This is a genomic window from Lentzea alba (assembly GCF_011067745.1).
Lineage (GTDB): Bacteria > Actinomycetota > Actinomycetes > Mycobacteriales > Pseudonocardiaceae > Lentzea > Lentzea alba.
This window is the reverse complement of record NZ_JAAMPJ010000020.1, coordinates 115144-158371: the sequence shown is the minus strand read 5'-3', so window position 1 is coordinate 158371 and position 43228 is coordinate 115144. Positions and strand designations below refer to the sequence as shown.

General features: G+C 68.6%; 53 protein-coding genes and 1 pseudogene (1 of these 54 cut by a window edge). 26 read left to right on the top strand and 28 right to left on the bottom strand.

Annotated elements, in window-relative coordinates; all coding sequences use genetic code 11:
• The first annotated feature begins 328 nt into the window (after positions 1-328).
• Positions 329-910, top strand: coding sequence for a type IV toxin-antitoxin system AbiEi family antitoxin domain-containing protein (locus G7043_RS45930; RefSeq protein WP_166055771.1), 582 nt, complete (start codon positions 329-331; stop codon positions 908-910).
• Entirely contained in the window at positions 907-1809 is a 903-nt protein-coding gene (locus G7043_RS45925) for a nucleotidyl transferase AbiEii/AbiGii toxin family protein (RefSeq protein WP_166055769.1), read from the top strand. The genes G7043_RS45930 and G7043_RS45925 overlap by 4 nt, the downstream gene beginning before the upstream one ends.
• 4 nt (positions 1810-1813) lie before the next feature.
• On the opposite strand, the gene G7043_RS49135 is transcribed toward G7043_RS45925, so the two are convergent.
• From G7043_RS49135 to G7043_RS45915, 3 genes are read right to left on the bottom strand one after another with little or no spacing between them, the layout of a single operon-like run.
• On the bottom strand, positions 1814-2020 hold the full coding sequence (locus G7043_RS49135) for a hypothetical protein (protein ID WP_242643412.1): 207 nt from the start codon (positions 2018-2020) through the stop codon (positions 1814-1816).
• A 27-nt stretch (positions 2021-2047) separates the two neighbouring features.
• Positions 2048-2314 carry a hypothetical protein gene (locus G7043_RS49130; RefSeq protein ID WP_242643411.1) on the bottom strand — a complete coding sequence of 89 codons (267 nt, stop codon included), beginning with the start codon at positions 2312-2314 and terminating at the stop codon, positions 2048-2050.
• Positions 2311-2613 (bottom strand): ArsR/SmtB family transcription factor, encoded by a 303-nt coding sequence (locus G7043_RS45915; RefSeq protein WP_166055768.1) that lies wholly within the window; start codon positions 2611-2613, stop codon positions 2311-2313. Before G7043_RS45915 ends, G7043_RS49130 begins: the two co-directional genes overlap by 4 nt.
• Positions 2614-2732: 119 nt before the next feature.
• Here G7043_RS45915 and G7043_RS45910 point away from each other — a divergent pair, with 119 nt between their 5' ends.
• Positions 2733-3725, top strand: a complete 993-nt coding sequence (locus G7043_RS45910) for a hypothetical protein (protein WP_166055766.1) — start codon at positions 2733-2735, stop codon at positions 3723-3725.
• The gene (locus tag G7043_RS45905) at positions 3722-3997 is read left to right on the top strand and encodes a hypothetical protein (RefSeq protein ID WP_166055764.1); all 276 of its coding nucleotides are present in this window, start codon (positions 3722-3724) and stop codon (positions 3995-3997) included. The genes G7043_RS45910 and G7043_RS45905 overlap by 4 nt, the downstream gene beginning before the upstream one ends.
• 6 nt (positions 3998-4003) lie before the next feature.
• Here G7043_RS45905 and G7043_RS45900 read toward each other — a convergent pair whose 3' ends face one another.
• The gene (locus tag G7043_RS45900) at positions 4004-4480 is read right to left on the bottom strand and encodes a GNAT family N-acetyltransferase (protein ID WP_166055762.1); all 477 of its coding nucleotides are present in this window, start codon (positions 4478-4480) and stop codon (positions 4004-4006) included.
• 214 nt (positions 4481-4694) lie between these two features.
• On the opposite strand from G7043_RS45900, the gene G7043_RS45895 reads away from it, so the two are divergent.
• The gene (locus G7043_RS45895; protein WP_166055760.1) at positions 4695-5819 is read left to right on the top strand and encodes an MFS transporter; all 1125 of its coding nucleotides are present in this window, start codon (positions 4695-4697) and stop codon (positions 5817-5819) included.
• Here the strand turns inward: G7043_RS45895 and G7043_RS45890 are convergent.
• Together G7043_RS45890 and G7043_RS45885 are read right to left on the bottom strand one after the other, a co-directional pair.
• The gene (locus G7043_RS45890) at positions 5788-6633 is read right to left on the bottom strand and encodes a chromosome partitioning protein ParB (RefSeq protein ID WP_166055758.1); all 846 of its coding nucleotides are present in this window, start codon (positions 6631-6633) and stop codon (positions 5788-5790) included. The two genes, G7043_RS45895 and G7043_RS45890, sit on opposite strands and share 32 nt — an antisense overlap.
• A complete protein-coding gene (locus G7043_RS45885) occupies positions 6623-7291 on the bottom strand; it encodes a metallophosphoesterase family protein (RefSeq protein WP_166055756.1) in 669 nt (222 codons plus the stop codon). The genes G7043_RS45890 and G7043_RS45885 overlap by 11 nt, the downstream gene beginning before the upstream one ends.
• Positions 7292-7355: 64 nt before the next feature.
• On the opposite strand from G7043_RS45885, the gene G7043_RS45880 reads away from it, so the two are divergent.
• A complete protein-coding gene (locus G7043_RS45880) occupies positions 7356-8435 on the top strand; it encodes a DUF2332 domain-containing protein (RefSeq protein WP_166055754.1) in 1080 nt (359 codons plus the stop codon).
• Here the strand turns inward: G7043_RS45880 and G7043_RS45875 are convergent.
• Complete coding sequence (locus G7043_RS45875; RefSeq protein ID WP_166055525.1) at positions 8419-8796, bottom strand: hypothetical protein; 378 nt, start codon at positions 8794-8796, stop codon at positions 8419-8421. The two genes, G7043_RS45880 and G7043_RS45875, sit on opposite strands and share 17 nt — an antisense overlap.
• 140 nt (positions 8797-8936) lie before the next feature.
• On the bottom strand, positions 8937-10007 hold the full coding sequence (gene corA / locus G7043_RS45870; protein WP_166055752.1) for a magnesium/cobalt transporter CorA: 1071 nt from the start codon (positions 10005-10007) through the stop codon (positions 8937-8939).
• Between the two features lie 288 nt (positions 10008-10295).
• Between corA and G7043_RS45865 the strand changes: the two genes are divergently transcribed.
• Together G7043_RS45865 and G7043_RS45860 are read left to right on the top strand one after the other, a co-directional pair.
• Complete coding sequence (locus tag G7043_RS45865; RefSeq protein WP_086663075.1) at positions 10296-10799, top strand: MaoC family dehydratase; 504 nt, start codon at positions 10296-10298, stop codon at positions 10797-10799.
• A gap of 1 nt (position 10800) precedes the next feature.
• Positions 10801-11796, top strand: coding sequence for a DUF2332 domain-containing protein (locus tag G7043_RS45860; RefSeq protein WP_166055750.1), 996 nt, complete (start codon positions 10801-10803; stop codon positions 11794-11796).
• Positions 11797-11824: 28 nt separating this feature from the next.
• Here G7043_RS45860 and G7043_RS45855 read toward each other — a convergent pair whose 3' ends face one another.
• Complete coding sequence (locus G7043_RS45855; RefSeq protein WP_166055748.1) at positions 11825-12238, bottom strand: NUDIX hydrolase; 414 nt, start codon at positions 12236-12238, stop codon at positions 11825-11827.
• 81 nt (positions 12239-12319) lie between these two features.
• On the opposite strand from G7043_RS45855, the gene G7043_RS45850 reads away from it, so the two are divergent.
• Positions 12320-12538 (top strand): hypothetical protein, encoded by a 219-nt coding sequence (locus tag G7043_RS45850; protein WP_086663077.1) that lies wholly within the window; start codon positions 12320-12322, stop codon positions 12536-12538.
• A gap of 64 nt (positions 12539-12602) precedes the next feature.
• Complete coding sequence (locus G7043_RS45845) at positions 12603-13163, top strand: PH domain-containing protein (protein ID WP_166055746.1); 561 nt, start codon at positions 12603-12605, stop codon at positions 13161-13163.
• A gap of 13 nt (positions 13164-13176) precedes the next feature.
• On the opposite strand, the gene G7043_RS49125 is transcribed toward G7043_RS45845, so the two are convergent.
• Positions 13177-14052 (bottom strand): RNA-guided endonuclease InsQ/TnpB family protein, encoded by an 876-nt coding sequence (locus G7043_RS49125; protein WP_313888424.1) that lies wholly within the window; start codon positions 14050-14052, stop codon positions 13177-13179.
• A gap of 280 nt (positions 14053-14332) precedes the next feature.
• A pseudogene (locus G7043_RS49120) lies at positions 14333-14443 on the bottom strand (helix-turn-helix domain-containing protein); the annotation flags it as partial.
• A gap of 163 nt (positions 14444-14606) precedes the next feature.
• On the opposite strand from G7043_RS49120, the gene G7043_RS45835 reads away from it, so the two are divergent.
• Positions 14607-15464: a PHP domain-containing protein gene (locus G7043_RS45835; protein WP_313888420.1), complete on the top strand. Its 858-nt coding sequence runs from the start codon at positions 14607-14609 to the stop codon at positions 15462-15464.
• Between the two features lie 12 nt (positions 15465-15476).
• Positions 15477-16088: a MarC family protein gene (locus G7043_RS45830; RefSeq protein WP_313888419.1), complete on the top strand. Its 612-nt coding sequence runs from the start codon at positions 15477-15479 to the stop codon at positions 16086-16088.
• Here G7043_RS45830 and G7043_RS45825 read toward each other — a convergent pair.
• A complete protein-coding gene (locus G7043_RS45825) occupies positions 16085-16387 on the bottom strand; it encodes an ArsC/Spx/MgsR family protein (protein WP_166055744.1) in 303 nt (100 codons plus the stop codon). The two genes, G7043_RS45830 and G7043_RS45825, sit on opposite strands and share 4 nt — an antisense overlap.
• Before the next feature lie 42 nt (positions 16388-16429).
• Between G7043_RS45825 and G7043_RS45820 the strand changes: the two genes are divergently transcribed.
• Together G7043_RS45820 and G7043_RS45815 are read left to right on the top strand one after the other, a co-directional pair.
• On the top strand, positions 16430-17269 hold the full coding sequence (locus tag G7043_RS45820; RefSeq protein WP_166055742.1) for a RecB family exonuclease: 840 nt from the start codon (positions 16430-16432) through the stop codon (positions 17267-17269).
• Between the two features lie 272 nt (positions 17270-17541).
• Positions 17542-17844 carry a hypothetical protein gene (locus G7043_RS45815; RefSeq protein ID WP_207312605.1) on the top strand — a complete coding sequence of 101 codons (303 nt, stop codon included), beginning with the start codon at positions 17542-17544 and terminating at the stop codon, positions 17842-17844.
• Here G7043_RS45815 and G7043_RS45810 read toward each other — a convergent pair.
• From G7043_RS45810 to G7043_RS45765, 10 genes are all read right to left on the bottom strand, one after another.
• Positions 17841-18485, bottom strand: a complete 645-nt coding sequence (locus G7043_RS45810) for a response regulator transcription factor (RefSeq protein WP_166055740.1) — start codon at positions 18483-18485, stop codon at positions 17841-17843. The genes G7043_RS45815 and G7043_RS45810 overlap by 4 nt on opposite strands.
• 109 nt (positions 18486-18594) lie before the next feature.
• Positions 18595-19479: a type II secretion system F family protein gene (locus G7043_RS45805; RefSeq protein ID WP_166055738.1), complete on the bottom strand. Its 885-nt coding sequence runs from the start codon at positions 19477-19479 to the stop codon at positions 18595-18597.
• A 1-nt stretch (position 19480) separates the two neighbouring features.
• Positions 19481-21100 (bottom strand): VWA domain-containing protein, encoded by a 1620-nt coding sequence (locus tag G7043_RS45800; protein WP_166055736.1) that lies wholly within the window; start codon positions 21098-21100, stop codon positions 19481-19483.
• Positions 21097-22449: a CpaF family protein gene (locus tag G7043_RS45795; protein WP_166055734.1), complete on the bottom strand. Its 1353-nt coding sequence runs from the start codon at positions 22447-22449 to the stop codon at positions 21097-21099. Before G7043_RS45795 ends, G7043_RS45800 begins: the two co-directional genes overlap by 4 nt.
• On the bottom strand, positions 22446-23600 hold the full coding sequence (locus tag G7043_RS45790; RefSeq protein WP_166055732.1) for an AAA family ATPase: 1155 nt from the start codon (positions 23598-23600) through the stop codon (positions 22446-22448). The genes G7043_RS45795 and G7043_RS45790 overlap by 4 nt, the downstream gene beginning before the upstream one ends.
• A gap of 8 nt (positions 23601-23608) precedes the next feature.
• On the bottom strand, positions 23609-24358 hold the full coding sequence (gene cpaB / locus G7043_RS45785; protein WP_166055729.1) for a Flp pilus assembly protein CpaB: 750 nt from the start codon (positions 24356-24358) through the stop codon (positions 23609-23611).
• A 15-nt stretch (positions 24359-24373) separates the two neighbouring features.
• On the bottom strand, positions 24374-25456 hold the full coding sequence (locus G7043_RS45780) for a TadE/TadG family type IV pilus assembly protein (RefSeq protein ID WP_207312604.1): 1083 nt from the start codon (positions 25454-25456) through the stop codon (positions 24374-24376).
• Positions 25444-25836, bottom strand: coding sequence for a TadE/TadG family type IV pilus assembly protein (locus tag G7043_RS45775; protein ID WP_166055727.1), 393 nt, complete (start codon positions 25834-25836; stop codon positions 25444-25446). Before G7043_RS45775 ends, G7043_RS45780 begins: the two co-directional genes overlap by 13 nt.
• A 65-nt stretch (positions 25837-25901) precedes the next feature.
• Entirely contained in the window at positions 25902-26060 is a 159-nt protein-coding gene (locus G7043_RS49115; RefSeq protein WP_166055725.1) for a Flp family type IVb pilin, read from the bottom strand.
• A complete protein-coding gene (locus G7043_RS45765; RefSeq protein WP_166055724.1) occupies positions 26057-26248 on the bottom strand; it encodes a Flp family type IVb pilin in 192 nt (63 codons plus the stop codon). The genes G7043_RS49115 and G7043_RS45765 overlap by 4 nt, the downstream gene beginning before the upstream one ends.
• Before the next feature lie 209 nt (positions 26249-26457).
• Here G7043_RS45765 and G7043_RS45760 point away from each other — a divergent pair, with 209 nt between their 5' ends.
• The 3 genes from G7043_RS45760 (at position 26458) to G7043_RS45750 (ending at position 28900) form a co-directional block, all read left to right on the top strand.
• Entirely contained in the window at positions 26458-27066 is a 609-nt protein-coding gene (locus G7043_RS45760; RefSeq protein WP_166055722.1) for a prepilin peptidase, read from the top strand.
• Positions 27067-27164: 98 nt separating this feature from the next.
• Positions 27165-28472 (top strand): O-antigen ligase family protein, encoded by a 1308-nt coding sequence (locus G7043_RS50275; RefSeq protein ID WP_166055719.1) that lies wholly within the window; start codon positions 27165-27167, stop codon positions 28470-28472.
• Positions 28469-28900 carry a hypothetical protein gene (locus G7043_RS45750; protein WP_166055717.1) on the top strand — a complete coding sequence of 144 codons (432 nt, stop codon included), beginning with the start codon at positions 28469-28471 and terminating at the stop codon, positions 28898-28900. Before G7043_RS50275 ends, G7043_RS45750 begins: the two co-directional genes overlap by 4 nt.
• Before the next feature lie 33 nt (positions 28901-28933).
• Here G7043_RS45750 and G7043_RS45745 read toward each other — a convergent pair whose 3' ends face one another.
• From G7043_RS45745 to G7043_RS45735, 3 genes are read right to left on the bottom strand one after another with little or no spacing between them, the layout of a single operon-like run.
• Positions 28934-29812 (bottom strand): alpha/beta fold hydrolase, encoded by an 879-nt coding sequence (locus tag G7043_RS45745; RefSeq protein ID WP_166055715.1) that lies wholly within the window; start codon positions 29810-29812, stop codon positions 28934-28936.
• 7 nt (positions 29813-29819) lie between these two features.
• Positions 29820-31157 (bottom strand): Rv3212 family protein, encoded by a 1338-nt coding sequence (locus G7043_RS45740; protein ID WP_207312603.1) that lies wholly within the window; start codon positions 31155-31157, stop codon positions 29820-29822.
• Between the two features lie 5 nt (positions 31158-31162).
• Positions 31163-32809 carry a DEAD/DEAH box helicase gene (locus tag G7043_RS45735; protein WP_166055713.1) on the bottom strand — a complete coding sequence of 549 codons (1647 nt, stop codon included), beginning with the start codon at positions 32807-32809 and terminating at the stop codon, positions 31163-31165.
• A 169-nt stretch (positions 32810-32978) separates the two neighbouring features.
• Here G7043_RS45735 and G7043_RS45730 point away from each other — a divergent pair, with 169 nt between their 5' ends.
• Both G7043_RS45730 and G7043_RS45725 read left to right on the top strand, forming a co-directional pair.
• Positions 32979-33620, top strand: a complete 642-nt coding sequence (locus G7043_RS45730; RefSeq protein WP_166055711.1) for a ferritin-like fold-containing protein — start codon at positions 32979-32981, stop codon at positions 33618-33620.
• A gap of 41 nt (positions 33621-33661) precedes the next feature.
• Entirely contained in the window at positions 33662-33886 is a 225-nt protein-coding gene (locus G7043_RS45725) for a DUF3107 domain-containing protein (RefSeq protein WP_030474076.1), read from the top strand.
• A gap of 63 nt (positions 33887-33949) precedes the next feature.
• Here the strand turns inward: G7043_RS45725 and G7043_RS45720 are convergent, their stop codons facing one another.
• Positions 33950-34252 carry a DUF4873 domain-containing protein gene (locus G7043_RS45720; RefSeq protein WP_166055709.1) on the bottom strand — a complete coding sequence of 101 codons (303 nt, stop codon included), beginning with the start codon at positions 34250-34252 and terminating at the stop codon, positions 33950-33952.
• Entirely contained in the window at positions 34253-34936 is a 684-nt protein-coding gene (locus G7043_RS45715; RefSeq protein ID WP_166055707.1) for a TetR/AcrR family transcriptional regulator, read from the bottom strand.
• 61 nt (positions 34937-34997) lie between these two features.
• On the opposite strand from G7043_RS45715, the gene G7043_RS45710 reads away from it, so the two are divergent.
• Together G7043_RS45710 and G7043_RS45705 are read left to right on the top strand one after the other, a co-directional pair.
• On the top strand, positions 34998-35885 hold the full coding sequence (locus G7043_RS45710; RefSeq protein ID WP_166055705.1) for an AurF N-oxygenase family protein: 888 nt from the start codon (positions 34998-35000) through the stop codon (positions 35883-35885).
• The gene (locus G7043_RS45705; RefSeq protein WP_166055703.1) at positions 35858-36637 is read left to right on the top strand and encodes an alpha/beta fold hydrolase; all 780 of its coding nucleotides are present in this window, start codon (positions 35858-35860) and stop codon (positions 36635-36637) included. The genes G7043_RS45710 and G7043_RS45705 overlap by 28 nt, the downstream gene beginning before the upstream one ends.
• A gap of 57 nt (positions 36638-36694) precedes the next feature.
• On the opposite strand, the gene G7043_RS45700 is transcribed toward G7043_RS45705, so the two are convergent.
• Positions 36695-37324, bottom strand: a complete 630-nt coding sequence (locus G7043_RS45700; protein WP_166055701.1) for a TetR/AcrR family transcriptional regulator — start codon at positions 37322-37324, stop codon at positions 36695-36697.
• 126 nt (positions 37325-37450) lie between these two features.
• On the opposite strand from G7043_RS45700, the gene G7043_RS45695 reads away from it, so the two are divergent.
• The 5 genes from G7043_RS45695 to G7043_RS45675 all read left to right on the top strand — a co-directional run.
• Positions 37451-38404, top strand: a complete 954-nt coding sequence (locus G7043_RS45695; RefSeq protein ID WP_313888418.1) for an alpha/beta fold hydrolase — start codon at positions 37451-37453, stop codon at positions 38402-38404.
• 40 nt (positions 38405-38444) lie between these two features.
• On the top strand, positions 38445-39440 hold the full coding sequence (locus tag G7043_RS50270) for a DUF3152 domain-containing protein (RefSeq protein WP_313888417.1): 996 nt from the start codon (positions 38445-38447) through the stop codon (positions 39438-39440).
• A gap of 79 nt (positions 39441-39519) precedes the next feature.
• Positions 39520-40692, top strand: coding sequence for an adenylyltransferase/sulfurtransferase MoeZ (gene moeZ / locus G7043_RS45685; protein ID WP_166055699.1), 1173 nt, complete (start codon positions 39520-39522; stop codon positions 40690-40692).
• A gap of 89 nt (positions 40693-40781) precedes the next feature.
• Positions 40782-41579 carry a TIGR02569 family protein gene (locus G7043_RS45680; RefSeq protein ID WP_166055697.1) on the top strand — a complete coding sequence of 266 codons (798 nt, stop codon included), beginning with the start codon at positions 40782-40784 and terminating at the stop codon, positions 41577-41579.
• Positions 41580-41684: 105 nt separating this feature from the next.
• Positions 41685-43228, top strand: partial view of a molybdopterin oxidoreductase family protein gene (locus G7043_RS45675; RefSeq protein WP_166055789.1) — the 5' portion only. It continues 385 nt past the right edge of the window; 1544 of the gene's 1929 nt are visible here — the first part of the coding sequence; its start codon is at positions 41685-41687; the stop codon falls past the right edge of the window.

Genomic DNA, 43228 nt, shown 5'->3' with positions numbered 1-43228 from the left:
GATCGCCGACTGGAACACCCACCCACGGCCGTTCATCTGGACCAAGACCGCCGAAGAGATCCTCGAGTCACTCGCACGCTTTTGTAGGCGAATTTCTGGCGCAGGACACTAGTGGTGCGACCCGGAACGTTGGCGAGGTAATCCACGCTCAGCAGGGCGCCTCGCGGCACCGCCCCCGCGCCCCCATACATCCAGTATGAAGGCGCGGGGGCGGCACCACGATGCACCCGTCTGACCGCGAATTCCCCCGGCAACGTTCCGGGCCACACCACTAGCTGGATGGACAAAAGTGTTGCCACCCGGCCATCGAGTGGCAACACTTTTGTCCATGGCCGGCACACTCGGGACCACATTCACCACGGCTGAGGCGCTCAGCAGCGGCATGCACCGCCGCGAGCTGTACGGCCTGCGTGACGACGGCGCGCTGATCGAGTTGTCTCGCGGCGTGTTCCGCTGGGCGGACGCCCCGGCGCCGACGTTCCCAGACCTGCTCGCCGTGTCCAGGCGGGTGCCGATCGCCGTCGTGTGCTGTGTGTCGGCGGCGGCGGTGTACGACCTGACCGACGAGATACCCGTCGCTGTCCAGCTCGCGGTGCCGCGCAGGCAGCGATCACCGCGGATCGACTATCCGCCGACCGAGGTGTTCCGCTTCACCGCTGAGAAGTTCGAACTTGGACTGTCCTCTGTGGAGGCTGCGCCAGGCGAGATGGTTCGTGTGTACAACAGGGAAAGGACAGTTGCCGATCTCATGCGGTTGAGGAACAGGCTGGGGGAGCCGCTCGCGCTGTCGGCGCTGCGGCGATATCTGCGCAGCCGCGATGCGCGACCACGCGATCTGCTGGTGGTGGCTCGGGAGCTCAACATCCTCGGCCCCGTGCGCACAGCGATGGACGCGGTGACGGCCGAGTGACCCGACCAACGAAGGACACCCCGGCTGGGCGTGCGTACCTGGAACTTCAGAACAGGGCTCGTCGCGACAAGCGGCCCACCCAGGAACTGCTGACGTTGTACGTGCTGGAGCGCTGGCTCGCCCGCCTCGCCGAGTCGCCGCACGTCGGCGAGTTCGTCCTCAAGGGAGGTGTACTGCTCGCGGTGTTCGAAGCGCGTCGTCCGACTGCCGACGCCGATCTGCTTGCCAGAAACATGCCCAACGACGAGGCGTCGGTGGTCGCGCGGGTGATCGAGATCGCCGAGGGGGTGCTGGATCCCGATGACGGCGTCCGCTTCCTGACCGGCACAGCGGTCGCGAGGACGATTCGTGACGACGACCTGTACTCCGGCGTGAGGGTCGGCATGGACTGCGAACTGTCGACGGCGAAGGTGAAGCTGTGGCTTGACGTGAACTTCGGCGATCCGATCACGCCGGCGCCTCGTGTTCTCGAACTGCCGTCGCAACGGCCTGGGGTTCCGGGTGTGCCAGTGCTCGGTTATCCGGTTGAAACGGTGCTGGCCGAGAAGTCGAGCACGGCGATCGCGCTCGGTGACACGAGTACCCGAGTGCGCGACTACGTGAATCTCTACACCCTGACGGGGCGGCAGGTGTTGTCGTACGAGTCGGTTCGTGCCGCCTTGGATGCGACGACGAGCCATCGCGGTGTCGAACTCCAGCCGCTGTCCGCGGTCCTCGGAGAGTTCGTGTCGTTGCGGGAGGGCGCCTATCGGGCGTTCAAGCGGCGGCTTGGTGTGGATGGCGTGCATTTGCCCGAACGATTCGCGGATGTGGTGGCTGCCGTGGTCGAGTTCGTCGACCCGCTCACCGAGGGAGACTTCCGGAAGGCCTGGAACCCCAGCGACCGGAGGTGGCTGTGAGCGGTCAGCGCCAGGCCGGATACGCCGGGGCGACCTCGGCGTAGCGCTCGCTCCAGTTCGGCGGTTCCTCGCCGTTGAGGTGCGCTTGCAACCGGTCGAGGAACGCGTGCGTGCCGGGGACGAACCCGAGTGCGTTGCGTTCGGACAGTCCGCTGTGGGTGAAGGTCAGCAGGGTCGCGTCGCCGTCGGACTCCAGCTCGTAGCGGACCACGCTGTCCTCGACGATTCGTTGGTGCCACTAGTGTTCGAAGACCGCGCGGCCGTCCTGCGGTGGCTGCCAGGTGAGGATGCGGCCCGTGACGCGCTTGGCCTCGGGTGGGGCGGGCGGGTCCTCCGGCTCGATGACGATGGTGCCGTCCTCGATGTGGGTGGTGCCGAGCCAGGCCTTGCGTTCGGCGGGGTCGGTGATCGCGGCCCAGACGTCGGCGATCGGGAACGGCAGCCTGCGCTCGAACGTGAGGATCGCGTGGGTGTCGGTGCGGGTCACGGTGCCGAGGTCGGTCATCGGTTCTCCAGGTGCTGTTCGAGGGCTGCCAGGTGGTGGCGCCAGAACCGGCGGTACGGGGTGATCCAGTCGTCGATGCGTTGCAGGCCATCGGGTTTCAGTGCGTAGATGCGTCGCTGGCCGTCGGGCCTCACCTCGACCAGGCCGACCTCGCGCAGGATCCGGAGGTGGCGGGACACGGCGGGCTGGGTCAGGGTCGGCAGGCTGCCGACGAGTTCGCCCGCGGTGTGCTCGCGTTCGGCGAGCAGGCTGATCAGGTGCCGGCGGTTCGGCTCGGCCACGGCCTCGAAGACGTCCACGAGCAGTTGTATAACGTGGTGCGTATATAAGCGCAAGTGTATATGGCGTTCTGGTGACGTTTGCGCACGTCACACGGATGGCTGCGGAAATTGTCAGACCCTCCTGTCACCATCGGGACATGGCTGAGCGCAAACCCAGAGTCACCGACTGGCGACTCGTCGTGCAGTCCCGGTTGGACCGGGTCCGCGCGGATCTGGCCGCGCTCGGACCGTCGGACCCCGTCGATCCCGAGGGCGACGTGTGGCGCCGCACCGCCGAGGAGCAGGCGGCGGTGGTGGACGCGATGCTGAGCGACCGGGAGCCGTGGTGGCGGATGCTGCCGTCGTGGTGGTCGGGCTGGTACATCGAACGGGCCTGGCGCGCCCTGCACGAGGCAGAGGTGGCGACGATCTCGGCGGAGCGCGGGTTCCTCGGGCGGTTGCCGGGGCTGCATGCGCGGGTGGCGCAGTACCTCGACGACGACGATCCCCGCCGCCGGGCGCTGGAAGCGTTGCGGCCGGGGGAGTTCACGCCCGCGGTCGAGCGCGCGATCGTGGTGGACGCGCTGCGGGCAGCGTACGACAACTCGGACTTCGCGCACGCCGGTTCCCGCGCGTTGCGCAACAAGCTGATCGCGGCGTCGCTGGTGCTGTTCGTGATCAACACGGTGCTGGGCGTCGTCGGCATCGTGAAGCCGGGCATCATCCCGCTGTGCGTCGACCCGAAGGAGAACGCGCTGCCGACGGTGTGCCCCGGCGGTACGGCCAAAGCGTCCGGTGTGGACGTCTGGCTGGTGCAGGTGCTCGGCTCGTTCGGCGCGGTGCTGGCGGCCGTGGTCCTGCTCTTACGCCGCCGGCCATCGCTCTCGCCGTACGTGATGATCGGCTACCAGGCGCTGATCAAGATCATGCTCGGTGCGGCTCTGGCGGTGGTCGGGATTCTCGCGCTCGGAGCCGGCGTCACGAGCGGGCTGATCGGGATACCTTCGGCGGCGGCTTTGCTGCTGTGGGCCGTCATCTTCGGGTACGCGCAACAGATCGGAACCCGCTTGCTGGACAAGTACACCGACGAGGTGCTGGACCAAGCTCGCCCGCTGCCCGATGCGGACAGCCCGCGGGTGGCGCCGCGATGAGCTTGTCGGATCGGGTCTCCGCTCGGATCGGCCGCGACTTCGGTGAGCGCGCTGCCGAGGCTCTGGACGCGTTGGAGCTGGCCGAGTGCGGCAACCAGGACGTCGAACGCGTCCACGCGGCGCTCGTGCTGATGGCGGACGGCAGTGTGGACCGGTTGTGGCAGGCCGTCGAGCTGAGCGCGCTGGACTGGCGCGACGTGCTCATGAACGGCGGCCTGGCGAACGGTGACTGGCCCGCGACGCTCAACCGCGAGTTCGGTCCGGCCGGCTGACCAGGCTCAGCTCGCGGTGCGCCGGTAGCTGATCAGCTCGTCGGTGCTGTCGTACCGGCTGAAGCCCGCCTTCTCCAGCACGCGGGCGGAGGCCGGGTTGGACCGCTCGACGCCGGCGTGCACGGTGTCGACGCCGTCCAGCGTCAGCGCGAAGGCAGCCAGTGCCGCGGCCGCTTCCGAGGCGTAGCCGCGTCCCTGGCGTGACGGCACGACGCCGTAACCGATCTCCACCTGCCCGTCGGAAGGAGGCCAGAAGAGACCCAGCGATCCCACGACCTCAGAGCTGGACCGCTCGATGATCAGGCGGTGCCCGAACGGCGAGAGCCACTCGGGGTTCGAGGCGATGACGCCGGCGATCACGGTGTCGCCCTCGGCGGGGAAGTCGGCGGCCCACGGGCTCTGGCGGTCGCCGTCGATCACGGCCTGGACGTCGGTGGAGGTCCACGGGCGCAGGATCAGGCGTTCGGAAACAAGATCGGTCACCGGCGCACGCTAACCACGGCCTGCGTGGAGGTGCGAGCGAGTTTCGGCGCACCCCGTGCCCTTCCGCACGGTCAGAGCGAACGCAAGCTCCCGCGTGCGCTCCGGTGGCGGCGTGTCGAGGCATCCTGCGCCGTGGCGAAGAAGCGATTTTGCCAGCGAACCTCCGGGTCGCGCCGCTAGCTTGGACGCTCGGCGATCACCTGGGGGAACGGTCATGAGAGGTCGGCTGGCGCTCGGCGGCTACTTCTTCCTGCACGGCGCGGTCAGCAGCAGTTGGCTGTCCGCGATGACCATGTTCATCAGCAGGTTCGCCAGTCCGGACAGCCTGGGCGCGGGCATCATGGTCGGCCTGGTGGTGTTGCTGGGCGTTGCCCTGGCGCCGCTCGGCATGCCTCTCGGTGCCTGGCTGGTCGGCCGGTGGGGTGCGCGGCGCGTCGCGGTGGCGTCGGCGGTCGCGGCCGGACTCGTCCTCGGTGGATCGGCGTTCGTGGGCAGCCTCGGTGTGCTCGCGCTGGCCATGGTCGGGCTGGCGTTGGCCAACGGTGCGCTGCTCGTCGCCATGAACCTGCTCGCTGCCGGTGTCGAGCGGGAGAGCGGGCGGCTGTTCCTGCCTTGGTGTCACGGGTTGCTGGCGCTCGGCGGGCTCGTGGGCGTCTTGCTGGCGGTACAGCGGATCAGCGCGCACGTGCCGCAGATCGAGCAGCTGCTGTGGACGGCGGCGGTCAGCGTTGCCCTCGCCGTCGGTCTCGCCAAGTCGTTGCCGGACGGGGAGATCGAGGACATCAGGCCGCGGATGCCGCAGCACTTCGCGATGCTCGCGGTGCTGGCGTTCGCGGCGGGCGTGGCGGCGGACGTGGTGCCCAGGAGTGCGTCGTGGCGGCTGGAGATCGCGGTGGGGGCCATCAGCTTGCGCGGCGAGCATGCTCTCGCGCTCGGGATGGCCGTCGGCGGGCTCGCGGGCGGGCTGGTCGCGGCCCGCATCGGCGTGCGGAACCTGCTGAACGCGAGCGCCGGACTCACGGCGCTCGGGCTGGTCTGGCTCCTGCTGGTGGGGGACACGGCTGCGTCGCTGGGCGGGTTCCTGGTCACCGGGCTGGGGCTGGCGTGCGTGTTCCCGGTGGCGCTCAGCCTGGCGGCGGCGCGGGGGAGCGCCCGGCACGCGATCGCGGCCCTGTCGGTGATCGGGTACGTCGGAACTTTGTCCGGTACTCAGTTGACGGCGTGGTTGTCCTACCTCCTCGACGTGCGCTTCCAGCTGGCGTACGTGCTGGTGGTGCCGGTGGTCGTGGTGGTGGCCGGCACGGTGCTCAGTCGCGGCTCCGCTCCCGCACCGCGTTGATCACCTCGGCGTCCCACCGGTGCGTGCGGATCAGCCGGTACCGCTCCGCCGCGACCCACATGTAGGCCTCGGTCTCGGTCCGGTTCCCGATCATGTCGGCCTGCCGCAGCATCGCCACGACGGGTTGGTACTCGTCCGCGTACCAGCGGCGGGCGAGCTCCGCGCGGTCCAGGAACTGGCCCGTGTCCTGCATCAGGCGGAAGCCCCAGGCCTCGACGTGCTCGCCGAGCTCGGCGTAGTCCCACGGGTCCGACAGCACGACGGCGGCGCGGGCCTCACCGGACAGGGGCACGCGGTCCAGGAACAGGCGGCGGTAGTCCTTCACGATCAGGTCGCCGCGGTACCGGATGCCGGACGAGTTCACGCGGGTGATCACCTGGGTCACGTAGGCGTCGATCACCGTCAGGCCCAGGGCGTGCGCGACGGAGACGCGGTGGTGGCCGTCGATGATGAAGTGCAGCTCCCCGATCCGGTAGACCTCGATCGGCGGGACGTTCTCGCCTCGGCGTGCGGCCAGGGCCAGTCGTTGCCAGCGTTCGCGGACGCGGCCGGAGGTCGGGCGGAAGCGGCGGTCGAAGTCGCGGGTGCGGTCGACACTGCCCACGATCGAGTCCAGGCGGATCGACTGCAGGCCCAGGCGTTTCTCGGACAGCATGCCCAGGGCGTCCACGACCTCGTGGAACGGCAGCATGATGTTCACGTCGTCCGGCTCGCGGCGCAGCCAGGCCGCCAGGCGTGACATCACCTGACGGCGGCGGGCTCGCAGGAAGTCGTTCTCGGCGTCGGCGACGGGAAAACCGGTGTCACGTTTCATCACGAGCTCCCGAAATGTCCAGCACCTTGTACGGAACGACGTTGACCACGCGGGTTGCGCCCAACGCGCGGTCTGGCCGTGGCACGCCGTGGGGATGGATGTGGCCGTGCAACAAGAAACCGGGTTGCAGCCGTGAGACCAGGCCGCGCAAACACTCGAAACCGCGGTGCGGTGCGTCAGGCTCGTCACCGCAGCCGAGCGGTGGTGAGTGGGTCAGCAGCACGTCCACGCCACGTCCGTCCCGCAGCCTGCGCCACCCGGCCAGCCGGGACACCCGGCGGGCACGGCGGGCCTGCTGCCGTTCCGTCCACTGGTTCGGGCCCTTGTTGTAGCGGATCGAACCACCGAGACCGGCGATGCGCAGGCCGGCGACGTCGACCACGCGTTCGTCCGCGTTCACCGCACCGGTTGGACCTGGCCAGCGGACCGGCACGCCCGCCTTGGTCCACAGGCCGCGCACGTTCGAGTAGCCGGACAGGTCGACGTCGTGGTTGCCGGGGACGAACACCAGCGGTCTGTCCAGCGCGTTGGCCAGGAACTCCAGGTAGTCGAAGGGGAGGTCGCCGGCCGCGAGGATCAGGTCCACGTCGAGGGCGTGCACCTGTTCGGTCCACAGCTGTTCGGCCACTTCGTCCGCCACTGCCAAAATCCTGGGCATTTCAGCAGCGTAATTAACCCTTCTCCAGATGACGCGGCTCAGCGCTGCCACTAGCGTCAACACCGTGCTTGCCGAGCTGTTCACCGCGGCCGCCAACGCCTGCCGTGACCGCAGTCCGCTGACCCAGCGACTGCTCGACGACGCCGCCGAGGACCTGAGGCAGGGCGGTGTCACGTCCAGGATCATGGCGGGCTCCGAACGCGACCGGGAGGGCACGATGCCCGGGCTGCGGTTCGCGGGCGCCGTCCACCGGCTCGTGCTCGAAGGGCGCGCGCCGGGCCTCGCGAAGCACTACCCGTCGGTGGGTGGTCAGCCGGACCTGCCGACGCTGTGGGAGGCCGCGCTGCCCGCCCTCGGCGAGCACGCGGACCTGTTGAGGCAACGCGTGCAGGCCACCGTCGTGCAGACCAACGAACCCGGCCGCAGCGCACCCCTCTACGGCGGCCTGATGGTCGCCGCGCAGGAGGCTGCCAAAGCGGCCGGCCGGCACGTGCCGTTCTGCGTGCGGCTGCTGGAGGTCGGCGCGAGCGGCGGGCTCAACCTGCGCCCGCACCACGTCGGCTACCGGCTCGAGGACACCGTGCTCGGCGACCCGGACAGCCTCCTCGTCCTCGACCCGGAGTGGACCGGCAGGCCGCCGGCGGACCTCAGCCACCGGCTGCGCGTCGTCGGCAGGGCCGGCTGCGACCTCAGCCCGGTCGACGTGTCCACAGAGGACGGACGGCTGCACCTGAGCTCCTTCGTCTGGGCGGACCAGCTCGGCAGGTGGAACCGGCTGAGGGACGCGCTGGACCTCGCTGCGACGGATCCGGTGAAGGTCGAACGGTCAGCGGGCCCCGAGTGGCTCGCGAAGCAGCTCGCCCGCGCCGAACGCGACGTGCTGACGGTCGTGTGGCATTCCGTGGTGTGGCAGTACGTTTCGCCCGCGGACCGGGCGATGGGCCGGGCCGTGCTGGCCGACGCGGCCGCGAAGGCCACCCCCACGACACCGTTGGCGCTGCTGGTGTTCGAGCCGCGCCGCACGGACGACGACTACCGCTTCGAACTGCTGCTCAAGCTCTGGCCCGCCGGCATCTCGCTGAACCTCGGCTACGGTGCGGGCCACGGCACGCCGTTCACGTGGGACGTCACCCCGTGGGAGTGATCACCGCGTTCACCACGTAGCGCCCGTCCAGTTCCTCGACGGGCATCCGGAACACGCCGTGCGTGCCGGAGCGGGTGTACTCCACGACGACCACGCCGTCGCGGTACTGACCGCCGTCCACCGTGGCGGTGGCGAAGTGCTCGACGGTCGACTTCGCCACGTCCTCGCCGCCGACCGCGAGCAACGGCTGCAGCTTGCGGAAGTCGTGTGTGCGCAAGGCGTTCGTCACTTCGGAGGCGAGCGCTTCCGGTGACTCGGCCCCCGGATCCGGCCAGAACGCGATGAGCACGAACACCATCGTGAGCCAGCCGGCCGGGAACACCAGCAGCCAGAACCTGAGGTTCGTCAGCCGCTCGTACACGTCAGGGCGTTCCCGAGATCAGCACGAACACGGTGGTGATCCAGCAGAGCAGGAACGCGAGGATCCAGAACCGGACGTTGGTCAGCAATCTGGTCATGACAGAGCCCTTCTACAACGAACAAAGCGAGCGAAACCGGGACTTACAGCCAGCGATTTCGGCGCAATATTCGGTAGAGCGTCAGGCAGGCGATGAGGACCAGACTCATCACCAGGGGATAGCCGAACTTCCACTTCAGCTCGGGCATGTAGTCGAAGTTCATGCCGTACACGCCGACGACCATGGTGGGCACGGAGATGATCGCGACCCACGAGGTGATCTTGCGCATGTCGGTGTTCTGCTGCAGCGTGATCTTCGCGAGGGTCGCGTCGACCAGCGTGGTCAGCAGCTCGTCGAACGCCGTGACGCGTTCGGACACCTCGGTGAGGTGGTCGTCGACGTCGCGGAAGAACGCCCGCACCTGCTCGGGGATGAGCGGCGTGTAGCCCTCGGCCAAGCGGCGCAACGGGTTCGCGAGCGGCATCACCGCGCGGCGCAGCTCCACCACCTCGCGCTTGAACATGTAGATCTGCTCCGCGCTCACCTCGGTGCGCGGCGCGAAGACCCGCTCTTCCATGCGGTCGATGTCGTCCTCGATGTGGTCGGTGACCTCGAGGTAGTTGTCCACCACCTGGTCGGCGATCGCGTGCATCACCGCGGACGGGCCGATCTCCAGCCGCTCCGGGTCGGCCTCCAGCACGTGGCGGAGCTTGGAGAGCCCGGAGTGGTTGCCGTGCCGCACGGTGATGACGAAGTCCTTGCCCAGGAACACCATGATCTCGCCGGACTCGACGATCTCGTTGGCGGTGTCGGGGGACTCGTTGGTCACGTACCGGACGGTCTTGAAGACCATGAAGAGCGTGTTGTCGTACCGCTCGAGCTTCGGGCGCTGGTGCGCGTGCACCGCGTCCTCGACGGCGAGCTCGTGCAGTCCGAACGTCTCCGCGATGCCCTCGATCTGCTCGGCGTCCGGCTCGTGCAGTCCGATCCAGACGAACCCGTCCTTGCGCTTGCGCACTTCCTTGACGGCGTCGGCGTGCGTCCAGCGGCCGGGCAAGCGCTTGCCGTCGACGTAGACCGCGCAGTCGACCACGTAGTGCGACAACGGCACGGAGATGTGCGGCGTCGGACGCTGCTGAGCGCCACGGCCGCGGATCGAGGGCAGGCTGGGCATGGTGAGTTCCTCCAGGTACACACGCCGGCGTGGAAGTGCGAAAGCACGACGGGCGTCCTGACCAGGTGGAACCGGAACTTCTAGATGGATCTAGAAGGCCACCTCGGTGAGAACGCGCTTGGTACTGGCAGGGTGGGGGTCCTTGCTCATTTAGGGGTCCTCACCTCCTCGGGGCGAAGGTCACTGGTGGTGGAAATCCTCACACACCGGTTGCCGAGGGTACTCCCTCTCTGTTCAGACTGTCTCCCCACCTGACACAGATCTCGATCACACGTAGTTGGAGGCGCGGTGCAGTTCGGTCGGTACTACGAGGAGTTCGAGGTCGGAGCGATCTACAAGCACTGGCCGGGCAAGACGGTCACGGAGTACGACGACCACCTGTTCTGCCTGCTCACGATGAATCACCACCCGCTCCACATGGACGTGAACTACGCGGAGAACACGACGGACTTCGGCAAGAACGTCGTCGTCGGCAACTACATCTACTCGTTGCTGCTGGGCATGTCCGTGCCGGACGTCTCCGGCAAGGCGATCGCCAACCTGGAGATCGAGTCGCTGCGGCACGTGAAGCCGACGTTCCACGGTGACACGATCTACGGTGAGACCGAGGTGCTCGACAAGACGCCGTCCAAGTCGAAGGACGACAGGGGCGTGGTCTACGTGGAGACTCGCGGTTACAAGCAGGACGGCACGGTCGTGTGCATCTTCCGCCGCAAGGTCATGGTGCCGAAGCAGTCCTACGGCGAGGCTCGCGGCGGCGAGCAGCCAGGGCGCCCTGAACCCAAGGAGTGACGTGAGTTCTCTGGATCTGGCACAGCAGCGTCTCAGGGCGTTCGCGCAGGAGGCGGCGGGCATCTCGCCGCTCTACGAGCACCTGGCGTCGCGTGCTGCCGAGGATCCGGAGGTGGCCGATCTGCTGACCGCCGCCGGCGAGGACAACGTCTCGGGCGAACTCCTGCTGGCGGCGGCGCATCGGCTCGTGCAAGCGGAACCGTTCCATCAGCTCTCGAACTACTACCCGTCGCTCGGTGGCACTTATGGCGCGGACGAGAGCACCTGGCCGTTGTTCCGGGACTTCCTGCTCGAGCGCGCCGAACGCGTGCGGAAGCTCGTCAGTTCGCAGGTGATCCAGACGAACGAAGTGCGGCGCGCGGCCCTGCTCTACCCGGCGGTGGCCGCCGCGGCGAAGCAGGCGGGCGGGCCGATCGGGCTCGTGGAGGCCGCGACGACGGCGGGACTGCTGCTCGGGCTCGACCAGTACTCGTACCGCTACCAGACCCAGGAGGCCGGGCAGGTCGTCGCCGGTCCCGCCAAGGCCGCGCTGGGCCTGCACTGCGCGCTGGAGCTCGCGCCGGGAGCGGTGCTGCCGAAGCTGCCCAAGACGGTCAAGGTGGCCGCGAAGGCGGGCATCGGCGTCGCACCTGCCGACCTGACCGACGAGGACGCCTACGCGTGGCTGGAAGCGTGCGTGTGGGCCGACCAGCCGGAGCGGCTGAGGTTGTTCGGGGTGGCGTGCGGGGTCCTGCGCAAGAACCCGCCGCGGCTCGTCGCCGGCGATCCGGTCGCGGATCTGGCCAAGGCGGTCGAGGGGATCGACGCGCCGCTCGTCGTCATCACGAGCGGGTCCGGGCTCGACCTCGTGCCTGCTTTGTCTGCTTTGGGCAGACCTGCGTGGTGGGCCGCCCACGAGGGCGGTGAGCTGCGACTCATCCGGGTGCGTGACGCGGAGGTCGAGACGACCACTCTGGCCACCACCGAGGCCCATGGGCAACGTCTCGTTTGGCGCTGAGGCTCTTCCTCGATCGCGTGAACCCTGATCAGGCCCTGGGCAGGCAGTTCCATTCGGAAAGCGCTTCCACGAGACCGTCGGTGGTCGGAAGTGTGGCCAAGGTCGCACTGTCGGCCCAAGCGACATCCGATGCGTCGTCGCCCGCTCGGAGCACACCCGACGTGACCTGGCATTCGTAGTCGAAGATCAAGAAAACCCCGTTCGGGGCCGGTCGCTCGACGCGGCCGACGAGACGGCCGACGGTGACGGAGAGTCCAGTCTCTTCGGCGACTTCCCTAGTCACGGCCGCTTCGTCCGTCTCCCCAGACTCCACGCGCCCACCTGGTATCGACCACAGGCCCTCACCTGGAGGATTGGCGCGTCGCACGAGCAGTAGTCGCCCGTTCGAGTCATGCACGAGTGCTCCGACGCAACGGATCGTGCGCTTGCTGCCGACTGTCACGAACACGAAGCGTAGTCACCCCGGAACGGCGGTGCAGCTCACTACCCCGGCTGCGGTACAAATCTCCCAAGGTGCTGAATCGTGCTGTACAACGGTCACGAACGGCGCCAAACGGGTGCGGACGCGGACGGGGTGGACACCGTGAACCTGAAGAAGATCCTCACTTTCGCCGGCATCGCCTTGCTGCTGTTCTTCCTCATCGCGGAGCCGCAGCAGGCCGCGCAGCTGGTCACCAACATCCTCAACTCGCTGCGAACTGCGGCTGAGGCCCTGATCACCTTCGTGCGACAATTGTTCTAGTTCACCCGGTACACCGGGCGGGCAGGACAGAGCACTGGCTGGTACCAGAAAGGGCTGGTAGCGCATGTTCGCACCACGTGATCCGGACGACTACCTGCTGTCTAGCGAGCGTCGGGTCATCCGGGTGCGCAGGCACTGGTCCTATCTGATCTGGGACGTCCTGGAGGCGGCGGCACTGCTGGCCGGCTTCATGATGATCTCGTACCTGCTGCCGTCGAACGCGGGCGTGATCCAGAACGTCCTGTGGTACGGCGGACTGCTCGTGCTGTTGCGGCTGTCCTACTTCATCATCGAGTGGTGGGTCGAACGCATCGTCGTGACCGACAAGCGGTTCATGCTGACATCGGGCGTCTTCGAGACCAAGGTCGCGATGATGCCCATCAGCAAGGTCACCGACCTCACCTACGAGCGCACCGTGGGCGGACGCATGTTCGGCTACGGCACGCTCATCGTGGAGTCGGCCGGTCAGATCCAGGCGCTGAACCGCCTGGAGTTCCTGCCGGACCCCGAAGAGGTGTACGACGCCATCTCGGAGCTGACCTTCGGCGACAAGAAGGCACAGGCCGAGCGGTTCTCGATGATCAAGGCGCAGCGGGCGGCGCGCGGGAAGAAGATGGTCCCTTGACATCCTCTCCGCCCTAACGGGTGGAGATTCCCTCCACACCGCGGTGTGTGGAACGCGCGGTGTCCAGGTGGGTTACCGCTTCGCCGCGAGGTGCCGGCATCGCTGCCGGTCTTACCCTCGCTCCACGGTCGTTGAAGTCCGCCTGCCCGGCGGCCTTGATGTTCTTGGCAGCGTTGATGTCTCGATCGTGGGTGCAGCCGCACGGGCAGTCCCACGATCGGACGTCGAGCGCCATCTTGTCGTTGATCCGGCCGCAACAAGAGCACATCCGCGTGGATGGGAAGAACCGGTCCACCCTGGCGAAGGTGCGCCCGTATCTCGCGGCTTTGTACTCCAACATGGCCGTGAAGCTGGCCCAGCCTGCATCGTGCACGGACTTCGCCAGTCGGGTCCGGCCCAGACCAGCCACGCACAGATCCTCGACATAGACCGCTTGGTTGTCGCGGATGATCGATGTCGAGAGTTTGTGCTGCCAGTCGCGCCGCATGTTGGCAACCCTGGCGTGCACCCGTGCGACCTTCACGACTGCTTTTCTTCGCCGGTTCGATCCGTTGGTCTTGCGGGACAGCGCCCGTTGCAGCTTTTTGAGTTGGCTGGCCGCGCGGCGCAGAAACTTCGGCGCGGCCACCTTGGTGCCGTCCGACAGGACGGCGAAGTGGGCCAGCCCCAGGTCGATACCCACCTCAGAATCCGAGGGTGGCAACGGATCGTCTGTTGTCCGAACGACGAACGACGCGAAGTACCGGTCGGCCGCATCTTTGATCACGGTGACGCTGGACGGATCTGCTGGGAGCGGGCGTGACCAGCGTACGGGCACGTCGCCGATCTTCGGCAGTCGCAGGCGGCCGTTGTCCAGGACCTTGAACCTGGCGTTGTTCGTGAAGCGGATGGCCTGCCGGTTGTCTTTGCGTGACCGGAAACGGGGCGGTGCGACCTTGCGGCCCTTGCTTGCCCGACAGCGAGGCGAAAAAGTTGCGGTACGCCACGTTCAGATCGGCCAGCGCCTGCTGCAGTACGACCGAGGAGACTTCTCCCAGCCATGCTCGTTGTGGGGTGGCTTTCGCAGCTGTGAGCTGCTTCGACAGCTCGGCGTCCGACAGGTGCGGCAGTCCCTCGGCTCGTGCTTGCTGCCGCGCCCGCAGCCCGTCGTTGAACACCACCCTGGCGCACCCGAACGACCGGGCCAGCGCCTCACACTGGACAGCGTCCGGGTAGAGCCGGTAATGGAAACGGAGCTGCACTCGCGCACCGTACCAATGGATCAATGACCGATCTTGCATGCACCCGCACTGGTCGGATAGTGCAGAACCTCCTGGTCCAGGGCGCTGCTCGGGCCTTGGTGGCCGGTTAGCCTCCGCCCTTCACCCGTCCGCCGTGAAGGGCGGAGGCTGACTGCAACCCCAGTAGCCGGACCTCACAGGGGCGTCGTCCACACTGGACGACGTGGTCATCGATCTGCACACCCATTCGACCGAGTCCGACGGCACCGACAGCCCTGCCGAACTGGTGAGGGCCGCGGGTCTAGCCGGACTGGACGCGGTGGCGATCACCGACCACGACACCGCCGCCGGATGGGCCGCTGCCGCTGCCGCGCTGCCTCCTGGCCTGCGGCTCGTGCGCGGAGCCGAGTTGTCGTGCGCCTGCCCGGACGGCCGCGGGCGCACGATCACCGTTCATCTGCTGGCGTACCTCTACGACCCGACGCACGCGGCGTTGATGGCCGAGCAGTCGCGGTTGCGCGAGGAGCGGCGGCACCGGCTGCAGAAGATGGCCGAGATGATGAAGGCCGACGGGTTCCCGATCGACCCCGAAGACCTGATGTCGCGGCTGCCGTTCGACGCGCCGGCCGGTCGCCCGCACCTGGCGCAGGCGCTGATCCGCGGCGGGGTCGTCTCGTCCGTCGACGAGGCGTTCGCGACCTACCTGACCGGTGGGCGTTACTACGTGGGACGGACGGACACGCCCGTCGAGCGCGCGATCGAGATGATCGCCGAGGCCGGTGGCGTGACCGTGCTCGCGCACCCGTTCGCTGTTTCCCGCGGTCCGATCGTGACCGCCGACGTCGTGCGTTCGCTGGCTGAGGCCGGCCTCGGCGGCATCGAGGTGGACCACCCCGACCACGACGCCGACACCCGTGTCTCGTTGCGGGCGCTGGCCGCTGAGCTGGATCTGATCGTCACCGGGTCGAGTGACTACCACGGCACGAACAAGACGGTGCGGCTCGGTGCGGAGACGACGGCGCCGGAAATGCTGGATGCTCTGGCCGAACGGGCGACAGGCGGCAAGATCCTCGTCGGATAGGGCGGTGTCTTCGTGTTCAACCTGCGGCTCTTCATCGAGGCCTCGATCACGCTGCTGGTGATCATGGACCCGCCCGGCACCGTGCCGGTGTTCCTGGGTCTCGTCGGCCGCAAGTCGCGGGAAGCCCGGAAGCGGGCCGCGCGGCAGGGCGTGCTGGTGTCGTTCCTGGTGATCACGCTGTTCGCGGTCGCGGGCAACTCGATCCTCGCGTACATGCACATCGGCATTCCCGCTTTGCAGGGTGCGGGCGGGCTGCTGCTGTTGCTGATCGCCCTGGACCTGCTGACCGGCAAGGGCGCTACTCAGCATCCTGAGGTCGAGGACGTGAACATCGCGCTGGTGCCGCTGGGGACGCCGCTGCTGGCCGGACCCGGTGCCATCGCCGCGACGATCGTGTTCGTGCGGCAGGCGGACGGGGCTTGGGGTTCCTACTTCGCGCTGGCTGCGGCGATCGTGGCCGTGCACCTCGTGCTGCTGGGGACGCTGCGGTCCGCCGGTTTGCTGATCAAGGTGTTCAAGGAGAGCGGGATCCTGCTGATGGCCAAGATCGCCGGTCTGCTGCTGGCCGCGATCGCCGTGCAGCTGGTCGCGTCTTCGGTGCAGGGGTTCATCGCTGGTGCTTAGCGCTCGATGTGGGCGTTGTTCCCGTCGATGATGATGGGGCGCTCGATCAGGCTCGGGTTGGCGACCATGTGCGCGATCCACTTGGCGCGGTCGTGTTCGAGGCCGCTGGGGTAGGCGGGTTCCTTCTTGCGCGCGATCTCCCAGGGCTGCTTGTTCAGCAGTTCGAGGACGTGGTCGAGTTCCTGTGCCGTCGGCACGTCGTCCAGGTAGCGGCGTTCGGTGTACTCGACGCCTTCGTCGTCGAGGCGTTGCTTCGCGGCGCGGCTCTTCGAGCAGCGGGGGTTGTGCCAGATCTCCATGCCCCTCATTTTCTGTCAGGGTGCCTCGGTAGCGTTGGGTGGGTGGAACAACTCGGCTTCGACTTCGGCACCGCGGCACCGCGTCGGCTCGTGCGCGTCACGCCCGCGAAGCTGGCTACGTGGACGGACTGCCCGCGTCGCTACCGGATGACGTACCTCGATCGGCCGTCGCCGCCGCGGGGTGGGGCTTGGGCGCACAACACGCTGGGTGCGGTGGTGCACAACGCGTTGAAGGCCCTGTTCGATCTACCGGCTGAGCGTCGTACGCCGGAGCAGGCGGTCGCGTTGGTGAACCGGCAGTGGAAGTCGGACGGGTTCCGGGATGTCGACCAGGCTGCTGTCTATCGGGAGCGGGCTGGTCGGTGGGTGCACGACTACGTGTCGTCGTTGGATGTCGCGTTTGAGCCGCTCGGGGTTGAGCGGTGGGTGTCTTCGCCTACCGAGCGGATTGTGGCCGAGGGGCGGGTCGACCGGATCGATTACCGGGACGGGGAACTGGTGATCGTTGACTACAAGACTGGGCGGCACGTGCTGACTTCCGATGATGCTCGGGGGTCGCAGGCATTGGCGTTGTACGCGGTGGCTGCTAGGCGGACGTTGCGGAAGCCTTGCCGGCGGGTGGAGTTGCATCATCTGCCGTCTGGGACTGTGGCTGAGTGGGAGCACACCGAGGAGTCGTTGGGGCGGCATGTTCGGCGGGCTGAGGAGGCTGCCGATGAGATCGACCTTGCCTCGGAGACTTTGAAGGCTGGTGGGGATCGGGAGGTTTTGTTCCCTCCTGTGGTTGGGCGGCAGTGTCAGTGGTGCGATTTTCGGCGTAGTTGTGTTGAGGGGCAGGAGGCTGTTCCTTCTATTGAGCCTTGGTCGTTGTTGGCTCCGTAGGGGGTGTTGGGGGCGCGACCTTGCGGGTGGCGCCTTGCGGGCGGCGACCATGCGGTTGCGTGCTTCCACCTGGTGCTCTGCCCCAGACCCCGCCAATCTGATCGGGGGGCAAGAGCTGTGTCACGACTCGTGACGGGACCCCACCCGGAGCGCACGGGAAAAGCGAAGCGCAGCTCGGCTCCGCCGTCGCCTTTGCCTCGGCTCCGCCATCGGCGTGGTTGGGGCGGTGACCCTTGCATCGGCTGTTCTGCTGGACCCGTAGGGTGGTTTGGGTGGACGTGGAAGCAGCTAAGCGGCCGTCGCGGACCTTTGGAATCCTGCGCGCTGTGAGTGGTGTGCTCGCGGTGGGCTTGGTGCTGCTCGCGTTGGGGAACATCGGCGTCCAGTTTTACGCGAACTCTCGTGATTTGCCTGGGCCTGGCACGTTGTCGGTGGTTGCGCACGTTGTGGCTGCCCTGGTGGTGGTTGCTGGGCAGATCGTGGCTGACCGGTATGCCGACTGGCGGGCTCCGGTGGCTTCGCTCGGGGTGTTGGCGGTTGCCGGGGCCACCTTGTGGACCTTTTGGTGGGCTTAGGCGGTTGCCGCGTCGCTTCTGATCAGGCCGTTGCGCAGGGCTGCCATCAGGGCTTGGGAGCGGTTGGACGCGCCCAGCTTTTCGTAGAGGCGTGAGACGTAGGTCTTGGCCGTCGACGGGGACACGTACAGGGTTCGGGCGATGGCTGGGATTGAGACGCCTTCGCGTAGCAGGGCCAGTACTTCGCGTTCTCTTGGGCTCAGGGCCAGGCGGGCGGTGGTGGACTGGCGGCGGGCCATGGCCAGGGCCAGGCCTGCGGCGGTGAAGGACGAGGCTGCTACTGCCGCGTGGCGGATGGCGCAGATGATTTCTTCTACCGGGGCGGTTTTGCCCACGAAGGCCGAGGCGCCGGTTTCCAGGGCTCTGAAGAGGACGTCGTCCTCGCCTTGGGCGGTCAGGACCACTATGCCCAGGGTTGGGTAGCGGTCGCGGAGGTCGCGGGCCAGTTTCAGGCCGTCGGCGTCGGGGAGGCCTACGGCCACGGTGACCACGTTTGGGCTGGTGGCGGCGATTATGTCGGGGGCTTCGGCTGCTGTTTTGGCCTCCGCGACCACCTCCAGGTCGGGGTGCGCGGCGGCGAGCGTCGTCAGGCCGAAGCGGGTGAGCGTGTGTCCGTCGACTACGACAACTCGGATCGCCATGAGCTGTCCCCTCTCGATCTGAAGGTTCAACCCGCATGTCGTTCCGGATGTCTCAGTTGGTTACACCAAAGGGACTAATAGGGTCGTTGGACCTTGTTACGCAGGGTCATCAGAGGTTCAGCAGGACCTTGGCGATGCTGATCGCGCCTGGGCCGATGATGATCACGAACATGGCCGGGAACAGGCACGCTATCAGCGGGAACAGGATTTTTACCGGGACCTTCTGGGCCTGTTCCTCTGCTCGCTGGCGGCGGCGGAGGCGCATTTCGCGGGCCTGTTCGCGGAGCACTGAGGCGATGGGGACGCCCAGTTCGCCTGCTTGGGCCAGGGCTGAGACGAACGCGCGGAGCTCGGCCACGGTGGTGCGGTAGGTCAGGGCCCTCAGGGCCTCGTTGCGGGACTTGCCGATCTGCATCTCCTGCAGGACGCGGGCGCACTCCTGGGCCAGCGGGCCGTTGGTGTTGCGGGCCACCTGGGCCAGGGCGGCGTCGAAGCCCAGGCCTGCTTCCACGCACACGGTGAGCATGTCCAGGGCGTCCGGGAGGGCTCGGCGGATGTGCGTTTGGCGTTTTTGGCCCGCGTTGAGGAGCAGGAGGTCGGGGAGGAAGAAGCCGAAGACCGCGCCCAGGACCAGGCCGGTGATCAGGAAGCCGACTGAGCGGACGCCTAGCAGAGCGCCCAGGGCGCCGCCGAGCAGCAGGCCGAGGCCCTTGGCGGCCAGCACGCGGTCCGGGGTCCAGGTCGGCGGGTTGCCGGCCAGGTCCAGGCGGTGTTGCAGGTGCTGGGCCACGCCTGCGGGGGACAGGCGCAGGGCGATGGAGCGCAGCCAGCTCGGGGAGGCGGCGACGTCGGTTTTGGTGACGACGGCGGCCGAGTAGCTCGTTTCGATCAGGGCCAGGGAGCCGGCGGCGGTTGCGCGTGGTTTGGTCACCACGGCGACCACGGTCAAGGAGAGGGCGAGCAGAAGGCAGGCGAGCCCCAGGTACAGCACCATGTCACACCTCCACGCGCACGAGTTTGCGCATCCACAGGGAGCCGAGGACGACCAGCACGGCGGCGCACGCGAGCATCACGATGCCGACCAGCGTGGTGTAGAGCAGCCGCATGTACTCCGCGCGGAACCAGAACAGGAAGCCGGCCAGGAAGATCGGCAGACCCACCAGGACGTAGGCCGACAGACGGCCCTCCGCCGACAGCGCACGGACGTGCCGGCGGGTCTGGGAGCGGTCGCGCATGGTGGCGACGGTGTTCATCAGGACCTCGGCGAGGTTGCCGCCGACCTGGCGCTGGATGCGGACCGCCATCACCACCCACGAGAGGTCGGCGCTGCGCATGCGGAGGGCCACCCGGTCGAGGGCGTCCTCCAGTTCGGCGCCGATGCGGGTTGCGGCCAGTGCTCGGGAGAACTCGCCCGCGGTGGGCTGGGTGTCCTCACGCACCACGGCGTCGATCGACTGGGCCAGCGAGAAGCCGGAGCGCAGCGAGCTGGCGATCAGTTGCAGCACGTCCGGGAGCTGGTCGGCGAACGCGGCACGGCGCTTCGAGGTGCGCACCCGCACCGCCAGCGCGGTCAGCAGCCAGCCGCCCAGAACGCCCAGCGGGATGCCGATCCACCAGGTCGTGACGAGGGTGAACAGGGCGGCGAGACCGACTGACGCGCAGATCCGCAGCAGCGTCCACTCCGCCGCGCTCGCCTTGATCCCGGCCAGGTCGAGCCGGTCCGCGAGGCGTTCCGCGGTGACGTCGCTCATCACCCGGCGGGTCCACACCACGGCGGTCTGCGCGGCCTGGCTTTCTTCCTGCGCAACGGGTTCCTGCGCGCCGTAGTGTTCCAGGTGCCGTTCGAGCTTGCGGCCCGTGGTGGAACGGCGCGGCGTCAGCAACATCACCACGAAGAAGAACACCACGAGGAACGTGCCGACGATCAACGCCCCGGCCAGCCAGTTCTGCCCCGGAGTCGGTGTGGGGACGGCGATCGGTGCCGGCGCCGGTGCGGGCTCCGGTGTTGCGACGGCGGTGGGTGGAGGTGGCACTGTCGAAGGCACGGTCAGTGCGGCGAAGGCGGCGGCCAGCGCACCTGCGTCGGAGGCGGTCAGCAGACGTCCGCCGGCGGCCGCGGCGATGCGGCTCAACGCCTGGTCGCTGTACTGGAAACCGATCACGTCCGTGGGCACGCCGGCAGCGGCGACCGCGGTGACGGCAGCGTCCACAGTGGACTTGGAGACGGTGTCCTCGCCGTCGGACACGATCACCATGCGTCGTTCGGTGATGCCCTGCAGAGCGGACAGCCCGACCGGCACGGCGTCGAACAACGACGTGTCACCCTTGGCCTGCAACTGGTTCAGCGCACCGGCCACGGCGTTGCGGTCGGTGGTCGGCGCGAGCACCAGTGAGGGCTGCGACGAGAACGCGACCAGACCGACCTGCACGTCCGCGGGCAGGCTCGACACGTAGGTGACGATCGCCTGCCGTGCGACGACGATCCGGTCCGGCGCCATCGAGCCGGAGGTGTCGAGCAGCACCACCACACCGCGAGATGGTGCGGCAACGGCGAAAGCGCTGAACACGAAGGTCAGCACCGCGCCGATCAGGAACCCGGCGAGCACTCGCCTCATCGCAGACCTCCCCCGAACAGATGTGGTGGAACTTCGATCCCACGGTCCTTCAGCCGTTCCACGAAATGCGGCCGCAACCCGGTCGACTGCAGCTGACCGCGGTAGAAGCCGCGCTCGTCGACGCCGGCGTGGAAGTCGAACTGGAAGATGTCCTGCAGCGTCACGATCTCGCCCTCCATCCCGATGACCTCGGTGATGTGGGTGATCCGCCGCGTGCCGTCCTTCAACCGGGACTGGTGCACGATCAGGTCGATCGCGGACGCCATCTGCTCGCGGATCGCCCGCGCCGGCAGGTCCACGCCCGCCATCAGCACCATGGTTTCCAGGCGGGACAACGAGTCGCGCGGCGAGTTCGAGTGGACGGTGGTGATCGACCCGTCGTGGCCGGTGTTCATGGCCTGCAACATGTCCAGGGCCGCGCCGTCGCGGACCTCGCCGACGATGATCCGGTCGGGCCGCATGCGCAGTGCGTTGCGCACGAGGTCCCGCACGGCCACTTCGCCGCGTGACTCGACGTTCGGCGGGCGGGCTTCCAGGCGCAGCACGTGGTCCTGGCGCAGCTGGAGCTCTGCCGCGTCCTCGATGGTGACGATGCGTTCGTCGGCCGGCACGAACGACGACAGCACGTTCAACGACGTCGTCTTGCCGGAGCCGGTACCGCCGCCGATCAGGATGTTCATCCGCCCGTGCACGCAGCACTGCAGCAGGTACGCGGTCGCGGGCGTCAAAGTGCCGAACCCGACCAGGTCGTCGACGGTGAACGGGTCGGCGGCGAACTTGCGGATCGTCAGCACCGAACCGTCCAGCGCGATCGGCGGCACGACGGCGTTGACGCGGCTGCCGTCGGGCAGGCGCGCGTCGACCATCGGGGACGCCTCGTCGACCCGGCGGCCGACCTTGGCGACGATCTTGTCAATGGTGCGGCGCAGGTGCGACTCGTCGGCGAACGCCACGGGCACCGGTTCGAGGCGCCCGGCACGTTCCACGTAGACCTGGTCGAACCCGTTGACCATGATCTCGGAGATGCTCGGGTCGCGCAGGTAGGGCTCCAGCGGTCCGTGGCCGAGGATCTCGTCCAGCACCTCCGTCGCGATGCGGGCGCGGTCGGCACTGGTCAGCGGCGTCTCGTCGCGTTCCAGCACCGCCTGCAACGTCTGGCGCACGCGGGTTTCCAGCTCGCGCTGGTCGAGGTGCGCGTCGTAGAGCTTGGGGCCCAACAGGTCCAGCAGGCCCGCGTGCACGCTGCGCTTGACCTCGGCGAACGGGTCCGCGGAGCGGGCGTGCCGGCGCGGCTGAGGGGTCGGCGAGCCGGATTCCCGTTGCGCGGCGATGCGATTGGCCAGGCTCATCGGAACCACCTCTTCGAGGTCTTGGCCGCGACCACGGGTTCGGCGAGCACGTGTTCACGGGCGAACCGCGAGATCGCCTCGCTCACCGGGTGCTTCGGCAGGTCCAGCACGATCGGGTTGCCCTTGTTCACCGAGATCGGCACGTCGCGGCTGGACGGCACGTGCGCGCGGATGTCGCTGCGCACGACGCGGTCGATGTCGTCCATCGTCAGGCCGACCTTCGCGTCGGACCGGTTCAGCACGACCGAGCGGATGTCGTGCGCGTAGGACAGCAGGTCCAGCATGTCGAGCGTCACGCGCAGGTTCTTCAACGCCGGCACGTCCGGGGTGGTCAGCAGGACGTGGTGGTGCGAGGCGTCCATCGCCGCCAGCACGTGCTCGCTGAACGCCGACGGCGTGTCGACCACGACGAAGTCGAACATCGTCGGCAGCACCTCCAGCAGCTCGGTGACGAGCGAGGCCGGAATCCGTTCCGCATCACCGGGTTCGACCGGCGCGAGCAGCGCGCTCAATCCCGGTCGGCACGCCGTGAGCAGCGACGACGCGCCCGTGGCGTCGACGTGACCGAGCATCCCGAGCCCGTGCACGATCGTGCGGGCAGGCTCGGCCCGCAGGCAGATGCCGACGTCGCCGAACGCGAGGTCGAGGTCCACCAGGCAGACCGACCGCTCACCTCCGGCCGCGAGCACCGCGGCGAGGTTCACCGCGAGCGTCGTCTTGCCGCACCCGCCCTTCGCGGCGAACACGGTGATCACCTGGCCGTGCCTGCGCTCGTCGGTCCGGGGCTGGGGGACTCCGGTCACCTGCGCGGACAACGCCCGCGATCGAGCACAGGCATCGGCCAGGGACGAGAGGTCGTCCCGCGCGACAACCTCACGAACACCTGCGCGCAGTGCCTGCGTCAGCACGACGACGTCCAGCACCTCGCGCAGCAGCACCACGCCGATCGCGGGGCGTTCGACCCGCATCGCCTCGGCGAAGGCGAGCGCCTCGTTCAGATCGATGGCCGCGCCGACGACGACCAGCGACTCGACGGGATCGGCGGCGAGCATCCGGCGGGCGTCGGCCAGCGTGCCGGCGATCTGGACGTCACCGCCCAGGGCGGGGGAGAGCTGTCCGGCGCGGGCGGCCGGTTCGCACAGGATCGTCATGGCGCGCCTCAGTTTCCGAACAGGGAGCGGTTGTCGACGCCGTTGCCGGGCGTGATCTCGGACTTGCCGCCGAGCAGCGCGAAGTAGAGCGTGCCGGTCTGCTGACCGTGGATGAGCTTCTCCGCGTCCGCCTGCTTCACCGCGACCGTGACGATCGCCTTGCCGACGTCACCGTCCTCGGCCGCCTTCTTCTCGTCGACGACCGAGAGCACCTCGAGGCCGGTCAGCAGCAGGCGGGTGGACTGGTTGCGTTCGTACTGCTTGGAAAGCCCGTCACCGGCCGGGGTGTTGCCGTGGCCGTCCATCACGGTGAACGTGTCGAAGACCGCCACCTTCGAACCCTTCTGGATGAGCCCGCCGGCCCGTTGCCAGGCCTCGGTCGGCACGGTCACCGCGATCATCCCGTCGGGGATGGAGATGCCCTTGGCGAGTGAGGCCTGCTCGGTGAACAACGTCTTCGTGACCAGCTGGCCCTCGGCGATCTCCGACGACGTGACCAGGTCGGCGATCGCGGTGTCCAGTTCGGACATGACGTTCTCGGGCACGGTGCTCTTGGGCATCTGCTGTTCGTCCACGAGCTTCATCACCTCTTCGGCGGTGGTGCCGGCGGGGATGCGTTCCTTGGCCACGAGCACGGTGACGGCCTGCTGGCCCGCGATCGCGCGGGAGTCGGCACTGCGGACGTAGAGGAACACCCCGGCGCTGCCGCAGACGGCCAGCAACACCGCCAGGATGATGATGAATGCGCGGTTCTTCATGACTACTCCTGGGATTCAGCCGGTGAGCTGGACGATGTGAAGGCCGAGATCGGTGCCGCCGATCGGGCCGGTGCTGGGCATGAGACCTTCGACGAAGTAGCCCGCGATGCACTTCTCCGAGCCCTTGCACTCGTTCTTGTTCGTCAGCCAGTCCTTCTGCGAGGCGCCGGGCAACCAGTAACCGGTGACCACGAAGCCCGCGAAGCCGGCCAGCGTGTACGTGCCGCCGGTGCCGGTGCCGGTGACCTTGTTGTAGATCGGGAGGTAGACGGCCTTGCGTGAGGCGTACACGCTCGCCAGTGCCGTCTTGCAGTCGTTGCCGGCCGAGGCGCCGGTGTCCGAGCTGTACGTGTTGTTGTTGATCAGCACGGAGCAGTCGCTGTCGGACTCGTCGACCCAGCCGAACTCGCCGGGGCCGTCGGAACCGGAGGGTCCGCTCGGGCATCCCGTACCGCTGGTCGTGTGCAGCTTGAGCACCCGGTGCACCGACAGCGGCGGGGTGGCTGGAGGGGTCGGGCCGAACGCGGAGCCGTCCGCCGTGGCCTGCGACCACTCGCACCACGAGATCGTGAAGGCGATGGTGGTCGCGCTCTTCGGAGGTCCCCACGCGGCGCGAGCACAGGCCAGGACCCGGGAACCCTCGTAGGAAGCGTTACCCGCCAAGGCGCGGGCGAACGACGGCGGCAGCAACGTATCTCCGCCGGCGGTCTGCGTCGAGGTGTGCACGTCCACGTACTTGGTGCCGGAGGACGGCTTGGCCGGGCAGTCGGTGATCTTGCCCGTGGGGGCGGGGCAGGAGGACAGCACACCGTCTCCGTCGAACCCGCAGACCTTGTCCACTGTGGACACGCCGTCCTTGGCGTTGTGGTTGGCGTAGTAGTTCGCCTTGTTCACCAGGCAGGTCGACGCACCGGTGGCGCAGCCGCGGGCGACGGCGAGCGCACCCGCGTCGGCGCCGTTCTGCAGCTCGGCGCGCTCCTGGTAGATGAAGCCTACGTCGATGACGATCGCGCCCATGCCGAGCAGGACGCCGAAACCGAGCAGGATGGCGATGAGCACGCCCAGTGCGCCGCGGTCATCACCTTTCAGCCTTCGCATGGCATGACTCCCTTGGCGTCCAACGAGATCGGGGAACCGAAGCCACCGCCGCCGAGCAGGCCGGCGAGGCCGCCCACGGGCGTGACGAAGTTGAACGTGTGAGTGACCGTCACCGTGGCGTCGCCGCCCGTACCGGACGGGCAGGCGTCGACCGCGACGCCGATGTCGAGTCCGCTGGCCGCCGTTTCCGCACGGGTGGCGGCGCCGGTCTGCTTCAACGCGGCGACGCGAACGCCTTCCCGTGCTGCCTGGGTGATGGTGATCTGGGCGCGCAACGCGAGCCCGAAGTCGACGATGCCCATCACCAGGACCAGCAGGATCGGCATCAGGAGGGCGACTTCGACAGCGGTCGCGCCGCGATCGCGAACTTTCTTGGTCATGACCGCTCCAGAGAAAGGTGCGCGGCCGGCGGAGGGGATCGCCGGCCGCGCGGGACAGGAGACGTTCAGCCGTCGATGACGTCGGCGAGGAAGTCGAACATCGCGGCCATGTTGGTGCCGACGGCCGTGATGGCCACCATCGCCGCGACGACGATCAACGCCAGCATCAGGCCGTACTCGACGGCCGTGGCACCGCGGTCAACGTCACGCCGACGGGTGGTCACGTGAGTTCAGCCGCGATCTCGTTGAACAGCGCGAGCAGGTTGGTGCCGACCAGCGTGACGCCGGCGATGATGACGATCGCGATGAGGGCGACCATCAGGCCGTACTCGACGGCTGTGGCGCCGCGGTCGTCGTTCTCGCGCTTGATGTGGTTGAGGAACGTCTGCACGTAGCTGAGGAACGTGAGCATGACGGTCTCCTGAGGAAAATGTGGATTCCGGCTTCGGACACCGCAACTCTGCGTGACGACGAACTTTGTTCGGTATCGGGCGAAGAGGTGTAACGAACACGCAGGTCGGGGGACAATGTCGGCCGATCGGCCGACACGCTGTCGACCTGTCGGTCAGACCTGCTGTCGTCACGTTCCGTTGTACACCCGAGCGACCTACCGTCGATCACATGACTCTTCTCTGGGCCGTCGGCGGCGCGGTGGGCGGGCTCGCCTCCGGTGTCGCGCTGCGCGAGCTCGTCAACCGGTTCACGCGCACCGGCATCGCGTTGCCGCTCGTGTCGGCCGCGGTGCTGGCGGTCCTCGCGATCAAGTTCGCCGGCTCGGTGGAGGTCCTCGCGTTCGCGTGCCTGGGCGCCGTTGGGGTCGCACTCGCGTTCATCGACACGGCCGTGCGGAGGCTGCCGGACGTGCTGACGCTGCCCGCGTACCCGGCGGTGCTGATCCTGCTGACCGTCGCCGCGCTGACCGGCGGCACGATCGGCGCGCTCGGCCGCGCGGTGCTCGGCGGGCTGCTGCTGGCGTTCATCTACCGCGTGCTGGAGTTCGTGAACCCCGCGGGAATGGGCTACGGCGACGTGAAGCTGTCCGGTGTGATCGGGATGGCGCTGGCCTGGCTCGGCTGGCCGGTGCTGCTGCTCGGCGCCGCGCTCGCGTTCGTCCTGTCGGCCGTCGTGTCGCTGATCCTGTTGCTCCTGCGGAAGGTCACGCTCAAGAGCACGCTGCCGTTCGGGCCGTTCATGCTGCTCGGCGCGTTCACCGCGGTGTTGCTGAGCTGAGGCCGATTCACCCTTCCCGCCTGGCCGTTCCGCCACCTACAGTGTGCTCTCAATCCGCTTGGGGAGGCGGATGTGAGCACTGGGGGAAGTCGATGGCTGTGGGGGATCTCGTTGGCGCGCGCCGAGAATCGGTCGCGTTGCCGGTTCCGGTGTTGCTGGTGGTCGCGGCGTTCGCGGCCGCCGTCGTCGCGCAGGGCGGGTACTACCTGCCGGGCCGGGTGTTGTCCGGGCTGCTGGTCGGGATGGCGGTCGCGCTCGCCCGCCCGCGGCCGAACCTGCTCGCGGTCTTCGGCGGGGCGTTCGCGTTGTGGGCCGTCGTGCGCGGGCTGCTCGAAGGTGACGTGCTCTCGGCGGTTCCGGCCGCGGCCGCCGCCGGTGTGTTCGTCGGCGCGGTACTCGTTGCGGCACAGGCTGATTCCGCGGAACGCGAACTGCTCGCCACGGTGGTCGTCGGCGTCGGGGCGCTGATCGGGTTCACCGGCTGGGTCGCCGTGGTGTTCCGGATCCCGTCCTGGACGACGGTCGCCGAGGGCCTGCTGCGGGCAGCGTCGACACTGACCTACCCGAACGCGGCCGCCGCCGTGATGGCCGCCGCCGCGATGCTCGCGCTGGTCCTGCGGCCGTCGTTGCTCATGTCGGTGATGGCTTTCCTGCTGTGCACCGGGATCGGCGCCACGATGAGCCGCGCGGGCGTGATCGCGCTGGCGGCCGGGTTGCTGGTGCTGTGCGTGTTCTCCGGCTTCAAGAAGACCGTCGTGGCCGCCACCCCGCCGCTGCTCGGGGCCGTGGTCGCGGTCGGCGCGCTGCTGCCGACCATGCGGGTGGCCGACGAGCCGCAGGCGTTGATCGCGGTCACCGGGCTGGTCCTGGGCGCCCTGGTGGCGCTGGGACTGCCCAGGCTGGGACGGTTCGTGGTGCCGGTCGCGGTGCTGGTCGCCGCAGGTGGGGCGGTGGCGGCGTGGGCGTTCTCGGACCGGCTGGCCACGCGGGTCTCGTTCAGCTCACCGGACCGCGCCGGGGCCACCGAAGCCGCACTCGACCTGGTCGCGAAGGCACCCCTGTTCGGGGTCGGGCCAGGAAACGGATCTTTTTTCTTCAACTGGGGCAACGCAGGTACCCGTGTCATGCGTTATGTCCACAACGAGTACCTACAAGTGCTCGTCGAGCTGGGGGCAGTCGGGCTGTTGCTGGCGCTGGGGGTGGTGGCCGCCGTGCTGATCGCCATGTGGCGAGGGCGCGGAACGTCGTTGTGGGCGGGGGCGATGGCCGCGGTCGTCGTCGTGCTGGTGCACAGCGGTTTCGACTTCCTGTGGCACCTGCCCGTCGTGCTCGTGGTCGCCGGCCTCTGCGCCGGTCTGGGGTTTCCGTCCACAAGGGACGGAAGTTTGATGGGGGGAACAGAATGAACAAGTCATTTGGGGGGAAGACGCTGGCCGTCGTCGCCGTCGCGGGAGGCGCGCTCCTGGCGTCCGTCTCGCCGGTCATGGCGCAGGTGAGCACTCAGTCGCCGTCGAACCTGGCCTTGCAGGTCGAGTCGCCTGCGAAGACCGAGACCTTGGGTGCCGTGCTCAAGGTCAAGGTCACCTACGCCTGCCCGGCGGGCTACTCGGGTGGCCTGAACCTGCAGGTCACCGAGGCCGTTGCTGGGGGACGCATCGCCTGGGGCAGCGCCGATGTCAACGTCGACTGCACCGGTGAGTCCAAGTCCGTCACGGTGACCTTGGCGGCGCGCGACAACGCGTTCCGCAAGGGCATCGCGTACGCGCAGGCGTCCATGGGCGTCCCCATGGTCGGCACCGCGAAGGACGAGCGCGAGATCACGATCGTCTCGTGAACTTGAGGCCTGGTTGTTTTCTGGCAGGAAAGATCAGGAAGACAGCCAGGCCCGCCAAGTAGGCAGCAAGGTGGCCACGAGGTCGTGCGGTGACTCGGTGTTCGGCGAGTGCATCACGCCGGGCAGCACGGCGAAGTCCGCGTCCAGCCGCTCAGCCATGTCACGCTGGGCGGCTGGGCTCCACGCGTCGTCCGCGTCACCGCACACCACGAGGCACGGGATGCCGGACGACCGCAGCGTGCGGGACAGCTTGGCCACCTGGTCCGGTTCGTAGCGCAGGCCGTTGCCCATGCCGAGCATCGCCGCGGCCGGTGAGGCCAGGAACCTGTTGCGGTAGAAGTCTTTCAGCTCTTGCGGCAGCGCGACCCACGCCGGGTTCTGCGAGGACCGCAGTTCGTTCAGCTTCTGGATGCCCTCGACGCCCTGCTCGGCCAGCACGTGCTCGCCGACGTCCAGCACCGTGCGCCGTTCGCCGGTGGGCAGCTCGGACGGGCCGGACGACATCAGCGTGAGGCCCGCGATCGGGGCACCCGCGAACACCGCCGCCCGCGCCACCAGACCGCCGTAGGAGTGGCCCAGCAGCAGCACGCGGCGGCCGTCGGCGGCGATCTTGCCGATCAGCTCGGCGAGCACCGAACCCAGCGGGCCGGGGCGGTACAGCGCCTCGTCGTCGGGGCCGGGCGAGTCCTGCTGGCCCGGCAGGTCGAGCGCGAGGACCTCGAAACCGGCGTCCGCGATCGGGTCGATGATCGGCGCGAAGTCCTCTTTGGAGCCCGTGTAGCCCGGCACGAGCAGCGCTGTCGTGCGCAACGCGTCGTCGCCCACCGCGGGCGCCCGCAGCGCCGCGATCGTGCCGTAACGGCCCGGCAGGTCGACACGTTGTGCCCGGTTCGGGCTGAGCTGCGAGTACACGAGGGAACTATCGCAGCGCGACCAGGGTTTCGCCACGCTGCTCGAGCACGACGGGACCGGCTGTGGCGAGTTGCACAGGGCCGGTGTAGCCCTCACGGCCCACCCGGATCGTGCCCACGACCGCCCCCGTGGCCTGCTCGTACACCCGCAGGCCCTCCTTCACCGGGATGACCGCGCGGCCCGCGAGCGTCGTACCGGCGCCCAGCGTGCCGTCGGCGGTCCACAGTGGAGTGAGATTTTCCAGCGACAGGGCGATCGTCTTGGAACCGGTGAACCAGAAGACGTTCGTCTTGGTCGCGAACCCGCGCGACACGTGGCTCGGCGGGTCGACGAAGTCCGCGGCGGGCACGTCGATCGGCACGTCGCTGATCTGGTTGCCGCTTTCGACGTCGAACACGACCAGCCGGCTCGGGTTCGGCATCGCCACCGCGACGAGCTTGTCCGTCACGGCGACGACCTGGGCGTTCTTGCCGCCGGTCAGCAGGCTCGTGAACACCTTCGGCTCGTCGGACTTGTCCGGGTTCGGCTTGAGCACCGAGACGCGGTCGAAGGAGTCTTCCGGGCAGCGTTCGACCATCGCGAACCGGCCGGACGTGACGGCCACCGAGCCGTACGTGCAGCCGACCCGCGGCTGCTTGTTCGGGTTCACGATCGCGCGCAGGCCGCCGTACTCCAGCGAACGCACCAGGTCGTCGCGCCGGTAGACCTCGACGAACTTCGACCCGGTCGTGATCAGGTGCGAGCCCTCGTTGAGCAGCGCCGTGCCCGGTTCCGCGTCGCCGTTGCGCTGCGCCTTGCGCTCGCCGGTGATGCCGTCGAGCGAGGTGAGCTCCGAGCAGTTCGTGCCCTTGGAGTACAGGGCCATCGCGCGGCCCCAGCCCGTGCTCACCGTGCACAGCGGCAGGTCGCGCTCGTACGTCCACCGGACGTCACCGGTCAGCGGGTCGCGGCCGTTGACCTCGCCGCCGTCGCCGGTGACGACCGTCGACGGCTTCTCCTCGCCCGTTTCCTTCACCGGGGTCTGCACGACCACCGGCGACAGCGACGCGCCGCTGCGTGCTCGCCACACCTCCGACAGCGTCGGAGGCAGTGCGACCACCTCGGGCAGCTGGTCCCACGACGACGGCCCGGTGACCGACGTCGTGGCCCGAGCATCGCTGAACGCCCAGGTCAGCACGGCCGCGACGACCGAGACGACGGCGATCAGCGCGACCGCGACGTAGTCGGCGCGGGTGCGCCACGACCGGGCGGGCGGACGTTCCTCGACGGGCTCGGGTGCGAACGGGGTCGCGGGCTCGTCGAGGACGTCCTCGATGTCGGTGACGTCGGAACCGGTGGACGACATGGTGATCAGTCTGCCGAAGGAGCGGCCTGTTCGGCAGAGGTTCGGCGACGCCGACGCCTGCGGGGCTTGTCCGACGAGGGCTGATCCGACGCCTCCGCGGCGGGAGCCTCGGCCTTGACCTCGGCACCTTCCACCGGCACGCCACCACGGCTGCGGGTGCGGCTGCGGTTGCGCTTCGGCCTGGTCGGGGTCTCCTCGCCGGCCTCGGGGGCCGTCTGCTCGCCCGCCGCGCCCGAACGGCTGCCGCTGCGACGACGCTTGCGCGGCGCCTTGCGGTCCAGCTTCTCCTCGACCTCCGCGTCCAGACCGGCCCGCGTGCGGTGGCTGAGCGGCAGCCTGCCGGTGGAGCCGGACGGGATGCCCAGGTCCTCGAACAGGTGGTCCGAGGTGGAGTAGGTCTCCATCGGCTCCGGCTGGCCGAGGTTGAGCAGCTCGTTGACGGACTGCCAGCGCGTCGTCTCGTCCCAGTCGACGAACGTGACGGCGACACCCTCGCGCCCGGCCCGGCCCGTGCGGCCGATGCGGTGCACGTAGGTCTTCTCGTCCTCGGGGCACTGGTAGTTGATGACGTGCGTCACGTCGTCGATGTCGATACCGCGCGCCGCGACGTCCGTGGCCACGAGCACGTCGACCTTGCCGCTGCGGAACGCCCGCAGCGCCTTCTCCCGCGCGCCCTGGCCCAGGTCACCGTGCACGGCGGCCGCGGCGAACCCGCGCTCGGTCAGGTCGTCGGCGATCTTCTGCGCGGTCCGCTTGGTCCGCGCGAAGATCATCGACAGGCCGCGGTCACGGGCCTGCAGCACGCGGGCCAGCATCTCCGGCTTGTCCATGGAGTGCGCCCGGTAGACGAACTGCTTGGTGCGCTCGTGCGTCTGGCCGGCGTCGTTCTCCTCGGCGCGGATGTGCGTCGGCTGGTTCAGGAACGTGCGGGCCAGCGTGATGATCGGGCCCGGCATGGTCGCGCTGAACAGCATCGTCTGACGCTGGTCGGGGACCATGTTGAGGATGCGCTCGATGTCGGGCAGGAAGCCGAGGTCGAGCATCTCGTCGGCCTCGTCCAGCACCAGCGCGCGGACCTTGCCGAGCACCAGGTGGCGCTGTTCGGCCAGGTCGAGCAGGCGGCCGGGCGTGCCGACGACGACGTCGACGCCCTTGCGGAGCTGCGAGATCTGGCGCTCGTACGGGATGCCGCCGTAGATGGCGACGACCTTCACACCCAGGTGCTTCGACGCGTCGGTGAGGTCGTGCGCGACCTGGAGACACAGCTCACGGGTGGGGACGACCACAAGTGCCTGCGGCGTGCCGTCGCCGGGCGTGTCGAGGCGGTGCAGCAGCGGCACGCCGAACCCGAGGGTCTTGCCGGTGCCGGTGCGGGCCTGACCGATCAGGTCGTCGCCGGACAGCGCGATGGGGAGCGTCAGCTCCTGGATGGCGAACGTGCGGACGATGCCGGCTTCTCCGAGCGCCTTGACGATCTCGTCACGCACTCCCAGCTCGGCGAACGTGGGGGAGTCGGTGTCCACCGGGGCATCCGCCAGCAGCGGGTGCGAGGGGTCTTCTTCGGGGACTCCGGTCTCGCTGTGCTCCAGCAGGACCGGGTCCAGATGTGCTTCTACTTCAGCGGTCAGGGTGATCAGCCTCTCTCGTACCAAGCGCGTACGAGCCCTGGCCGGGCCTCTCGACCGCGCTTGGAGATCAGCTGCGGGAAAGGTGTACGCGCACCATTTCGTGCGCCTCACGGCGGTTCGTCACACTCGTCACGCCGGGCGTCCGCTGCCATTCTACCTGGCAGGAACCATTTGACCACTAGGCTTCGTTCTCATGGGTGTTGCGGAGGGTGTTGTCGATCTTCTGGGAGCGCTTGCATATGGCGAGCTCTCGGCCTTCGACCGGATGACGGAGGACTCGCGTTCGGCGCCGACATTGGCCGGGCGCGCGGCGTTGGCGCAGATGGCCGCCGCGGAGATCGGTCACTTCACGCTGTTGCAGAAGCACCTCGCGGCGGAGGGGATCACCGTCGAGGACGCGATGGCGCCGTTCGTGAAGGGCTTCGACGCGTTCCACGAGTCGACGAGCCCGAAGTCGTGGCTCGAGTCGCTGGTGAAGGCCTACGTGGGCGACGGTCTGGCCGCCGACTTCTACCGCGAGGTGGCGGAGTGGCTGGACGAGCCGACGCGCGACCTGGTGCTCGCCGTGCTCGCCGACACGGGTCACTCGGCGTTCGCTGAGCGCGAAGTCCTGGCCGCCGTCGAGTCGGATCCACGGGTGCGCGACCGGCTCGCGCTGTGGGGCCGGCGGCTGCTCGGCGAGGCGTTGACGCAGGCCCAGTACGTGGTGGCGGAGCGGGACGGCCTCTCCGAGCTCATCGTGCGGGGCTCGGGAGACCTCGCCGGGATCGGTCAGCTGTTCCGCCGGCTTCAGCAGTCGCACGCGCGGCGCATGACGCAGCTGGGCCTGGGCTAGGTAGGCTCAGGATCAGTTTCTCTTTGAGCACGGAGGTCAGCGTGGAGGTCAGGATCGGCGTCGCGGACAGCCCGCGGGAACTCGTCGTGACCAGTGAGCTCAACCCGTCAGACGTTGAGGCTCTGGTGGCGGACGCGGTGTCCGGCAAGTCCAGCGTGCTGTCGCTGGTGGACGCCAAGGGTGCGCGTTTCGTCGTGCCCGCTGGCCGCGTCGCGTACGTGGAGATCGGCCCGCAGGACTCGCGCAAGGTCGGGTTCGGCGCCTGAGTCGTTCACCATGGGGGGCACATTCATGGACCTCACGTCCATGAATGTGCCCCCCATGGTTTGTCAGGCGGGTTCTTGGATCTTGTAGGGCGGGGTGGAGATGCCGCCGATGCGGTAGCGGCCCCACGGGTCGGGATCGGTGAGCATGCCCTCGGCTTCGCCGGTGGGGGTGCGCAGCAGAGCGGTGCGGGCGCCGGCCTCCACACGGGTGGTGACCTCGTCGTTCTGCTTGATCCGGCCGTACCAGTGGTAGCGGCCGTCGATCGGCTGGAAGTAGCCGCGCAGATCGACCGTCACCGCTACCTCGTCCTTGCCGAAAACAAGGGTCGCTGAGCCGCTGTAGCCCTCTTCGTCGTGCTCGCTCATCTAGTCCACCAATCGGAGTGGGGTGAGTGGCTTCGCCGGGTCGGCCTGGACACCGGCCGAGCGCAGCAGCCCGTCGACGGCGTGCCAGATGAGCGTGGCGAGGTAGTCGCTGAGGTTCTCGCGGGACATGGTCTGGCGGTCGAGCCACCAGTCGCCCGCGTTCTGCACCATGCCGACGAGTGCGTGCGCCCACGGCTCGGCGCCGCCGGAGTCCATCTCGAACGCGCGCAGGTAGTCGCCGAGGATGCGGGCCAGCGTGGTCGCGATGAGGTTCTTGTCCTCGGCGACGACGTCCTTCTCGACCGGGCGGTCCACAAAGGACCCCTTCACCACGAACCGGTACAGGTTCGGGTTGTCCTCGATCACGGACAGGTAGGCGTCCACGATCCCCTTGATGCGGTCGCGGATCGGGCCGTCCGCGGCCAGCGCGGGACCCATCCGGTCCATCAGCAGTTCGGTGGCCTTCTGCCCCACCGCCAGGTAGAGGTCGGACTTGTCGGTGAAGTGCCGGTACAGCACGGGCTTGCTGACGCCGGCCTCCGCGGCCACGTCCTCCATGCCGACGTCCGGGCCCTTCTTGGCCACGGCGGCGATCGTGGCCTCCACGAACTCCGCCCTGCGCTGTTCGCGATGGCCCTTCCAGCGTTCGCGTCGCGCGTCCGGCCCCTTGACAGTGCGTGCCATGTGACGCACGCTACCAGAAGTAACCGTTACCTCAAGTAACACTTACCGGGGAGGGCAACCGATGAGGGTCGCCGATCGGGAGAAGACGGCGGAGAGGCTGCTGAAGTCGTCCGCGGAGAAGTTCTACGACCCCGAGGTGGACATCGACTGGTCCGCACCTCTGGTGGACGGTCTCTTCTACATCCCTGAACAGCGGATCTCCTTGTACGGAACTCCGCTCTACGACTCTCTGACCCACGAGCAGCGCATCGAGCTGTCCAAGCACGAGCTCGCGTCCATCGCCTCGGTGGGCCTGTGGTTCGAGCTGCTGCTCATGCAGATGCTGGTCAAGGTCGTCTACAACACCGACCCGACCTCGCGGCACGCCCAGTACGCGCTGACCGAGGTGGCCGACGAGTGCCGGCACTCGACGATGTTCGCGCGCCTGGTCGAACGGATCGGCTGCCCGCCCTACGGGCCGGTGCGGGCGACCCACCGGCTGGGCAAGTTGCTGCCGACCATCGGGTACGGCCCCGCGATGTACGGCTCGATCCTGGTCGCCGAGGAGATCCTCGACCGGCTGCAGCGCGAGGCGATGAACGACGAGACGGTCCAGCCGATCGTGCGGATGGTGAACCGCATCCACGTGCTGGAGGAGGCCAGGCACGTGCGGTTCGCGCGTGAGGAGCTGCTGCGCGGGATGGGCGAGCTGAAGGCCTACGAGCTGCCGTACCAGAAGTGGCTGGTCGGGTACGTGTCGATGATGATCACGCGGACGATCATCAACCCAGCCGTGTACGCCGCCGTCGGCCTGGACGTGCGCGAGGCACACCGGCAGGCACTGCGCAATCCTCGCTTCCAGGAGACCATTCGCTGGTCGGGGGAACGGATCATGTCGTTCCTAAATGAGGCCGGACTCGTCGGAAAGCCGGGGATGCGCTCATGGCGTCGTTCGTTCTTGATGGGCTGAACGTCGTCGAGTCGGGGGAGGCGACCTCCGACGTGACCGCGGTCCTGCTGCACGGCTGGACGATGGACCTCACGACGTGGGATCGCGTCACCGCGGCTCTGCCGGGCCGGGTGGTCCGCTACGACGTGCGCGGCCACGGGAACTCCACCGGTGCCGGGACGATCTCCGAGCTCGCCGACGACCTGGCGGCGGTGCTGGAGGAACGCGTCCCGACCGGGCGGATCGTGCTGGCCGGGCACTCGCTGGGCGGCATGACGATCATGGCGCTGGCCGAGCAGCGCCCCGAGTTGTTCTCACGTGTGTCGGGGGTGGCGCTCGTGGCCACGTCGTGCGGGAACCTGCCCCGGCTGAGCGGGGTGGAGCGGCTCGCGGGGAAGTGGCTGGGCAAGCGGCCGAAGATCGGGTTCGGCCGGTTGATCACGCCTGGCCTGCGGGTCACGTTCGGCCGTCGTCCGCGCTGGTCCGACGTGCGGGCCGCGGCGGCGATGGCGGGCAACACGACCGGTGCGGCGTTCGTCGGGCTCCGCGAGGAACTCACCCTGCACCAGCGGCGTGAGGCTTTGGCGGTCCTGTCCGACATCCCGACCGTGGTGATGGCCGGATCGTGGGACCTGCTCACACCGATGCGGCACGCACGAGTGCTGGCGGACGCGCTCCCCAGCGCCGAGTTCGTCATCTACCCGAAAACCGGCCACATGCTGCCCCTCGAACGCTCCGAGGACGTGGCCCGCCGAATAGCCGCCCTGATGTGATGTTGATGAGGGGAGCTTTCATAAACCTCAGGTTTATGAAAGCTCCCCTCATCAATCTCAGTGTTGGAGGGGGAAGCCGCCGCCGATGCCTCGCCACGCGAGGTTGGAAATCAGGGCTACGGCGTCTTCTTTGGGGACTCGGCGGTTGTCGGCCAGCCAGGAGCGCGCGGTGACCTGGGACAGGCCGACGAGGCCGACGGCCAGCAGGCGGGCGCGCTCCGGGTCGAGGCCGGCGTCCGCGGTGATGGTGTCGGTGATCGCGTCGACGGAGTCCGTCGTGGCGCGCTCGACGGCGGACTGCACGGACGGCTCGGAGCGCAGGTCGGACTCGAAGACCATGCGGAAGGCCTGGCCCTCGCCGTCGACGAAGTCGTAGAAGGCGGCCACGGCGGCGCGCACGCGCAGCTTGTTGTCCGTGGAGGAGGCGATGGCGGTGCGCACACGGCCGACCAGCTCGTCCACATGGGACTCGAGCAGGGCCATGTACAGCTCCAGCTTGCCCGGGAAGTGCTGGTACAGCACCGGCTTGGACACGCCCGCGCGCTCGGCGATCTCGTCCATCGCCGCGGCGTGGTAGCCGTTGGCGACGAACACGTCCTGTGCCGCTGCCAGCAGTTGCGCGCGGCGGGCGGTGCGCGGCAGTCGAACGCCCCTGCCTGCGGGTACGCTCTGCGCCGTCTCCGTCATGGTGCCTCCAGCACGAGTGATCGGCCGTCGGAGAGGGGTTGCCTGACCGAGGCGTGAGCGCAACCTTACTCGCTGGTAGCCCACATCCGGGAACCATCTGGAGCTTCTTTCCCGCATCCTGGTCTGGTGAGCACGCTGATCCCCGCCCCGCTGTCCACCGTCGCGCTGCCGCCGCTGGACAAGTCGCAGACGCCGTGGCCAGGTGAGTTCCACCAGGTCGACGACCACGAGGTGCACGTCAGGGTCACGCCCGGCGACGGACCGCCGGCGGTCTACGTGCACGGGCTCGGCGGGTCCGCGACGAACTGGACGGATCTCGCGGCCCAGCTGCGGGAGCACGTCCGCGGCTATTCGCTCGACCTGCCCGGCTTCGGGCGTTCGGAGCCGATCCCCGGCTATGACTTCAGCCTCGCCACGCACGCCCGCACGGTGATCAAGTACCTGGAGACGCTGAACGAGCCCGTGCACCTGTTCGGCAACTCGATGGGCGGCGCGATCTCGGTCATCATCGCCGCGACCAGGCCGGAACTGGTGAAGACGCTCACACTCGTGAGCCCGGCCGTCCCCGACCTGCGGCCGCGGCTCGACCGCATGTCGGACCCGCGGATGGCGCTCGCGGTCCTGCCGATCATCGGGTCGAAGGTCCGCAGGGAACTCGCCAAGCTGAGCGCGCACGAGCGCACCAGGCAGATGCTCGATCTGTGCTTCGCCGACCCGAGCGTGGTGCCCGACCACCGCATCGAGGAGTCGATCAAGGAGAACGAGGAGCGCGCCCGGCAGCAGTGGGCGGGGCAGGCGCTCAACCGCAGCACGTTCGGGCTGATGCAGAGCTGGTTCACGCCGGGACCGAAGTCGCTCTGGCGGCTGTTGCCGCAGGTCAAGGCCCCCACGCTGGTGCTGTGGGGCGAGCACGACCGGCTGGTCAGCGTGCAGAAGGGACCTCGGACGGCCAGGCTGCTGCCCAGGGGACGACTGCTCGTGCTGCCACGCACCGGCCACGTCGCCCAGATGGAACGGCCCACCACCGTGGCGAGGGCCGTGCTGGGCATGTGGGAGGCGGTCGACCGACACACATGGTGACGAACAACGGCCATACAGGGGGTGTGGGACCCTGGGCAACGTGAATCGCGCCCCCGAGCGAGGACGAACTGATCCGTCAGTCGACCGCTACCGTCGTGGCGAGCGCCGGACCAGCGCCGAACCGCTCGCGGCTGCCTGGGAACCCGACGGCACCGCCCAGCACCGCAGACCCCGCAAGCGCGGCGGGGTGAAGAAGCTCGTCGCCAACTACGGCTGGCGCATCTACGCGATCCCGGTCCTGCTCGTGCTGACCGCGCTGGTGGTGCTCGACACCGTCCAGCCGAAGTCGCCCGCGGCCGGAGGCGCCAGCACCAACAACGCCGCCGAGACGCCCGTCAGCACGCCCGAGGCGCCTCCGTCCGAGGTGCAGGGCCAGAAACCGAAGCTGGACATCCCCACCGCCGAGCTGCCGCCGGGACCGGCGTTCTCCGAGAACGGCGTCGGCACCTGGCGGGCGATCGCGGGCAGCGGGGCCAGGGTCGGCGAGGGGAACGCGCGGACGTTCCGCAAGTACGCCATCGCCATCGAGGACGGCGTGCAGCCCGCCGACTACAACAACGACGACGCGGCGTTCGCGCGGACCGTCGACGGGATCCTGGCCGACCCGCGCAGCTGGATCGGCACCAAGCAGGTGGCGCTGCAGCGGGTCGAGGCGAACCAGAACCCGGACTTCGTCATTTCCCTGACCAGCACGAAGACGACGCACACGATCTGCGGCAAGGAGATCCCGTTCGAGACGTCGTGCTACGACAAGCCGACCAAGCGGGTGGTCATCAACGTCGCCCGGTGGGTGCGCGGCGCGATGGTCTACGGGTCCGACATCCCCGGATACCGGACCTACGTGATCAACCACGAGGTCGGCCACGCGCTCGGCAACGGGCACGCGGCGTGTGCCGAGAACGACGCACCGGCCCCGGTGATGATGCAGCAGACGTTCGGCGTGGCGAACAACTTCGTGTCACAGCTCAACGCGGGACAGGACGTCGTGCCCGCGGACGGCAAGATCTGCAAGGTGAACCCGTTTCCCGCAGGCTGAGACGGCTTTCCAACGGGGAAGAGTCGAGGCAGGGTAGACGTTGTCTCGGACACGGAGACATTCGTCGAGGAGGACCAGCATGGCGCTTCCGCCGCTCGTTGAGCCAGCCGCGGAGCTGACCAAGGAAGAAGTCGCGCGCTACAGCCGGCACCTGATCATCCCGGACGTCGGGGTGGACGGGCAGAAACGGCTGAAGAACGCGAAGGTGCTCGTCGTCGGCGCGGGCGGCCTGGGCAGCCCGGCACTGCTGTACCTGGCCGCGGCCGGAGTCGGCACGCTCGGCGTCGTCGACTTCGACGTCGTGGACGAGTCGAACCTGCAGCGTCAGGTCATTCACGGCCAGTCCGACGTCGGCCGCCCCAAGGCGGAGTCCGCGCGCGACTCGGTCGCCGAGATCAACCCGTTCGTCAAGGTCGTGCTGCACCAGACGCATCTCAACTCCGAGAACGCGCTGGACATCTTCCGCGACTACGACCTGATCCTCGACGGCACCGACAACTTCGCCACGCGTTACCTGGTGAACGACGCCGCGGTGCTGCTGGGCAAGCCGTACGTGTGGGGCTCGATCTTCCGGTTCGAGGGCCAGGTCAGCGTCTTCTGGGAGGACGCCCCGAACGGCCAGGGCCTGAACTACCGCGACCTCTACCCGGAGCCGCCGCCTCCCGGCATGGTCCCGTCGTGCGCCGAAGGCGGCGTGCTGGGCGTGCTGTGCGCGTCGATCGGCTCGATCATGGTGACCGAGGCGATCAAGCTGCTCACGGGCATCGGCGACCCGCTGCTGGGCCGTCTGATGGTCTACGACGCGCTGGAGATGTCGTACCGGACCATCAAGATCCGCAAGGACCCGGAGTCCCCGAAGATCACCGAGCTGATCGACTACGAGGCGTTCTGCGGGGTCGTGTCCACGGACGCGCAGCAGGCCGCCGCGGGCAACACGATCACGCCGCTCGAGCTCAAGCACAAGCAGGAGTCCGGTGAGGACTTCCTGCTGGTGGACGTGCGCGAGCCGCACGAGTACGAGATCGTGAAGATCCCGGGCTCGGTGCTCATCCCGAAGGACAAGATCCTCTCAGGTGAGGCGTTCTCGGAGCTGCCGCAGGACAAGCCGCTGGTGCTGCACTGCAAGTCCGGCGCTCGGTCGGCCGAGGCCCTCGCGGCGCTGCACAAGGCGGGTTTCAAGGACGCGGTGCACGTCGGTGGCGGAGTGCTCGCCTGGGCTCGCGAAGTCGACCCCAGCCTGCCCACGTACTAGTCCCGACTGGGCTGTTCGGGTGGTGGCGTCAAAAAGCCGCGTGTCGCGGTCCACCACCCGGACGGTCTAGCCAGGTAGCGTGCCGGATCGTGACCCGGTCCCCCGAACCGCCCCCAGCGCACGTGCGTGCGGCGTTCGGGGCACGTGACGCCGAACCAGAGCTCATCGACGGTGGCCCTGCGTGGCGTTGCGGCGACGCGACCATCCGGCCCGCGCCCAAGCCGGCCGAGGCCACCTGGATCGCCAAGACCCTCGACGGGCTGGACGTGCCGAACCTGCGCATCGGCAGACCGTTGCGCTCGACCGACGGCCGGTACGTCGTCGGCGGCTGGTCGGCCACCAAGTTCCTCGCCGGTCGGGCCGAGGCACGCCACGACGAGGTCATCGCGGTCGCGCAACGACTCCACCAGGCCACGGCCGAGCTGCCGAAACCCCGGTTCCTGGACACCCGCACGGACGTGTTCGCGGTCGCCGACCGCAAGGCGTGGGGCGAGGAGGACGTGCCGCTCGACGCCGACCTCGGCGGCCGGCTGTTCGACCTGCTGAAGGACGTGCAGAAGCCGCTCAACCTCAAGCCGCAGGTCGTGCACGGTGACCTGTTCGGCAACGTGCTGTTCGCCGGCGACGCCCAACCCGCCGTCATCGACTTCACCGCGTACTGGCGCCCGGCCGAGTGGGCCGCCGCGGTGATCGCCGTGGACGCCGTCGCGTGGGGTGGCGCGGACTCCGGACTGCTCCACCGGTGGAGCCACCAGGCCGAGTGGGAACAGGTGCTGCTGCGCGCGACTCTGTTCCGTCTGGCTGTGCACGCGCTGCACCCGTTGTCAACATCACAGTCCTTTGCGGGCTTGGAACATGCTGCTCACCAGGTCACCGCACTCCTCTGAGCGGGTCATTTTCCACTGACGAAACATTCCGGAGCATCGGGTTAACAGGGGCTTCTTAGCGTCAGCTGCGTGACCCATTGCCCCTACTGCGCGCTGCAGTGCTCCATGAGCGTCATCGACGGCCAGGTGACCCCTGGTCCCGGTGGGCTGTGCCAGAAGGGCTGGACGGCGGGGGAGCTGCTGCGCCATCCGTCCCGCCTGACCACGCCGCTGCTGCACGGCGCTCCGGTGTCGTGGGACGAGGCGCTGGACTACGTGGCCTCCCGGATCCGGTCGTACGAGCCCGACGAGGTCGCCGTGTTCGGCGGTGGCGGGCTCACCAACGAGAAGGCGTACCTGCTCGGCAAGTTCGCGCGCGTCGCCCTGAAGACCTCGCAGATCGACTACAACGGCCGGTTCTGCATGTCGTCGGCGGCCGCGGCGGGCAACAAGGCGTTCGGGCTGGACCGCGGTCTGCCGTTTCCGCTGACCGACCTGCGGACCGCCGACACGATCCTGCTGGCCGGCTCGAACCCGGCCGAGACCATGCCGCCGTTCCTGCGGCACCTGGAGGGCGCGCGGCTGATCGTCATCGACCCGCGCCGGACGCCGACCGCCGAGCGCGCCACGTTGCACCTGCAGCCCGCGCCGGGCACGGATCTCGCGCTGGCGCTCGGGTTGCTGCACACGGCCGTGATCGAGGGCGTGATCGACAAGGAGTACGTCTCCGAGCGGACCTCGGGCTTCGACGACGCCTGGCGGGTCGCCGCGCAGTGGTGGCCCGAGCACACCGAACGCGTCACGGGTGTCTCGGCCGCTGATCAGCGCGCCGCCGTGCACATGCTGGCCGGGCGGTCCTACATTCTGACCGGCCGCGGCACCGAGCAGCACGCCACGGGCACCGACAACGTCTCGGCGTGGATCAACCTGGCGCTCGCGCTGGGCCTGCCGGGGCGCACCGGGTCCGGCTACGGCTGCCTGACGGGGCAGGGCAACGGGCAGGGCGGGCGTGAGCACGGCCAGAAGGCCGACCAGCTGCCCGGTTACCGCAAGCTCGACGATCCGGCGGCGCGCAAGCACATCATGGAGGTCTGGGGCGTCGACTGGTTGCCCGGACCGGGACGCAGCGCGTACGAGCTGCTGGACGCCGACGACCTCAAGGCGATGCTGGTGTTCGGCAGCAACCCGGTGGTGTCCGCGCCGCGGGCGTCCGGGGTGGCTGACCGGTTGAAGGCGCTGGACCTGTTGGTGGTGGCGGACTTCGTGATGTCCGAGACCGCCGCGATGGCCGACGTCGTGTTCCCGGTCACGCAGTGGGCCGAGGAAGACGGCACGATGACCAACCTCGAAGGCCGGATCATCAGGCGTCGCAAGGCACTCGACCCACCTGCCGGGGTGCGCAGCGACCTGGAGCTGATCAACGGCCTGGCCTCGCGCCTCGGCGCGGTCGGGTTCTCCACCGAGCCGCGGGTCGTGTTCGACGAACTGCGCCGCGCTTCGAAGGGCGGCCCGTCCGACTACTCCGGCATCACCTACGAGCGGCTGGAGTCCGAGCAGCTGCACTGGCCGGTGCCGTCCGTCGATCATCCCGGCACGCCGAGGCTCTTCCTCGACCGGTTCGCGCACGCCGACGGGCTGGCCCGGTTCATCCCGGTCGACCACCGCGGCCC

Excerpts from the sequence above, each read along its gene's own strand:
- G7043_RS45810 (WP_166055740.1), bottom strand. The coding sequence starts at position 18,485 with ATGGCGATCCGAGTTGTCGTAGTCGACGGACACACGCTCACCCGCTTC.
- G7043_RS45720 (WP_166055709.1), bottom strand. The coding sequence starts at position 34,252 with ATGAGCGAGCACGACGAAGAGGGCTACAGCGGCTCAGCGACCCTTGTT.
- G7043_RS45715 (WP_166055707.1), bottom strand. The coding sequence starts at position 34,936 with ATGGCACGCACTGTCAAGGGGCCGGACGCGCGACGCGAACGCTGGAAG.
- G7043_RS45730 (WP_166055711.1), top strand. The coding sequence starts at position 32,979 with ATGGGTGTTGCGGAGGGTGTTGTCGATCTTCTGGGAGCGCTTGCATAT.
- G7043_RS45700 (WP_166055701.1), bottom strand. The coding sequence starts at position 37,324 with ATGACGGAGACGGCGCAGAGCGTACCCGCAGGCAGGGGCGTTCGACTG.
- G7043_RS45890 (WP_166055758.1), bottom strand. The coding sequence starts at position 6,633 with ATGAAACGTGACACCGGTTTTCCCGTCGCCGACGCCGAGAACGACTTC.
- G7043_RS45760 (WP_166055722.1), top strand. The coding sequence starts at position 26,458 with ATGACTCTTCTCTGGGCCGTCGGCGGCGCGGTGGGCGGGCTCGCCTCC.
- G7043_RS45775 (WP_166055727.1), bottom strand. The coding sequence starts at position 25,836 with ATGACCAAGAAAGTTCGCGATCGCGGCGCGACCGCTGTCGAAGTCGCC.
- G7043_RS45795 (WP_166055734.1), bottom strand. The coding sequence starts at position 22,449 with ATGAGCCTGGCCAATCGCATCGCCGCGCAACGGGAATCCGGCTCGCCG.
- G7043_RS45885 (WP_166055756.1), bottom strand. The coding sequence starts at position 7,291 with ATGCCCAGGATTTTGGCAGTGGCGGACGAAGTGGCCGAACAGCTGTGG.
- G7043_RS45710 (WP_166055705.1), top strand. The coding sequence starts at position 34,998 with ATGAGGGTCGCCGATCGGGAGAAGACGGCGGAGAGGCTGCTGAAGTCG.
- G7043_RS45790 (WP_166055732.1), bottom strand. The coding sequence starts at position 23,600 with ATGACGATCCTGTGCGAACCGGCCGCCCGCGCCGGACAGCTCTCCCCC.
- G7043_RS45765 (WP_166055724.1), bottom strand. The coding sequence starts at position 26,248 with ATGCTCACGTTCCTCAGCTACGTGCAGACGTTCCTCAACCACATCAAG.
- G7043_RS45905 (WP_166055764.1), top strand. The coding sequence starts at position 3,722 with ATGAGCTTGTCGGATCGGGTCTCCGCTCGGATCGGCCGCGACTTCGGT.
- G7043_RS45805 (WP_166055738.1), bottom strand. The coding sequence starts at position 19,479 with ATGGTGCTGTACCTGGGGCTCGCCTGCCTTCTGCTCGCCCTCTCCTTG.
- G7043_RS45800 (WP_166055736.1), bottom strand. The coding sequence starts at position 21,100 with ATGAGGCGAGTGCTCGCCGGGTTCCTGATCGGCGCGGTGCTGACCTTC.
- G7043_RS45780 (WP_207312604.1), bottom strand. The coding sequence starts at position 25,456 with ATGCGAAGGCTGAAAGGTGATGACCGCGGCGCACTGGGCGTGCTCATC.
- G7043_RS45845 (WP_166055746.1), top strand. The coding sequence starts at position 12,603 with ATGTTCGCACCACGTGATCCGGACGACTACCTGCTGTCTAGCGAGCGT.
- G7043_RS45895 (WP_166055760.1), top strand. The coding sequence starts at position 4,695 with ATGAGAGGTCGGCTGGCGCTCGGCGGCTACTTCTTCCTGCACGGCGCG.
- cpaB (WP_166055729.1), bottom strand. The coding sequence starts at position 24,358 with ATGAAGAACCGCGCATTCATCATCATCCTGGCGGTGTTGCTGGCCGTC.
- G7043_RS45930 (WP_166055771.1), top strand. The coding sequence starts at position 329 with ATGGCCGGCACACTCGGGACCACATTCACCACGGCTGAGGCGCTCAGC.
- moeZ (WP_166055699.1), top strand. The coding sequence starts at position 39,520 with ATGGCGCTTCCGCCGCTCGTTGAGCCAGCCGCGGAGCTGACCAAGGAA.
- G7043_RS45705 (WP_166055703.1), top strand. The coding sequence starts at position 35,858 with ATGGCGTCGTTCGTTCTTGATGGGCTGAACGTCGTCGAGTCGGGGGAG.
- G7043_RS45910 (WP_166055766.1), top strand. The coding sequence starts at position 2,733 with ATGGCTGAGCGCAAACCCAGAGTCACCGACTGGCGACTCGTCGTGCAG.
- G7043_RS49130 (WP_242643411.1), bottom strand. The coding sequence starts at position 2,314 with ATGACCGACCTCGGCACCGTGACCCGCACCGACACCCACGCGATCCTC.
- G7043_RS45750 (WP_166055717.1), top strand. The coding sequence starts at position 28,469 with ATGAACAAGTCATTTGGGGGGAAGACGCTGGCCGTCGTCGCCGTCGCG.
- G7043_RS45740 (WP_207312603.1), bottom strand. The coding sequence starts at position 31,157 with ATGTCGTCCACCGGTTCCGACGTCACCGACATCGAGGACGTCCTCGAC.
- corA (WP_166055752.1), bottom strand. The coding sequence starts at position 10,007 with ATGCCCAGCCTGCCCTCGATCCGCGGCCGTGGCGCTCAGCAGCGTCCG.
- G7043_RS45825 (WP_166055744.1), bottom strand. The coding sequence starts at position 16,387 with ATGGAGATCTGGCACAACCCCCGCTGCTCGAAGAGCCGCGCCGCGAAG.